Below are 54,719 nucleotides of genomic sequence, written 5' to 3'. Positions count from 1 at the left end.
CCCGGTGCGCCGACCCCCGAATCCGCCCCCGCAGCTCCGCCCGCCGCCGCAGCAAGCTCCCCACCTGCACCGACGGCCGTCTCCACCGCCGAAGACGCCCCCGGCGTGCCTGGCGCACCCGGCGCCCCGGCGCTCCCGTCGGCGCGCTCCCCCACACCGCGCGCCGCCCCCGAACCGTCCGCACACCCCTCGGCACGCGCCTCGCCCGGCGCCGCCCCGCGGCCCCCGCCGCCGTCCGCGTAGTCCGCCGCGGACGCCGGTACGACCACGGTGTCCGCCGCCGCCAGCGCCTCCGGTCCGTGGGCGACGTTCACGGTGAAGTCCGCGTCCGTCCGCACCTCCCCGGGCACCGGCGCGCACGTCACCACCTCGTAGAGCGGCTCCCCCGCCTCCGACCGCGCCTCGCCGAAAATCCGGTGGACGATGCCGACCTCGATCGGCAGCATCCCGTCCCGCACCAGCACCGCCACCCGGTGCCGCGCCCCGCCGCCCACGAACGGCCCCGCCCCGCCCGCATCACTCACCACAACCGCCGCCTCTCCACCGCACACACCCCACAAAGCCCAAGCCCCTCACCCCACCCCGGATCACCCGCCACACATCCCAACCCCGCACGCCCGCGCCCCCATCCCGCCGCGCGCCATGCCCCTCCCCTGAACCCGCACCCGTACGCCCCCCGGCGCACACCACCGAACGCACGCCCCCATCACCGCCCCGGAACAGCCCGCAACCACCCCGCCGCCCTGGCCCGATCCTCACGCATCACGACCATCCGGCCACTCGTCCCACCGGGCCCCCGCCCCCGACAGTTGCCCCATGACCACAGAGCCCACCTCCGGCGCCACCAGCCCCACCAGCTCCGATAGCGCAGCCACGGCAACGGCCGGAACCGCAACCGGCACCGAAGCCGCCCCCGCCACCGCGCCCTCCCGCCCCATGAAGGTCCTCTGGGTCTCCGCCCACCCCGACCCCCGCTCCCTGAACGCCTCCCTCCAGGCGGACGGGCTGCGCGCCCTCGACGCGTACGGCCATGAGGCCCGCGTCTCCGATCTGCGCGCCATGAAGTGGAACCCGGTCGTCGACGCGGCCGACTACGCCCACGACCCGGCCGACCGCCTCCACGTCGGCCGGGCCTCCCAACGCGCCCTCCACGACGGGACGTTGAGCCCCGACATCCGCGCCGAACAGCAGAAGATCGCCTGGGCGGACACCCTGATCGTGCAGTTCCCCCTGTGGTGGTACGGGATGCCGGCGCAGCTCAAGGGCTGGTTCGACCGGGTCTTCGTCAACGGCTTCGCCTTCGGCCTCACCGACCCGGCCACCGGCCGCCCCCACCGCTACGGCGACGGCCCGCTGGCCGGAAAACGCGCCATGGTCGTCGTCACCGCGGGAGCCCGCGCCGCCACCCTCGGGCCGCGCGGCGTCAACGGAGACCTCAACGACCTCCTCTTCCCCCTCCAGCACGGCACCCTCTGGTACACCGGCATGACCGTCGTCCCGCCGCTGCTCATCCCCGGCGCGGACCGCATCACCCCGGACACCTACGCCACCGCCGCCGACCGGCTGCGCGCACGCCTCCGCACCCTCCCCACCACGCCGCCCCTCGCCTTCCGGCACCAGAACTCCGGCGACTACGACGACGAGCTGCTCCTGCGCCCCCACCTGGCGGCCCCACGCCACCACGGACCCGCCGCCCACTACACAACCCCACCGGCACCGATCGCCCCATGAGCCCGATCGCGGGCGCGTACCCGACGCACCCCCGCATCCGACGCATCCCACGCAAAAAAGCCGTAGGCCCGGTGGACGAATCCACCGGGCCTACGGCGTCAGTAGCGGGGACAGGATTTGAACCTGCGACCTCTGGGTTATGAGCCCAGCGAGCTACCGAGCTGCTCCACCCCGCGTCGGTGAACAAAACAGTACGCGAAGTCCGCACCAATGCCTAATCCTTTCCCCAGCCGACCCCCGAACCCCTCGCTCTCCCCTCCACCCCAGAGCCACGAACCCGCACTCGCCGCCCCCGCAAGCCCCGCCCCGAGCCCCGCCGCACCTCCCGGCCCACCGCCCCCACCCCCAGGAGCCCCGTGCCCCCGCACAGCCACCCCGCCGCCGACCCCGTCCCCCACTACGTCCGCTTCCAGGGCGCCACCCGTAACGACCACGGCCACTTCCCCGGCGTCTTCGCCCTGGTCAACAACCTCGCCCGGGAGGGCCTCCTCACCCCGGCCCAGGAACGCTTCCGCCGCGCCGCCAACGACTGGTACGACACCCACTTCACCAACCCCGCCGACGTCGACCCCACCGTCTACGACCGCACCCGCCATCCGGGCGCCGCCGCCTGGTTCAAGTCCACGTCCCCGCACCTGATCACCCGCGTCGACGGCTACCTGGCCGTCCTCCGCGCCCACCGCATCCCCTGCCACCGCCTCCACTCCCGCGCCCCCGGCCACGTCGTCTACGAGGACCCGGACCAGATCGTGGTGGTGCCCCGACGGCCGGCCTGAGCGCCATCGTGGCGCCACCGACCGCCCCAGCCGTCGCCCAAGACCCGGCGCCTGAGTACGCGCCCCCGCCCCGCCTGAGTACCCGCCACGATGCGCGGGGCGACGCACGCACCCCAAGGTGGCCGCCATGACCACACCTGGCCCCGACCTCGCCACCCCCACGACGCCCGACCCCTTCGCGCCGTCCACGCCGGCGGTACGCGTCTTCGCCGGGATCGGCCTCCTGCTGCTCGTCCTCGCCTTCGGGGCGTTCGTCGTCATCGCGCTCCGGCAGGCGTACACCGGGGACGGCGCGAGCGGCCCGCTGGTGAGCCTGGCCCCGTGGTCCCTGGCCCTCTCCGCCGTCACGGGGCTGGCGGCGCTCTGCCTTCCGAACGCCGCGATGAGCCACACCGTCCGCAGCCGGACCGTCGCCCTGCAATACGGGCTGGCGCTCGCCGGGCCCGTACTGGCCGCGATCGACTTCGCGTAGCGGAAGAAACACCGGGCCTCGCGAATACCTCGCGCCTCCCGTAAGGAAAACCGGGCACCCTCCGCCGGCTCCGGCCGAACGACCCGACGTCCGCCACCGCCGGCCACGCAAAAGCCGGAGGCCCGTCGATCTCTCGACGGGCCTCCGGCGTGCGGTGCGCTCGGCAGGATTCGAACCTGCAACCTTCTGATCCGTAGTCAGATGCTCTATCCGTTAAGCTACGAGCGCCCGGCTTTCCGGCATATTTTCCTGCCGGTCGGCGTTGCGCGGACAACATTACATGAACCGCGCCGCAACACCGCTCCCCGCGCTGCTCAGCGCCGCGGAAAGCCCCGTGCGCCGACATCGCCGCCCCGCTCCACGCCGTCCCGCCTCCGGTCCACCACGAGACGTCGGAGATCGATCGCGCACTCGGCACGGCATCCGGGAGTGCGGAAAAGCCGGCCACGGCCGCCGCGACCCGTACAAACACCGAAGACCCCGTCGATCTCTCGACGGGGTCTTCGGCCTGCTGTGCGCTCGGCAGGATTCGAACCTGCAACCTTCTGATCCGTAGTCAGATGCTCTATCCGTTAAGCTACGAGCGCTCGGCTTTCCGGCACATTTTCTTGCCGGTCGGCGTTGCGGGAACAACATTACATGAAGCGCGCCGCGACACGAAATCCATTGCCCATACCGCCGCTGACCTGCGAGAACGCACCCGAGGGCGGCAGGCCGGGCCGGAGCGGCGACGAAGATCGACGCCGGGTTTCCCGCACAGATCCTGCCGCCGATCCCGCCGCCGCGCGCGTCCGTGATCAGCGCCCGCGGCGGGTGCGGATGATCGTTCGCCGCGCTTACGGCCCGGCCCGGGAATCCCGCCGGCGGAAATTCCGGTACGTAAAACGCCTCCGGGCCCCTTCCCGCTGAGGAAAGAGGCCCGGAGGTCGGAAGCGGAGGCGGAGGGATTTGAACCCTCGATGGGGGGTAAGCCCCAAACCGCATTAGCAGTGCGGCGCCATAGACCGGACTAGGCGACGCCTCCACACGCACCGGCGCGTGAGCGCCGCGGCGTGACCAGATGATGGCACAGCCCTGGGGGCTGTCACCAATCGCCCCCTACGGTACCCGGCGGGTGAGCCGTCGGGCAAAGACGTTCCTGCCGCGAAACGTCGGGGCGCAAGGCGCGTTAGTGGGGGTGGGGCCGGGTGCGGCGTGGCCGCGGGGTGCCCCGGTGGGTGCGTGCCCGCGTGCCCGTTCCGCTCTCTCGTCTGGAGCCGTGATGCCGTATCTCCGGAAGTCCCTGCTGACCGCCGTCGCCCCGGTGGTGGCCGCCGCGGCGGCGCTGGCGCTGGCCGCGCCCGCCGCCTCGGGCGCGCCGATCCCGCTGCCGCTGCCCGGGGAGCGCGCCGCGGCGCCGAACCCCACCGGTCCGGCCGGGGTCCTCGACCGTACGGGCCTGCGGCCGCCCACCGGGCACCGCCACCTCCGGGGCGTCGCCGGGCTGCCGGGGCCGGTCACGCGTACGGAGGGCGGGAACACCGAGGGCACCGACCGCGGGGGGCGGCTGCGGCCGGCCGATCATCTGACGGTGACGGTGACGCGGTCCGGGGCGGCAGGGGTCGACGGGCGCTACGAGCTGTTCTGCCACCCCGACGGCGGGAACCACTTCGACGCGGCGGGGGCGTGCGCGCGGCTGGACCGGATGACGCGGTGGGGGCAGGACACGTTCGCGGCGGTTCCGCGGGCGGCGAAGTGCACGATGATGTACGGCGGTCCGATCACCGCGCAGGTCTCCGGCTACTGGGCCGGGCGGCCGGTGAAGACCGAGTTCCGGCGGACCAACGGGTGCGAGATCGCCCGCTGGGACCGGTTCGAGCCGCTGCTCCCGACGACCGGTTCATGACGCGATGCCCGAGCCCTTTCGTGGCGGAGTGGGCGGGCAGGTCAGGACGCGGGGCACATGTCGGGCGTGCGGCGAGTCGCACCCGACCGGGGCGTCACCTGCCCCTCATCCGCCTCGGCGTCCACGGCAACTGCCCGTAGACTCCCTTCCAGCGGCCCGCCCAGCCGGGCCGGCACTGTGCGGTAACAGGGAGGAAGCGTCGTCGTGAGCAGCAGGCCATCCCGAGGCGCTGCTCGCCTCGCAGCCATACTGGACGCCCTTCCTGACGCCTTGTTGCTCGTCAACTGCAACGGCACGGTCGTCAACGCCAACACCATCGCCCTGGAGACGTTCGAGGCGCCCGGTACCGCCCTGGTGGGGCGCGGGCTGCTCGACCTCCTGCCGTCGTTCGACTCCAAGCGCATCCCCGGCTCCATGCGGCGGCACGACGCCGAGGCCGAGGGCGGGCGGACGAAGCCGACGCGGATGGTGGCGCGCCGGACCGACGGCACCGAGCTGCTCGTCGAGGTGACCAGCGCGAATCTGGAGGACGGGCGTACCCCGTACGAGTCGGCCTTCGAGGCGGCGTACGCGGATCACCGCAACGGCTACACCGGCAACGAACTGCTGATGCTGGTGGTGCGGGATCTGACGGGGACGCTGGACACCGAGACGGAGCTGGCGCGGCAGCAGCGGCAGACGGAGATGATCCTGCGGGCCGCGGCCGAGGGCGTCGTGGGCGTGGACGCGGACGGCAAGGTCGTCCTCGTCAATCCGTCGGCGGCGCAGATCCTCGGCTACCGGGCGAGCGAGCTGGGCGGCAAGGAGCTGCATCCGCTGATGCATCACTCCCGGGCGGACGGTTCGCCGTTGCCGTGGGAGGAGACGCCGCTGGCGGACACCCTGCGGTCCGGGCGCAAGCACCGGGTGCGCGGGCAGGCGCTGTGGGCGAAGGACGGCAAGTCGGTCTCGGTCGACCTGACGACGGCACCGGTGCGCGACGGCGATCAGCTGGTCGGCGCGGTGATGACGTTCACCGACCGGCGGCCGTACGACGCGCTGGCGGCGCGCCACACGCAGCTGCTGGCGGTGCTGGAGCAGGCGCTGCGCGGGCCGTTGGAGGAGTTGACCGGGGAGCTGCGGACGCTGGCGTCCGATCCGGCGGGGCAGCTGTGGCCGGAGGCCAACCAGATCCTGCACCACCTCGCGGCCGGGCACGCGCGGATGACGACGCTGGTCGACAACGTTCTCAGCTATCAGCGGCTGGACGCCGGGGCGGAGAAGCTGCGGCGCAAGAAGGTGAAGCTGGACGGCGTGGTGGCGGCCGGCGTGGAGGGCGCGGTCGACCTGATCGGGCCGGGCCGGGCGCAGTTCGCGGTGCACGCGCCGCCGATCGAGGCGACGGTCGACGCGGAGCGGGTGGCGCAGGCGCTGTCGCATCTGATCGCGGATGTGGCCGGTGTCGACTCGACGGGCCGGATGCCGGCCGCGGATGCGGCGGGTCCGGGCGCGGGCGGCCGGGGTCCGCAGGATTCGACGATCGTGGTGGCCGCGGCGCGGCGCGGCGATGTGGTCCGCATCGAGGTGCGCGGCCCGTACGCCGGTGGCGATCCGGTGCACGCGCCGATCGCGCGGGGCATCGTGCGGCAGCACGGCGGGCTGATGCAGACCCACAAGGTGCCGGGCGGCCAGAGCGCGGGCGGCAGTGCGTGGGTGCTGGAGCTGCCGGTGGCGGCGGACGGCACGGTGCCCGCGGGCGGCAGCCGGGCGCATCAGGCGCAGGGCGACGGGACGACGGTGATGCCGGTCCCGGCACAGCGGGCGCGTGGCACGGAGCAGTCCGGTACGGACGGTTCGGGGGTGTCCGGCGGTTCGGACGGTGCCGGGCGCGCGGCCGGCGACGGCGCGGCGGACGGCGGCCTCGGGCGGCCGGGCGACGGCACGGACGCCGGTGACGGTTCCGGGCGGCGGCGGGCGCCGCAGCCGGAGGGTGCGCCGGGCGCGTTGCCGGCGCTGCCCGGTGGTGCGGGGACGGGCGCGGCGCAGCTGACGCCGGTCGGGCATCCGGGGCAGGCGCAGCAGGCGCCGCCGCAGGGCATCGCGCAGCCGGGTTCCGGGCGGCGGGCGCGCCGGGCGCTGGCGGAGGCGCCGGAGCGCGCCGGTCAGCAGGCGCCGGGCGGCGCGCGGTCGCCGTTCGCGCTGCCGCCGGCCGCGGCCGATCAGGCGCCGGGCGCGGCGTCCGCGGGCGCTTCGGGTTCCGCGCTGCCGGCGCTGCCCGCGGTCGCCGGGCAGTCGTCCGCGCAGGCCGAGGGCACCGGGCGGCGCCGGGCGCGGCGTCCGGTGGCGAACGGTCCGGCGCAGCCCGCGGAGGCCCCGGCGGGTCCGCCCGGGCTGGAGCCGGCGGTCAATCCCGGTGTTCCGCAGGGCGAGTGGCAGGACGAGCCGACCGGTCGGCGGCGGGCCCGGCGGGCCGCGGCCGAGGAGCGGGCGGCGGCCGCGATGGCGGACTCCGAGACGTCCGGGATGTTCGTGGCGGGCCCCGAGGGGCTGGTGGCGCAGTCCGGCGACGAGGAGGCCGAGGGCGCGGGTGCGGCGCCGGGCGCGCAGCAGCCGGGCGCCGCGGAGCAGCAGGGGCCGCAGCCGGTGCGTCCGGGCGGCAAGCACGGGCAGCACGGGCGTCCCGAGGAGTCCGGGCCGCAGCAGCCGGTCCGCCCGGATGTGCCGCAGCAGCGCCCGGCCCACGGCGGGCCCGTTCCGCCGCAGGGCACGGGCCCCGTTCCGCCGCAGGGCGCCGGGCAGCCCGTTCCGCCGCAGGGCGCCGGCCGGCCGGTGCCGCCGCAGGCTCCGGGGCAGCCGGTGCCGCCGCAGGGCGCGCCGCAGCCGGTGCCGCCGCAGGGTGCCGGGCAGCCCGTACCTCCGCAGGGTGCGCCGGTGCCGCCCGCCGAGCCGACGCGGGCGGTGCACGGCAGCGCGCCCGGGGCGGTGCCGGCCGACGGGGAGGCGCCTGCGCCGACCGGGCGGCGGCGCGGCCGGCCCAGCCCCGCGGAGGCGGAGGCGGAGCCGCGGCCGGAGGAGGACGGCGGTCCCGGGCCGGGGCAGTCGCACGGCCGGGCGTTCAGCGTCCGCACGCTCGGGCAGGGCGTGCCGTTCGCGCAGCAGCTCGCCGATCCGCAGGCGCAGGGTCCGGCCGGGGGCACGCCGCCCGGCGGTACCCCGGCCGCCGGTTCCGGTCGTCGCCGTAAGCTCGCCGCGCCGCAGGAGGGCGCGCGCGGGGAGGCGGGCGCCGGGCGCCGGCCGGCCGCGCCGTCCGGGCAGGGCGCGCCGCAGCCGCATCTGCTGGACGCGAGCGAGGGCCGGGCGTTCGCGGTCTCCGCGCCGGACGAGGGCAGCGAGGGGCCGGAGCCGCTGGACGGGCCGAACGGCGCCGTGGAGGTGCTCGGTCCGCAGCAGCCGCCGATGGACGACGAGTTGCCGCCGGAGCCGCTGGACAATCCGCGGCGGCTGCTGGTGTGGCCGGCGCCCGACGTCTCCACGCAGCAGGCGCTCAGCGACCGCGGCTACCGCCCGGTGATCGTCAACTCCCGCGAGGAGGTCGACGCGCAGATCGCGGCGTATCCGGCCGCGCTCTTCGTCGATCCGCTGACCGGGCCGATCACCCGTACCGCGCTGCAGTCGCTGCGTCAGGCGGCGGGTGCGGCGGAGGTTCCGGTGCTGGTCACGGCCGGTCTGGGGCAGGCGACGCGGGAGGCGGCGTACGGCGCCGACCCGGCGGTGCTGCTGAAGGCGCTGGCGCCGCGGGACAGTGAGCAGCATCCGCCGCGGGTGTTGCTGATCGAGCAGAACGACGCCGTCGCCGGGGCGCTCACCGCGTCGCTGGAGCGGCGCGGGATGCAGGTGGCGCGGGCCGCGGCGGACAGCGACGCGGTCGCGGTGGCGCATCAGGTGCGGCCGAACCTCGTGGTGATGGACCTGATGCAGGTGCGTCGCCGGCGGGCCGGGATCGTCGACTGGCTGCGGGCGAACGGTCTGCTGAACCACACCCCGCTGGTCGTCTACACCTCCGTCGATCTCGATCCGGCGCAGCTGCCGAGCCTGGCGAAGGGCGAGACGGTGCTGTTCCTCGCGGAGCGCTCGACCAGCGCCGAGGTGCAGGCGCGGATCGTCGATCTGCTGGCGAAGATCGGGACGCATTAGCCCTTGGCAGCGCTGCGCGCGGAGCCCCCGTAGGTGAGATCCCTGCGGGGGCTCCGGTGCGTGGGTGTCCGGCTCAGCCCAGGTGGGTGACGTCCAGCTCGCCGTCGGCGTACCGCTGCCGCAGCAGCTTCTTGTCGAACTTGCCGACGCTGGTCTTCGGGACGGACGCGATCCGCGCCCAGCGCTCGGGCAGCTGCCAGCGGGCGATGCGCTCGGCGAGGAAGGCGCGCAGCTCGTCGTGGCCGGTGGTGGCGCCGTCGGCGAGGACGACGGTGGCGAGCGGGCGCTCGCCCCACTTGTCGTCCGGTACGGCGATCACCGCGGCTTCGGCGACGTCCGGGTGGGCCATGAGGTGGTTCTCCAGCTCCAGGGAGGAGATCCATTCGCCGCCGGACTTGATGACGTCCTTGGCGCGGTCGGTGAGGGTGAGGTAGCCGTCGGGGGTGATGGTGCCGACGTCGCCGGTGCGCAGCCAGCCGTCGGGGCTGAACTTGTCGTCGGGGCGCTGCGGGTCGCCGTCCGCGCCGCCGTAGTAGGCGCCGGCGATCCACGGGCCGCGGACCTCCAGCTCACCGGCGGAGGCGCCGTCCCAGGGCAGCCGCGCGCCGTCCGGGCCGATCAGCCGCGCCTCGACGGAGGCGGGGAAGCGGCCCTGGGTGGTGCGGTAGCGCCACTCCTCGTCGCCGGTGACGCCGGCGGGCGGGTGGGCGACGGTGCCGAGCGGGGAGGTCTCCGTCATGCCCCAGGCGTGGACGACGCGGATGCCGTGCCGCTCCTCGAAGCCGCGCATCAGGGCGGGCGGGCAGGCGGAGCCGCCGATGATGACGGTCCGCAGACAGGCCACGTCGCGGCCGTGGGCGTCGAGTTCGGCGAGCAGGCCCTGCCAGATGGTGGGGACGGCGGCGCCGATGGTGGGCCGCAGCTTCTCGATCATCTCGGCGAGCGGTGCGGGCTGCAGGAAGCGGTCCGGCATCAGCAGCGACGCCCCGGCCATGAAGGCGGCGTGCGGCATGCCCCAGGCGCTGACGTGGAACATCGGGACGACGGGCAGCGCCAGGTCACCGGAGCCGAGCGCGAAGGCCTCGGTGGTGTTGACCTGGAGGCAGTGCAGGTAGAGCGAGCGGTGGCTGTAGAGGACGCCCTTGGGGTCGCCGGTGGTGCCGGAGGTGTAGCAGAGGATGGCGGCCTCGCGCTCGTCCAGCTCGGGCCAGTCGTAGTGCTCCGGGTGGCCGGCGAGGAATTCCTCGTAGTCGTGGACGGTGGGGCGGATGCCGTCCAGGACGCTGCGGTCGCCGGGTCCGGTGACGACGAGGTGCTCCAGGAGCGGCAGTTGGGGCAGCAGGGGTGCGAGCAGCGGCAGCAGGCTGCCGTTGACGAGCAGGACGCGGTCCTCGGCGTGGTTGGCGATCCACACCAACTGCTCGGGGGCGAGCCGGAGGTTGAGGGTGTGCAGCACCGCGCCCATGGACGGGACGGCGAGGTACGCCTCCAGGTGCTCGGCGTTGTTCCAAAGAAGCGTCGCGACACGGTCCTCGCGCTCGACGCCGAGGCCGCGCAGCGCGTGCGCGAGCCGCGCGGCCCGCGCGCCGACCTCGGCGAAGCTCCGGCGGTGCGGCTCACCGCCGGTCCAGGTGATGACCTGCGACGATCCGTGGACGGTCGAACCGTGCTCCAGGATTCGCGAGACCGTGAGCGGTACGTCCTGCATCGTGCTGAACACCGGGTGCCTCCGCGTGGTACGGGCGCTGCTGCGGGCGCTTGTTACGGGCGAGTAGTGACGCTCGCAGCGATTCTCGGTGCGTACCAGGCGGTATGTCACGCGTTTGGGGGTGTTCTTCGGGGCACATGGCCGGATGGGGCCGGGGCGGCCCGGCCCGGCGGTGGCCCGCCGCCCTCCTCCGGGAGCCTCACCGCCCCCCGAGAGGTTGGCCGGCGGCCGGGCGCATCTGGGATTCTTCTCCTCATGAGCGCACCACCGGACGGCCTGCCCGTCTACCGGGTCCTGACCGGGCCGGACGACGCCACGTTCTGCCGACGCGTGAGCGAAGCCCTGGCCCTGGGCTACGAGCTGCACGAAGGCCCCGCCGTCACCTTCAATGGTGAGCGCGTCATCGTCGCCCAGGCGCTGGTCTGGCCGGTGCGGCAGTAGGGCCGCCCGCGCCGCCGTGCGGGGCCGGCACGGAGCCGGGCCGGCCGCCGAGCCCGTTGCCGCCGGTCAGGCCCCTTCGTCCGCCTTCAGCGCGTCGGCCAGGGCGAGCACGCCCGCGGTGAGCTGCGCGCCGGTGGGGGCCCGCTCGGGGTCGACCATCCACTGCACCAGCAGGCCGTTGAGCAGCGTGACGATGACGGCCCCGGCGTCCGCGTCGCCCTTCGGGCCGAGCAGACCGGCCAGTTCGCCCCGCGCCCGGTGCTGGCCCTCCGCCATCGGCGCGCGCACCTCGGGCGAGTGCAGCGCCTGCGCCAGCGCCTCGATGTTGGCCGCCCACAGCGCCCGGTCGGTGCCGAACGAGCCGACCAGCTCGGCCCAGAACTTCTCCAATCGGGCCCGTGCGCCGTCCGCCTCGCCGTCGGCCGGGGCGGCGAGCAGCTCCCGCATCGCCTCGCCCACCGACTCGACCATGGCCAGGTTCAACAACGCGTCCCTGGACCGGAAGTGGTAGTTGATCGCGGCGAGGTTGGCGCCGGAGGCGGCGACGATGTCGCGCACCGTGGTGCGGGCGTAGCCGCGCTCGGCCAGGCACTGCTTGGCCGCCTGCAGGAGGTCGTCTCGTGTCCCCATGCCCCGACTTTACCAAGATCACTGACGTACGTTTCAAACGAATGACTCATACCCATGTTTGAAACGTGTGTATGTTGGCGCTGCGAGCCCCGCCTCACTCACCTCAATCCGCCCCGCCTCACCTCACCGAGGAGCACCCGACATGACGGCGAACCCCTACCTGACCGGCAGCTTCGCGCCCGTGACCGCGGAGACCACCGCGTTCGACCTGCCCGTCACCGGGCGCATCCCCGCCCACCTGACCGGCCGCTACCTGCGCAACGGCCCCAACCCGCTGGGCCTGGACGACCTCTCCGCCCCGCACATCTGGACCCTCGGCGAGGGCATGGTGCACGGCGTGCGGATCCGGGACGGGCGGGCCGAGTGGTACCGCAACCGCTGGGTCCGCTCCGCCTCCGTGGCCGACCGGCTGGGCGAACCGCGACGCGGCACCCCCGTGGACCCGCGCATGGACATGGCGCCCAGCGTCAACGTCATCGGCCTCGGCGGGCGCACCGTCGCCCTGCTCGAAGGCGGCATCCCGCCCTACGAGCTGACCGACGAACTGGACACCGTCGGCCCCAGCGACCTGGGCGCCACCGCGGAGGGCTACTCGGCCAACGCGCACGCCCAGTACGACCACACCACCGGGGAACTGCACTGCCTGGCTTTCCGGTACGGGGTCCCGGCCGTCCAGCACATCGTCATGGACCGGCGCGCCACGGTGGTGCGCGCGGTGACCGTCCCGGTGCCCGGCAACCCGTACATGCACGACTTCGCGCTGACCGCGCGCCATGTGCTGCTGTTCGACTCGCCGCTGGTCTTCAGCGCCGCGCACCTGGCCACCGGCGTGCCGTTCACCTGGGACCACGACCGGCCCGCCCGGCTGGGGGTGATGCCGCGCGAGGGCGGCGCGGTGCGCTGGTACGAGCTGGCGCCGGGCAGCGTCGGGCACACCGTCAACGCCTTCGACGCCGGCCGCGGCATCGTCGTGGACGTCGTGGTGCACCCGCGCGCCATGGACCTGCGCAACGTCGGCGCGTCCCGGCCGGTGCTGGAGCGCTGGACGGTCGACCCGGACGCCGGGACGGTGCGCCAACTGCGGCTGCACGACCGGCCGCAGGACTTCCCGCGCGTCAACGGACGCTTCGCACAGCGGCCCTACCGCTACGCGTACTCGGTGGCGACCGAGCTGTACACCCTGCCGACCGGCCCGGACGACACCCGCCCCGACCAGGGCTTCAGCAGCGCGCTGCTCAAGCACGACCTGGAGCGCGGCACGAGCGAGGCGCACGACTTCGGACGCCACGGGGCGGTCGGCGAGGCGGTGTTCGTTCCCGCCAAGTCGCCCGCCGCCGAGGACGACGGCTATCTGATGGCCTTCGCGCACAACCCCGAGCGGGGCGCCGCCGACCTGGTCATCCTGTCCGCCCAGGACATCGCCGCCCCGCCCGTCGCCCGCGTCCACCTGCCGGTCCGCGTGCCGCTGGGGCTGCACGGCAACTGGATCCCCGACGAGGGGGCGGCGGCCTGACGGCTGGGGCGCAGGCCCCTTCCCGCCACCGCCACCGCCACCGTGACCGGGGAACGGCTTACGGGCCAAGGCGGCTCCGCCTCGATAGCCTGCGGGGCGTGAACACCTCCTGTGTGCATTCCGGCGATGTCTACGTCGCGGTGGCCGGGGCGCGGGCCGGTGCGGACGTGGTCCACGCCATGTACGGCCGGCGGCTCGCCCGGATCGACAAGGGCGACGGGGACTTCGCCACCGCCGCCGATGTGGCGGCCGAGAAGGCCATCCTGGCCGTGATCCGCACCGCCCGGCCCGATGACGCGGTGCTCGGTGAGGAAGGCGGCCATCAGGGCGGCGCCGACGCCACGCGCCAATGGCTGGTGGACCCGCTCTGCGGCACGCTGAACTACGCCACCGGCACCATGACCGTCGCCGTCAACGTGGCCCTGCGCGACGGCGCGGCGGCGGTGGCCGACCCGTTCAGCGGCGAGGTCTTCTTCACCGACGGAGAGAGTTCCTGGATACGGGACGCCGGGGCCGACACGCGGCTGACGCCCACGTCCGCCACCCGGCTGGTGGACGTCAACCTGGACCCGCCGTTCCCCAGCGCCCCCGGCTTCCGGGCCGTGGACCTGCTGGCCCACCCCGGCTTCACCGCGCGCTTCCGCCCGCGCGTCCTGTCCACGTCCCTGCCGCTGACCTGGGTCGCCACCGGCCGGCGCGCCGCGTACGTCACCGACGGCGGCGACCTCTCCGAAAGCGTGCACTTCGCCGCCGGCATCGCCCTGTGCCGCGCCGCCGGCTGCGTGCTCACCGACGTAACCGGCGCCCCGCTCGGCCCCACCGCCCGCGGCCTCGTGGCCGCCGCCGACGCGGAGACCCACGCGCTGCTGATGGGGGCGATCCGCGAGGGGGGCGGGGGCGGCGCCGGGGGCTAGGAGGAGCGGGCGCGCGATGCCTGACGGCACCGCCCTCGGCCCTACCGCTCAATGCACTGAAGCACATTGGCGTCTGCTTCAACCAATGAACAAAGCATCCCAGGAAAACCACAAACGAAAGGGCGGCCTCGTGGCCAAGAGGATCCTGAAGGCAGCCACGGGGGCCGCCCTTTCGGTCTTTTGCGTTGCCTGTACGACGCAGGGCGGAGGTAGCCCCTCCCCCACCAACTCCCCAGCAAAGTACACGCCAGTAAATCAACTCAAGTCGATCAACCTTGAAGGGGATCCGCTTTCCGTAACGGAGATTTCCGGCGCGCATGAATCCCCCAAAGGGGTAGGGGAGGTTCGGGCCGGCATCTACCGCATAATTCCTTACACCGAAGAAAATTCATGCGGGCTCTTGGTGACCGACGCCAAGGCCCCCGAACGACCATTCATCAATCTCGTTTCAAAGTGGCCGCACAGCGATTCGGAAGGAAGTCGACGCTACGCCGCCGGTCCATATAATTTCACTTCAGGCTCAGGTGCTAACGGATCTCACTCACATGCCTCCATCTACTGCAGCAAGAGCGCAATGGTCATCGAGTTCAGGTCCGCGGAAAATGTGATGACCTCTGGGAGACAGGGTCACATTTCACTCAAGAAGCGTCACTCCAACGCTGAGCCGGTGATCGTGATCGCGGGCTCAGACGATGCGCGCAAGACCGTCGCCGCGTTCCCTTCTTGTGGCGTCATGACAGGCGCGGAGCGGGAGCCCGGGGCGCCCTATTGCTAGGGGCCCAGGCGGTTTCGTTTGGAGCAGCCGGCCGTTGTACCGGAGAAGCGCGGGAACTGGCGTAATACAGGGCTGAAACCGCGTTACGTCCGGTAATGCTGAGGACGGCCGAGGATAGGATTGCGTGTATGACTGAGGCGAGTGGCGTGCCTGATCTGGAAATGACGCGGGTGATGGCGACGTCCCCGGACGCGATCTGGACTGCGTGGACCGACCCGGCCGTCATCGCCCAGTGGTGGGGACCGGCCGGCTTCACTAGCACGGTGCGCGAACTCAACGTCGCCGACGGCGGACGATTCGATGTCGTCATGCATGCTCCCGACGGCACTGATTTCGCGAACGTCTACGTCTTCGAAGACGTCGAACCGGCCCGGCGAATCACCTATGTTCATCAGGGATCCGAGGAATGGGGGCTTGCCCCGTCGCGTTCCGTCATGCTGTTCGAGGTGGAGGCCCAAGACGCACCTCGAACTCGCGTGACGGCGCGCTCGTACTACGCATCGGATGAGGACCGTCGCCGTCATCTGGAGGATTTCCAGGCTGCCGACGGTGCACGGCAGCTGCTCGAACGGCTCGAAGAAGCAGCAAGGTCTCGATACGCCAGGTAGCCGACCCGAAGCCGAAGTGAGCGGGATGGGTGACGACGTGAGCTGGTTGGCCGTGACCCCAAGCAGTTTCGTTCGGATCAGTTGGTCGTTGGTCCGGGGCCGTTGACTGACGCGCAGTGGGCGCGGATTGAGCCCTTACTCCCGGACAGGACGTCGAAGCGGGGTGGCCGCCGGCGCGACCACCGTGAGGCGATCGACGCGATCGCCCGCAAGTTCCGGACCGGGACGCAGTGGGTCCACGTGTCCGGGAGCGGGGGGCCTCGGCTGCGGGTCGGGTTCCGGTATCTCTTCGCCGCCCGCGCGCAGGCCGTACCGCGGGTGGTGCTCCGTACGGGGCCGGCGCGGTGGGCCGGGCCGGAGGAGGTGGACGGGCGGATCGCGGCGCGGGTGCGGGCGTATACGGGGGCGGTCGGCGCGGAGCCCCCATGACGGGGGCGGCCGAGGCAGAGCGCCCGTGACGGATGGAGGGGGTTCATTTAACCCAGACTTACAGGTCGACTTGTAGTCTGACTGCAAGATCTGCGAGTCGAGGAGAGGCAAGAACATGACCGCTGCACCGACCGCTGCACCGCGCAAGCTCGAAGTCGCGATCCTGGTGTGTCCCGGGTATCTGCCGGTCGACGTCATCGGGGTCCACACGCTGCTGGGGTTCCAGCCGGAGGTGAATGTGCACCTCGTCTGGAAGGACCTGGATGAGATACAGGGCACCCCGAACTTCCCCACCCGGGCGACCACCACGTTCGAGGAGTGCCCGGCCGATCTCGATGTCCTGCTCGCGGGCGCGGTGCCCCCGGAGATCCTTGAGGACGCCGAGACGCTGGAGTTCCTCGCCGACCGCGGCGGGCGTGCGAAGTGGGTCGCGGGGGTCTGCCTGGGCAGCCTGCTGATGGGCGCCGCCGGGCTGCTCCGCGGGTACCGCGCCACCACCAACTTCCACGCGTACGACCTGCTGCCGTACTACGGGGCGGACCTGGTGCGCACCAACCGCGTCGTGACGGACCGCAACCGCATCACCGCGGGCCCGGCGACCGGCGGCATCGAGATCGCGCTGCGGCTGCTGAAGGACCTGCGCTCCACCGAGGCCGCGCGCCTGTCCGAGCTGGGCTGGGAGTACGCCCCGGAGCCGCTGTTCGGCGTCGGTACGCCGGAGCTGGCCGGGCCCGAGCTGACCGAGGCCTCGATGAGGGAATTCGCCGAGGAGAACACCGCCTTCCAGGCGGTGTCCGAGCGGGCGGCCGAGCGGCTCGGCATCGTGGTGCCGACGGCCTGAGGGGCGCCTGGGACACTGAACACCGGGGGCTTTTGCGCATGGAGCCCCCGGTGAGGAGTCTCAGGTGAGCAAGGCGCCGGAGGGTGCGCTGCCGACCGTCATCGCGGTGATCGCCGCCGGCCGGCGGCTGCAGGAGCGGATGGAGGTGCAGCTCGGCGGTATCGGTCTGTCGGTGCGGCTGTTCAGCGCGCTCGGGCATCTGTCACGCGACGCCGACCTGTCGTACAGCGATCTCGCCCGCCGGGCGGGCGTCACCAGTCAGAGCATGCGCGCCACCGTTCTCCTGCTGGAGGAGCGGGGCGCGGTGGAGCGCACCCTTGAGGGGCAGGGGCATCGCGCCCGGCTGGAGCTGACGGACGAGGGACGGGCGCTGCTCGCCAGGGCGCGCGACCTCGTGGCGGAGCTGGACGCGGAGTTCCTGGCGGACGCGGACGAGGAGACCAGGACGGCGCTGGAGGAGGCGTGCCGACGCGCGTTGGGGCGGTCGCCGCGGTAGCGCCCCTGGCTTCCGGCCCCTGGATCCGGCCCCTCGCGCCCAGCCCCTGGCTTCCGCCCCCAGGGACGAAGTTCCCCGGGACGAAGCTCACCGGGACGAAGCCTCGCGGAAAGCGGACCGATTCTGTCCGCATTCCCTCCTAGCCTCCGGTGTGCACGCCTTCCGCACAGCGCCTCCCGCGCCTCCCGCACCTCCGAGGAGACCCCATGGACTTCGTTTCGATCCGCGTCATCACCGAGGACGTGGCGCGCCTGGTCGCGTTCTACGAGCGCGTCACGGGGGCGCGCGCCGCATGGGCCACCGAGGACTTCGCCGAGCTGCGGATCGGGGGCGTGACACTCGCGATCGCCGGGACCCGTACCGTCCCGCTGTTCGCCCCGGGCTCGGCCCGTCCGGCCGCCAACGACAGCGTGATCACCGAGTTCCTCGTCGACGACGTGGACCGCGTGTACGCGGATCTGGCGGGCTTCCTCACCGATGTCGTCGCCGAGCCCACCACGATGCCCTGGGGCAACCGGTCGCTGCTGTTCCGCGACCCCGACGGCAATCTGGTCAACCTCTTCACGCCCGTCACCGCGGTGGCCAGGGAGAAGTTCGGACGGTGAGGCCGCCGGTCACGCGCCGGGGCGCTGCCGGTCCGCCGGTTCCGGGGCCGCCGCCACCTCAAGCCCCTCCCGGCGGATCCGCTCCCGGCCCCACTCTCCGAGCGCGCCCAGCGCCGCGTTGAGGGCGGTGCCGGATTCCGTCAGGGAGTACTCGACCTTCGGGGGCACCTCGGCGTAGACCTCGCGGTGGAGGAGGCCGTCCTCCTCCATCTGGCGGAGGTGCTGGGTGAGCATCTTCTCGCTCACGCCCGGGAGCGCGCGGCGCAGTTCGCCGAAGCGGCGGACGCCGTGGGTGTGCAGCTCCCAGAGGACCAGGCCCTTCCACTTTCCGCTGACGACGTCGAGTGCGGCATCGATCCCGCAGATGTAAGGACCTCGGCGGCTCGGCCTACGCACCTCGTTCACCTCACCCGTCCCCTTCACTTCGCCCGTCCCCTTCACTTCGCCCGTCTCCCTCGCCTCGTTCGGTTCGTTCACTTCGTTCGGTTCGTTCACTTCGTTCGGTCCGGACGCGGGGGACCGCTATGTCTTTCGATGTCTTTCGTCAAGGCGCCCTTGTTGGGTTCGGGGTGGTTCGGTGGCGTGTCGCGCTCGGTGGTGAAGTGTTCAGCGGCGGGGCAGCGCCTCGGCCACGGCGATCTGGGCGGGGTCGATGGCGGTCCGCCCGTCCTCGATGTCCCACAGCGTGTTCTGCAGCAGCCGGGCCAGGGTCCAGCCGGCCGCGCGCCGGCGGTCCAGCCCGAGCGCCTCGGTCAGCAGGTCGAAGCGGCGCCGCACCGCCCGGGGAGCGTCCCCGGTGGTGTGGAGTCTCTCCCAGCCGGTGTCCAGCGCCGGCCACAGGTCGAAGCCCGGGTCGCCGACGAGGGGTTCGGGGTCGATGGCCAGCCACGGCTCGCGCTCGGCGGCGAGCACGTTGCCGTAGTGCAGGTCCCAGTGCAGCATCCGGTCGCCGGGCTCGCCGACCAGCTCGGTGACTGCCGATGCCCAGCCGCGCAGCCGCCGCCGGTCCTCGGGGTCCGGCAGGGCGCCGACGGCCGCCGGCACGGACGCCAGCATGTCGCGCGCGATGTCACCGAGGCCGCGCAGGCCCTCGGGCGCCGGGACGGAGTGCAGCCGTGCCATGAGTCCGGCCAAGACGCTCATGGCCACGTCGTCGTCCTCGACGGAAGCCAGAGTGCGTGCGCCGTCCAGGCGTTCCAGCAGCATGACGCTGCTCTCCGGGTCGTGGTCGAGCAGCCGCACGATGCCGTCGCCGTTCCACGCCCGCAGCCCGATCAGCGCGGCGGTCGTCTCCTCGCGGGGCATCTGGAGTTTGAGCGCGGCGCGGGTGCCGTCCGTGCGGCGCACCGGTACCACCAGTGAGGCCTCGCCGGACCCGATACCGCCGTCGCGCCGCAGTTCCCATCGGTCGAGCAGTTCCGTCACCAGCTCAGGCAGCCGGGCGATCCAGGCCCGTTCCTTGTCACCACCGTTCCTCGTGTACGACGCGATCAGGGCGTCAGGGACTTCGATGCCTTGCGGTGAACTCATGGGGGTTGTCCTTCGGGGAGTGGGCTTCCCACCGCGACTCGGCCCCGGCGACACCGCCCCCAGGTCATCCGTGCGACAGAGGGACACGGCCATACCGGGCCCGGAGGCCGGCGGCCCTCTTGCAGGACCACGGAAAACATACGGTACTTACCAAGAGGTGCGTACCCCACTAATAAGTCGGTACTTCCGGTCGGCGGCGGCTCCGGAAAGGCTGGTGCCCGGGCCCGGATCCATGGGCCCGAGTTCCGTCTCTCACGGGGAGATCCGTATGTCCGCTCGTTCCTCCGTCACCGTGCTCGGCCTGGGGCCGATGGGCCAGGCCATGGTCCGTACGCTGCTCAAGGCCGGGCATCCGGTCACCGTCTGGAACCGCACCGCGCGCCGCGCCGACGGGGTGGTCGCGGACGGCGCGCGGCTGGCCGCCACCCCGGCCGAAGCCGTCGCCGCGAGCGAACTGATCGTCCTCAGCCTGACCGACTACCGGGCGATGTCCGACATCCTGGGGGACGCGACGGCGGCGCTGTCCGGGCGCACCCTGGCCAACCTCAGCTCCGATACGCCCGATGCCACCCGCGAGGCCGCGGCCTGGGCCCGTTCGCACGGGGCCGCCTTCCTCGCGGGCGGGGTGATGGTGCCCGCGGCGATGGTCGGCACCGAGCGCGCGTACGTGTACTACAGCGGCGACGAGGAGGCCTTCGCGGCGCACCGCGGCGCGCTCGCCCGGATCGGGGAGCCGCGGTTCCTCGGCGCGGATCACGGGCGCGCCCAACTCATGTACCAGGCCCATCTCGATGTCTTCCTCACCGCGCTGTCGGGGCTGCTGCACGCCACGGCGCTCGCCGGGTCCGCCGGTATCACCGCGGAGACCTTCCTGCCGGAGGTGATGCAGCTGTTCCGGGCCGTGCCGGACATGGTCGCCGCGGACGGGATGGCCGCCCTCGGCCGCCGGATCGACGCCGGGGAGCACCCGGGTACGGAGAGCAGCGCCACCATGATGGGCGCGACCGCGGACCACATCCGGGCGGCCAGCGAGTCCGCCGGCATCGACACGGACCTGCCGCGCGCCGTGCAGGCGCACTACCGCCGGGCCCTCGACGCCGGTCGCGGCGCCGACAACTGGACCCGGATCATCGACGGCATCCGCTCCCCGGGCGCGTAGGCACCGGCGGTCCCGGGAGGCCCGGTGCCGCATCCCGGCCCGGTCGGTACGATTCCGGCCGCGGGTCGGGGCCATCGGGGGCCGTGCCGTCCGCGCGTCGTCATACGGGGGTTCATCGCATGTTCGGGATCGTCAGGCCCTGCGCGCACCGGCTGACCGGTGGGCTGAAGGCGGAGTGGATGGCGCATCTGTGCGGGCTGTGTCTGGCGCTCCGCGCCGACCACGGGCAGTTCGCGCGGGTCGTCACCAACTACGACGGGCTGATCGTCTCCGTGCTGACCGACGCGCAGCGCGGCCCGGCGCCGGGCGGGCGGCGTACGGCGGGGCCGTGTCCGCTGCGGGGGATGCGGACCGCGTCGGTGGCCAAGGGCGAGGGGGCGCGGCTCGCGGCGTCGGTCTCGCTGGTCCTCGCGTCGGCGAAGATCCGCGATCATGTCGCGGACCGGAACGGGCTGCTGCGGCGCCGCCCGGTGGCCGCCGCGGCCCGTAAGGTCGCGGCCGGGTGGGACCGTGCGGGGGCGCGTACGGGTGCCGGGCTCGGCTTCGACACCGCCGTCCTCGTGGACGCGGTCGACCGGCAGATAGGCATCGAGCGACTGGCCGGTCCCGGTACGCCGTTGACGGTGATCACCGAGCCGACCGAGACGGCGACGGCGGCGGCGTTCGCGCACACCGCGGTGCTGGCCGGGCGGCCGGAGAACGCCGCGCCGCTCGCCGAGGCCGGGCGGCTCTTCGGGCGGCTCGCGCATCTCCTCGACGCCGTGGAGGACCGCGCCGCCGACGCCGCCGAGGGCGCCTGGAACCCGCTCGCCGCGACCGGCGCCTCCCTGCCGGAGGCCCGCCGGCTCTGCGACGACGCGCTGCACGGCATCCGGCTGGCGCTGGGCGACGTCGCCTTCACGGACGGGAAGCTGGCGCATGTGCTGCTCGTCCACGAGCTGCGGCGGTCGGTGGACCGGGCGTTCGGGACGGAGTCCTGCGGGCACGGCGCCCCTCGCCTCAACCACCCGCAGGGCACCTCCGGCCCGTACGGGAACCCGGACGCGGCCCCCGGCCCTTACGGAAACCCGAACCCTTACGGGAGCCCGGCCCCTTACGGGAGCCCGAACCCGTACGGGAGCCCCGCCCCTTACGGGGATCCGAACCCCTACGGGAACCCCGCCCCGTACGGGACGCCCGGGCCCGGCGGTCCCCCTCCGCAGGGCGCGCCCGCGGGCGGCAACCCGTACGCGACCGGGCCGCAGCACCTCAACGGTGCGCAGCGGCCGCAGCCGGGCGGCGGGGCGACGCCGCCGGACCGGTACGACGGCGGGATGGACGGCGGCTGGGGCGGCGGGCACGGCGGTGGCCACGGGGGCGGCGACGGGGCGAACGGCGGGGCGAAGATGCCGCAGCCGCCGAAGCCGCCGCGCGGGCTGATCGCCGGGTGCTTCGTCGCCGTCGGGCTGTGCTGTTCCTGCCAGGTCTGCTGTGCCAGCAGCTTCGAGGGTCCCTGGTCGCGCAAGAAGCACGAGGGGTGCTGCCACTCCGCCTGCGACGGGTGCAGCGGGTGCGGCTGTGAGGACTGCGACTGCTGCTGCGACGGGTGCTGCTGCGACTGCGGCTGCTGAGCCGTACGGCCGGACCGCCGGACCGCTGGCGTGATCCCGCTCCCGTGCGGGGCAACGGCGTTGGCGGGGCGCCGGCCGGATGGTCCCGGTCAGCCGAACAGTGCCGGCGCCAGTTCCTCGTCCTCGCGGAGCTTGACCAGGGCGCGGGAGACGGCGCTCTTGACCGTGCCGACCGAGACCTCCATGACCTCGGCGGTCTGCGCCTCGCTCAGGTCCTCGTAGTAGCGGAGCACGACCATGGCGCGCTGGCGGGGCGGCAGCCGCATGATGGCGCGCCACATCGCGTCCCGCAGGCCCTGGAGTTCGGCCGGGTCGGGCGCGGGCACCGGGTCCGGCTCGGGCAGCTCGTCGCAGACGAACTCGTCGACCTTGCGCTTGCGCCACTGGGAGGTGCGGGTGTTGAGCAGCGCCCGGCGGACGTAGCCGTCCAGCGCGCGGTGGTCCTCGATGCGGTCCCAGGCGACGAACGTCTTGGTCAGCGCGGTCTGGAGCAGGTCCTCGGCGTCGTTGGGGTCGGTGAGCGACCGCGCCGCCCGCATCAGCACCGGTCCCCGGGCCCGTACGTACGACGAGAACGACGGGTACGACGGGCGCGCGGCGGTGGGCTGCGCGGGGAGTGTGCACGCTGGCGTGGTCATGTCTCCACGCTAGAAGCGGCCCACCCCCCGGCGGATCGCCCGAAGGTGCCGAAGCGCCGTCCGTCTGAAGTTGTACGGGTGGGGTTCCCCCTACCTCCTTCGGACGGAGGGGGAACCCCTACCCGTACCCCTGGGGCACGCCCCGACGGACGCCGTCGCCCCCTGGGGGAGAACCCCGAGGCCGCGTGCGGCCCGCGCTCAGCGTCCGGCGGGGCGGGGCGGGCGGCGCAGGGAGTCCTTGTACTTCAGGTGCGCGGAGGACGCGCCGAACCAGCCGCCGACGACGGTCAGCAGGCCGCCCACGGAGGTGAGGATGATGCCGCCGATGAGGCCGTCCCGCTCCGTGTCGTCGTAGTCGTAGCGGGTGGTGTGGTTCTGGAGGCAGATGTCGGTGTCCCGCATCGCCTCGCCGCCGCACCGGGGGCCGGAGAGCATCATGTACAGCCCCCAGCCGCACATCAGCAGCCCCGGGATCACCCCGAGCAGCAAGCCGGTCCCGACCTTCCGCAGCCGTCGCAGATCCACCCCGACCACCCCCTCACCGCATCCGCCACCGGATGCGCCGCGCACAGATTAACCGCCGCTCGCCGGAGATCGACCGGCTTCTGCACGCCGTACTCCCCGGCGCGGGGGGGGCCGCCGGACGCGAGTCGGACCCCCTTCCGCACACAACGGACAAAAAAATCATCAAAGGGGCTTTTCACGCATAGGGGTGCGAGCTATCATAAGAAGCAGCCTGCGGGGCGAGCGAGGGAGTTCGAACCGGAGCGTATCCGCAAGAGAGGGCAGTGACCTCGTGAGAGATCACCGATCTTCTCGAATACGCAAGGGTCGGGCTGAGAGGCCGGAAGGTCGGGGAGACCGGAAGGCGACCTCCATCACCTGATGCGGACAATGCCGCCGAAGGAAGCCCACCTCGCAGGTTCATGACGCCCGGAGCCGCGAGTCGGCACCGGGCGCCGCCGTGTGTACGGGGGATCACCCTGAGTTGGACGTCCTGAGTCAGACGTCGGAGCCCTTGGCGAACTCCACGAACGAGGCCCAGGACGCCGCGGGGAAGGCCAGCGCGGGGCCGTTGGGGTCCTTGCTGTCACGGACGGGGAGGACGCCCAGCGCCGGGACGAGGTTGCGGGCCACCTCGACGCACAAGCCGCCATCCTTTTCGCTGTAGCTCGACTTCTGCCAGGCCGCCCCGGCCAAGTTGTGCTGCGGGTTGGTGCTCATGATGCGTAGCCCTCCATTGCACGACGGATAGTTGACGCCGACTCTTCAAGGCTGAGCGCCATCGTCTGGGCGCGATCGTAGATCAGGCCACACTGAGCCGCCTTCGCCGTTTCTTCCACCAGGTACCCCGTCCATGAGCCCTCCAGATAGACCACGTTCGGCCCATCCGGCAAGGACAGCATCCCCATCTGGCCACCGAGGGCTCCGTATGCCCCCCGGGAGATGGGCATGACCTGAACGAACACGTTGGGGCGGGCGGCCATGTCGAGGATGTGGCCGAGTTGGGCGGCCATCACGCTGGGCTCCCCCACCGGCCGTGACAGGACGACTTCATCGAAGATGAACCACGCCGGAGGCGGGTCCTCCGCACGCGTCAGAACCTCCTGCCGCGCCAGCCGTTTCACCAGTGCGGCTTCGGCTGCATCCGGCGCGAGCGTGCCCGCACTGAACAAGGCCCGAATGTAGTCCTCGGTCTGAAGCAGCCCAGGAACATAGCTTGTTGAGAACTCGCTGATCGAAACGGCGATCTTCTCGTACTCCACGTACTGATCGAACCCATTTTTGGCAAACGGCGCCTCCTCCGAGAACCGCCAGAACCGTTCGAAGAATCCCGGCGCGGGGTCGCCGAACGCGCGGTCGATTTTCTGGAAATTCTCCAACGTGCCGGGGACATGCGCTCGTTCGATCTGTGCGACCCGGCTGGGGGACATGCCCGCCTGCCGTGCCAGGTTCTTCTGCGCCCAACCGCGCTCTTCCCTCCGGCGGATCAACTCTCCACCGATGTAGTGCGCGGGCGTCATCGGGGTATCGGCCAAGACCTCATCACCTCATTAACAGGCCCGGATAAAGCTTTAACAGCGCCCCGTAAAGAGTTTCACCCTCCGTACGACCCAGGGCCTGCGTTCAGCCGGTGTAGACACTAACCACCCACCGGGGGACCGCAGTTACGGAGGCACACATCATGCAGGGCTTCACCAAAAGCGAGTTGGCGACGGGAACAAAGCTAAAGCAATCCGGGTGGACCGTCAGCCAATCGACGAGAAAGGAAAAGAAAGACGCCGGGAGCATCAAGGATCTCCGCGACAAGTTGAATGAGACAAACAATGCCCGGCGCGCGAACCGCGCGGCGCACGACGGGAGGCCCCTCGGATGAGCGGGAACTCCGTCTGGACCGACGACCCGTTCGGCACCGGCGGGCTGACCGTCCACGCCGACTGCCCCGCCTGCGTCGCCGCGGGCGAACTGCTGCGCCACGCGACCAGGACACACGACCAGTCCGCCGCCGCCGACGCCCGCGTCCACCTCCGGGAACACCCCGACCACCGCCCCGCGCACGGACGGAGGACCGCGCAGTGACGCCCCGCCACACCTACGCCACGGCCACGATGAAGCTGGCATGCGCCGCCGACGAGGCCCGTCTCCGCATCGACGGCATCGGCGAACGCCGGCTGCTGGCGGACGACGGCACGACCCCCGTCTATCCCGGCATCCCGCTCGGCACCGCCGCACCGGCGGTCGTGCAGCGCATCGCCGACGCACTGTGGCGGGACCGGCACCACCACGCCATCAGGACCGTGACCCCGCGCCCGCCCGCGTCCGAAGGGGACTGCACGGGCGTGAAGTCGGCGCAGATGCTCCGCGCATCGCTGCTCAGCTACGGCTACGACGTGGCCGTCTGGGGCACGGGCCGCACCGTGGAAACAGCCCATGTGGTGATCGAGGGATCGTTCCCCGCCGCGGCGGCACAGCAGATGGCCGCCTCCCTCAATGTCTACGACCGCCTCACGCTCCCGGGCGTCCACCACGGGTGGGGCCATGGCTGACACCTGCGCCTGCACCCGCTGCCGCGCCGTGCGCTACCCGACCCTCCGCGCGCTGCTGGCCCCATGAACCGCCGCTCCGGCCCCCGCCTGAGCCGGACCCGATGGCCGGAGCGGCCCCCGCACCACCGCACCGAAAGGCAGACCCATGCGACCTCTCTCCGACGTCCACCCGAGCCCGCCCCCACACCCCGGATTCCCCACCGAGACGACGACCACCCGCGCCGGAACCGTCGGCGACGACGTCCTCCGCGTCCACGAACTCACCGATGACGCCGATCCCCGCCCCAGGTGCGGCGCCGGCGAAGGCGAACCCGTCGACGAATGGCTGCGGGCGGTCAACTGCCCGGACTGCGCGCGCTGATCGCATTCGTTACCGAAACAGAGCTCGGAAGCCCTTTCGAAAGTTTTGTTTTTGTGATATTCTGTCATAATTCCAGGCTAATGTCCGGGCTCATGATGAACAGCGGACAACCCAGCCAGACAGCACTCATGTCGGCCGCAGCGCGCGCGGCACACCTCCTTGTCGACGAGACTCCCTCGCTCTTCGCCGACACCCTGGCGCAGACCTTCCTGGGTGAGCGTGCCGAAGAACTCCTCGGCTACCACCGGTCCTACGGTGGGCACCCGGCCCTGTCCGGCGCGCGGACGACAGCCGTCACGCGCAGCCGCTACACCGAGGACCGACTGGCCGAGCTGGCCGGCCGGGGCGTCGACCAGTACGTGATCCTCGGCGCGGGGCTGGACTCCTTCGCCTACCGGTCGAAACTGGCCGACAGCGTGCGGGTGTTCGAGGTGGACCAGCCGACGACCCAGCGCTGGAAGCGGGCCCTGCTGGCTGAGACGGGGACGACGGTGCCGCCGACCGCCTTCTTCGTCCCGGTCGACTTCGAGAAGGAGTCCACCCGCTCACTCACCGATCACCTCGTGCGGGCCGGCTTCGACCCGGGCCGGCCCGCGCTGGTCAGCTGGCTCGGGGTCACGATGTACCTGACCTCGGAGGCGATCGGGCAGACCCTGGCCGTCATCAGCGGCTTCGCGCCCGGCACCGAGCTCATCGTGGAGCACCTCCTCCCGGACGGACACCGCGACGAGGCGGGGCAGTCGTATGCGGAGCTGGTCATGGCAGCGGCAGCCGAGCAGGGCGAGCCCTGGCAAACGTTCCTCAGCATTGAGCAGATGAACGCCCTCCTGCTGGAGCACCGGCTCCAGCCGATCGAGTACGCCCGGCAACGCGAGACGGTCGATCCTGCGGAGTGGGAACGCACCGACGCGCTCCGCCCGTTCACATTGTCCGTCCTCGCCCGCGCGAGCGTCCCCACCCGCCAGGGGGCGTGACCGGGCTGGTTCACGGCGATCCGAAGGCCGCTCGCGGGACGGGCGCACGCGCGACGGCTGGTATTACTGGGGCATGGAGGAAGAGACGGCACGCTCCGCGATCGACACGTTCATCTCCGCGTTCAACGCCTCGGACGACAGCTATGTGGCTTCCCTGCTCTCCCAGGCCCTGACCTCGGACGTGGTCTTCTGGGGGCCGTTGGGCCGCGCCGAAGGAATCGCGGCGGTCGAGCGGTTCGTACTGGACATCCGGCGCCATCCGGCGGGGACCGGCACGATGGTGCGCTGCTCGGCGGTGGACATGCCGCACGAGTGGGCCCGGTACCAGTGGGTCTTCACCACACCGGACGGCGGCCCCCGCCTGGCGGGAACGGACGTCGTCCACCTGCGACGGAGCCTCATCGACCAGCTCATCGTCTTCGCGGGCGAGATCGAGCCGTCCGCCGCCTGAACCGCCCCTCGGCCGCAACGGCGGCGCGCTCTACCGGACCGTCCGCACGGGCGCCCGTCCCCTGTGCCGTGGGGCACTCCGCCGTCTGTTGAGCAGCGCGGCGAGGGGCAGGGCCGCTGCCAGGCCGCTGAGCAGGATGGCGGCGAGGGCCCCGAGGACGGCGGGCTGGTCGTGGAAGGCGATGCCGATCGCGGCCAGGGCCGGACCGGCGTTGCGTACCGCCGCGACGCCGCCCATCGTGGTCCGTCGCGTATCCGGGCCCGTGGCCAGCAGCGTTCCCACGGCGAAGGCGGCGGCGGAGAGCAGGAACCCGGCGAGCAGCGCCAGCGAGCCGAGGAGCGCGACGACGTCCCGCCAGTTACCGAGCAGCATGCCCGCCAGCACGATCAGGAACGTGATGTTGGAGACCGCCGCGGCCGGCGGGTGCCACGCTCGTGCGACGGCCTCGGCCCAGCGGCGGACCAGCAGGCCGACGGCGAACGGCAGAAGTTGCAGCAGCGCCACGGTCCCGATCAGGGTCCCGACGTCGAGGGAGACACCGGTGCCCACGCCGGCGGCGGTGAGGAGGCCGCCGGCGGTGGGGGCGAAGGTGATGCTGCCGACGGAGGCGAGCAGGACCTGCATCGCCGCGCCGCCGACGACATCACCGCGCTGCACCATGGCGAGTTTCGCCCCGAAGGGGCCACCGGGCGACGACGCGATCAGGATGAGCGCGATGAAGGCGGCCGCCGGGAGGCCGAACAGCGCGCCGATACCCCAGCCGAGCAGCGGGACGACGACCATGTTGGCCACCAGCGCCAGCAGCAGGAGCGGGGCGTCGGTGAGGACCGCGCGCAGCGCCGAGGCCGTGGCCCCCAGGCCGGCGGCGAACATGGTGGCCGCGATGAAGATGACGGTGACGGCGTTGAGCAGCAGGTGCAGGGGCTCCATCGGGCTTCCCCGTCGTCAGTCGTGCGGGTCACCGAGCCACCGCAGCGCGGTCAGGCTCGGCAGGAAGCAGTACTCGCCGCCCCGGGTGACGACGAACCGCGGCAGCGGGGCAAGGCGCCGGCGCAGCGGCCGCCGGGGGACGGTGAAGCCGGCGGAGCCGTCGTGGGCCCCGGTGACCGGGTCCTTGGCGTCGTCGGCGCCGAAGAAGACGCCGTCGTTCAGCCACTGCGTCTGGACGAACTCGAACTGCCGCCCCAGGTGTGAGCCGACGAAGGCGAACATCAGGCCCCGGTCGGCTCCGTCGTCCGCCAGCAGCCCCTCGGGCAGCGGCGGCCCGTAGACGGCGCCGCGCCGGATCATGCGGTGCAGCCGGACCTCTCCCGCCACCGCGGCGTCGCGGGGATTCGCCCGGCGGATGTGGCTGCCGCCGGGCGTGGTGAATCCCGCGGGGTCGTCGTTCCGGTACAGGAAGGTGTTACGGCGCTCCGGGTCGGCGCCGAGATCGGGGTCGTCGGTCTGCGGGGCCAGCGCCAGGGGGGCGCCGCTGCGCCAGCGCCCCATGATCTTCGCGGCGATCAGTTCCTCGTCCCCGGGCCCGGTGGAGTTCTCCTTCAGATACCGGCGGAACGCGGCGACGTCCTGATGAAGTTTGCGGAAGACCGCATAGCTGCCGTTGCGTCCCAGGACGTCCGGCTGCGGGCGCTGGATTCCGCCCAGCTCGTCGCGGTGGCCGAGGACGAACTCGCCCGCTTTCAGCGGCGCCTCCAGACGGTTGGAGCCCGGGATGCCGCTGCCTTCGACGGCCGGATGACTGACCCCGTCCAGGTAGCCGAAGTGCTCGGTCCCGGTGGGCAGCGCGTAGCAGTCCTGCCGCCAGGTCGCCGTCACGCCGGTGAGCCGGTCGTAGGCGGGGCGGGCGCGGTCGACGGCCGCCTCCAGGAGTTCGGGGCCGGGCGCCACCGCGGTGAGCACCACATGGACGTCGGGGCCGCCCAGCGGCCGTTCCCAGTGCTCCGGGCCGCTGTCCCCCACATCGCCCAGGGTTCTTGCCCGCGCCGCCATGCCCTGCCGGAACTCCCAGGAGAACGTGGCCAGCGCGGCGCGCGGCACCCCCAGCGCCGCCAGGCCGCGGCAGGTGAGCGCGACGCTCACCCAGGTGTCGCCCAGGGGGCCGGCCGCGTCCGCCGCGGAACTCACCGCCTCACTCGCGCGCCGCATCAGTTCCCGCCCGTGCTCCGGGTCGTCGATGCGGAAGGCGAGATAGGTCGCCGCGTACGGCGTCGGCCGGGGGCTGAGCACCCCGCGCTGGATGTCGTCCAGTTCCAGCGTCTCGTCCGGGTGCGCGCTCACGGTGACCTCCTCGCGGTCGCCTACGTCGTCTACGGGGAGACGAGGTTGCGCCAGAAGTTCCGCAGGCTCTCGTCTCCGCCGAACAAGGAGCTGAAGATCGTCGAATCAGCCAGCAGCAGGTCGCCGGCGCGCTCCCCGCCGGGCGGCAGCCACAGGAACATGGCGAACTCGGTGTTGCCGGCCTCGGTGAACGGATGCGGCCGCGACATGTCGATCGGCTGCCTGGCCAGCACACGGACGGTGTCCGGCGCGTCGGTCGTCACGTCGTAGTGCGGCAGGTGGAGGTGGAAGTTGAAGTGCGTCACGCCGTCCAGCCAGCCCTTCGGATCCAGGTCGCGGACCGTGGACAGCGGGGCGATCCCCTTGCCCTCGCGCACGGCCGGGCGCAGGCCGTACCGGTTGATGACAGGGACCTCAAGGCCCCGCATCAGGCCCCTGACGTAGGTGGCGAACCGCTGCCGGCGGGGGACCAGGGGATCGCCGTGGTGGCGGTACTCCATCTCCCGGATCTTCAGGTCGTCCGATGCGCCGACGTCGTGGTGCGGGCCCAGGACGAGGCAGGCGTCCTCGCGGCGGAGGAACGCCCGCAGGGCCTCGGTCTCGCCGGGCGCGGCCTCCTGGCCGGTGACGGCGTGGTCCAGCCCGAACACGAACAGCACGTCCGTGTCGTCGAGCACGCGCTCGTCGAGCGGGGTGAAGAACCCGGCCTGGTCGGTGCGTTGATACACCGGGACGGGGTGCCCCGTGACCTCCTCGACGAACTCCTGGAACGGCACCCAGGCCCGGAAGAACAGCTCCAGCGATCCGGCGATGCCCTGCTGGAAGCGATAGGGGTCGGACCACTCCGGGTCCTCGTAGGCCGGCCACGCCACCCGCCTGACCTCGGTCATCGTGGAGAAGCGGTCGTCCAGCTCGGCTGGGTCGCGGCCGGCCTCGGCCGGATAGCTCCACGAGACGTAGATGCTCACCCGCGGCCCGCCGGGGGTGTACTTCCGCGGAATGTGCCGCTGGTTGTACGTGCGTGCGGTGCCGGCCTCGCTCATTTCGATCGTCTCACTGCGTCTGATCGGCTCACTGCGTCTGTTCGTCTCACTGCATCTGGTCGAGCATCTCCGACAGGGCGTTCTTGATCCGCAGTGCCTTCTTGATCTCGTCCGCCGTCACATACGGGTACTCCCCGTACTCGATGAAGCTCGGGCAGTGGTGTTCGCGTACGAAGCGCACGAACGCCTCGGGGTTGGTCCGCCAGTCCTCGGGAAACCCTTCGAGGTTCTCGAAGGTGGTGCTCACACCCGATTTGCTGAACAGGGCGACGGCGTCCTCGGTGTACTTGTCGAAGTCGGTGTCGAAGATCCCCTGATACATGAAGCGGGTGTCGTCGTCGAAGAGGACCCAGCGCAGGTAGTGCAGCTTCAACGGCGCGAGAAGGTACGGATCCCGCTCCAGCGCCTTGGCCAGGGTGTGGCCGTGCTCCCGTATCGCCTCGGCCCTGCCCGGTTTGACGTCCGCGATGATGGTGAACCCGTAGCAGGCCGGAGTCCGCGGAAAGACGGGGCCGTATTTCCCCTGTTCCAGCTGGTCGGTCTCCTTGGGGATGACGACCGCCTGCGGCTTGATCTCCATGTCCGCTCCTTCACCGTCCAGCGACCGGAGCCCACCATCCAGCGTGGCACCGGGTGGCCGTGGGCGCCCACCGAGCGGGAGGAGGGCGCCGCCGCGTCCGCCCTTCTACGCCCCGTCCCGCCCCAGGACCAACCCCGACGTAGGCACCCCCGTACCCGCCGTGACCAGCACATGTGCCACGTCCGGCACCTGATTGACCGCGCTGCCGCGGACCTGCCGTACCGCCTCCGCGATGCCGTTCATGCCGTGCAGGTACGCCTCGCCGAGCTGGCCGCCGTGGGTGTTGAGCGGCAGGGCGGCGTCCGCGACGAAGGCGGGGGCCTCGCCGGGGGCGCAGAAGCCGAATTCCTCCAGCTGCATCAGGACGAACGGGGTGAAGTGGTCGTAGAGGATCGCGACGTCGATGTCGGCGGGGGCGAGGCCGGAGGTGCGCCACAACTGGCGGGCCACGACACCCATTTCGGGGAGGCCGGCGAGGTCGGACGGGTAGAAGTCGTCGCGGTAGTAGCTGGTCATCTGCTCCTGGGCGCGGCCGGCGCCCTGGGCCGCGGCCGTGATCAGCGCGGGCGGGCGCCGCAGGTCACGGGCGCGTTCGGCGGTGGTGACGACGAGCGCCTGCCCGCCGTCGGTCTCCTGGCAGCAGTCGAGCAGGCGCAGCGGTTCGACGATGGGGCGGGAGGCGGCGTGGTCGGCGAGGGTGATCGGGCGGCCGTGGAAGTACGCCGCCGGGTTGGCCGCCGCGTACCGGCGGCCGGTGACGGCTACGTGGCCGAACGCCTCGGGGGTCAGCCCGTAGGTGTGGAGGTAGCGCTGGGCGGCCATGGCGACCCACGAGGCGGGGGTGAGGAGGCCGGGCGGGAGGTTCCAGCCGAGGGCGGTGCCTTCGGCGGACGGTTCGCGGTGCTGGACGCCGGAGCCGAAGCGGCGGCCGGAGCGTTCGTTGAAGGCGCGGTAGCAGACGACGACCTCGGCGACGCCGGTGGCGACGGCGAGCGCCGCCTGCTGGACGGTGGCGCAGGCGGCGCCGCCCCCGTAGTGGACGCGGGAGAAGAAGGAGAGTTCGCCGATGCCGGTGGCCTGGGCGACGGCGATCTCGGGGCTGGTGTCCATGGTGAAGGTGACCAGCCCGTCGACGTCGGACGGGGCGAGCCCGGCGTCGTCGAGTGCGGCACGTACCGCCTCGGCGGCGAGGGTCAGCTCGCTGCGGCCGGAGTCCTTGGAGAACTCGGTGGCCCCGATGCCGACGACGGCGGCCCGGCCGCCCAGGGTGTCCGCGCGGCGCACGCTCATGGGGCGGCGCTCCCTCCGGTGACGGGCACCGTGAGGGTCACGGTGCCGGTGACGTGGTGCCCGAGGCGGTTGGCGCCGGCCACCCGGACCCGGACGACGGCGCCGTCCACCTCGGTCACCGTGCCCGTCAACTCCATCGTGTCGCCCGGGTAGTTGGGGGCGCCGAGACGGATGGCGACCTTGCGCAGGACGGTGCCGGGGCCGAAGTGGTCGGTGAGGTAGCGGCCGACGAGGCCGTTGGTGGTGAGGATGTTCATGAAGATGTCCGGCGAGCCCTTCGCACGGGCGGCCTCGGCGTCGTGGTGCACGTCCTGGTAGTCGCGGGAGGCGATCGCGCCGGAGACGATCAGGGTGCGGGTGATCGGGATACGGAGGGGCGGGAGGGTGTCACCGGGGGCGATGCCGGACGGTTCGCCGTGGGTGTTGCCGGGTGCGTTGCCGGGTGCGTCACCCTGTACGTCGCCGTACGCCTCACCACGTGCGTCGCTCATGCGGTCGCCTCCTCGTCGTCGACGATCAACTGGCCCAACTCTTCGAGGAGTTGACCGCCCGCCCCGAGGTCGGCCGCGAGGTGGCGGCCCCACAGGAAGTGCCGGTGGACGGGGTGGCTGACGTCGGCGCCGAGGCCGCCGTGCAGATGCTGGACGGCGTGCACCACGCGGGTACCGGCCTCGGCGGCCCACCACGCGGCGGTCAGCGCGTGCGGTGCGGCGCCGCGCCCGGTGTCCCGCCGCCAGGCCGCCTCGTACGCGGTGACCCGGATCGCCTCGGTGTCCAGGTGCGCGTCGGCGGCGCGCAGCAGCACGGCCTGGTGGGCGTCGAGCGGCTTGCCGAACTGGTGCCGCTCGGCGGTGTGCGCCACGGCCCGCGCGAGGGCGCCCGCGCAAACGCCCGCCTGGAGCCCGGCGCCCGCGATCCGGGCCGAGGCCAGCACCTCGGCGTACGGGCCGGGGCCGACCGGGCCCGGGGCGGCGCCGAGCCGTTCGGCGGGCGCGTCGGCGAGGTCGAGGCGGCCCGCGGACCAGGGCGCGGTGGTCGCGACCGGAGTGACGGCGACGCCCGGCGCATCGGTCCGCAGCAGCCACAGCTCCCGGTCCGCGTCGGGCACCAGCACCAGATCGGCGCAGGTCAGCCAGGGGACGACGGGCACGGTACCGGTCAGGCGGGCGGCGGGGCCACGCGCCTCGGCGGCCCGTGCGGCGGCCGGACCCGTCGTCGCGCCCCCGGCCGCCTCCGCCCGTACGGCGGGCGGCTCGCCGGTCCCGAACGCGCCGGTGGCGACCGTCTCGCCGTCGGTCAGCTCCGGCAGCAGCCGCTCCCGCTGCTCCGGCGCACCGTGCGCGGCCACCGCGAGGACGCCGTAGACGCAGGTCGCGGCGAGCGGGACCTGTGCGGTGGCCCGTCCGGCCTCCTCCAGCAGCAGGACCAGCCCGAGCAGCCCGGTCTCGGTGACGGAGCCCGGCAGGCCGGCCCGGCACAGCGTCGTCCACAGCGCGGTGTCGGCGGCCGTGCCCAGGGCCGTCAGCCGCTCGGGCGTGGACCGGTCGGCGAAGATCTCCGCGGCCAGCCCGGCCGCCTCCCGCTGCTCCCGCGTCGGCGTGAAGTCCACCTCAGCCCTCCTCCCCGGACACCTGCGCGGCCCCCGGATCCGCGCGGAACACCGGTAGCTCCCACGCCCCCTTCGCGTCCTTGACCTGCAAAAACTCCAGCCGTACCGGCATCCCGACGCGCACCGCGTCAAACCGGACGCCGGTCACGCCGGCGACCAGCCGCACCCCCTCGTCCAGCGCGATCAGCGCGACCGCGTACGGCGGCTCGAAGGCGGGGAACGGCGGGTGGTGCATGACCACGTACGAGTGGACGGTGCCGGTACCCGCCGCCTCGACGGTGTCCCACTCCGGCGACCCGCACCGCGCGCACCCCGGCAACCAGGGCAGCCGCAGCCGCCCGCACCCCCCGCACCGCTGGATCAGCAGCCGGTGCTCGGCCACCCCTGCCCAGAATCCGGCGTTGTCGCGGTTGATCACGGGACGGGGGCGAGCGGGTGCGGGCGCGCCGGGCGCGGCCCCGGGGCTTCCCTTACGGGTCGCGGGCGCGGGCTCGGGACTTCCCTTACGGGTCGCGGGCGCCGTCCCCTGAGCGGCCTCCAGGTCTCCCCCACGGGCCCCGGACCCGGGCTCGGCCGCACCCTTACGGGCCCGGCCCCCAGCCGGATCCGGCTCCGAACCCCCCGCCCCTGGCGCGTACTTCAGGATCCGGAACCGATGCGTCCCCGCCGGCTCGCCGTCCGCCCGGACATCCATCCGCGTCGTGACGAAATACCCGCTCCCCAGCTTCGTCGTCTTCCGCGGCGAGACCGATTCGATGACCGCGTCGAAGGTGATCTCGTCGCCGGGCCGCAGCGGACGCAGATACTCCTGCTCGCAGTCGGTGGCGACCACGGCGGTGCACCCGGCGCCGTCCAGCAGGGCGAACAGCTCGTCGTACGCGGCCGAGCGGCCCTCGTGGCCGGAGAGCCCGCCCATCGTCCATGCCTGGAGCATCGTCGGCGGGGCGACGGCGTCCGGCCCCCGGTATCCGGGGTGAGTGTCGCCCATCGCCTCGCACCAGTGGCGGATCATCGCCGCGTTGACCGGGTCCTTGCCGCGGCCGCCGGTCGCCGCGGGCCGCCCCTCGAACGCCTTGAGCCGCACGTACAGCGCGTCGTCCTCGCCGGTCACCGCGGGGCCCGCCGCGTCCCGTCCGCTCACCGCCGCCCCCTCCGCATCCCCAGCCGCATGGTCGCGACCAGCTCCCGCTGGATCTCGCTCACCCCGCCGCCGAACGTGTTGATCTGCGCCGCCCGGTTCATCCGCTCCAGCACGCCGTCCCCGAACGCGCCCGGCGAACCGGCCCGGATCAGCGCCGCACCGCCCACCGCCTCCTGGCACAGCCGGTACACCTCGACCGCGCTCTCCGTCCCGGCGAACTTCACCCCGGCGGCGTCGCCCGGCGCCAGCGTCCCGGCGCCGACGTCGCCGACCAGCCGCCAGTTCAGCAGCCGGGTCGCGGACAGCCGGGCGTACGCCTCGGCCAGCCAGGAGCGCACCCACGGGCGGTCGGCGGGCCGCCGCCCGGTCGCCGGATCGGGTGTGCGGGCGTGGGCGAGGGCCGCCGCGTAGACGTCCTCCGCCTGCATCCCGATGGCGGCGAGCGCGACCCGTTCGTGGTTGAGCTGATGGGTGATCAGCCGCCAGCCGGCGTGCTCGGCGCCGACGAGGTTGTCCGCCGGGACCCGCACGCCGTCGTAGTACGTCGCGGTGGTCGTCAGCCCGCCGACCGTCTCGATCGGCGTCCAGGAGAAACCGGGCGCGTCCGTCGGTACGAGGAGCAGGGAGATGCCGCGGTGTTTGGGCGCGTCGGGGTCGGTGCGGCAGGCCAGCCAGATCCAGTCCGCCTGATGGGCGTTGCTGGTGAAGATCTTGGATCCGTCGATCACCCAGTCGCCGCCGTCGCGCACCGCGCGGGTGCGCAGCGACGCCAGGTCGGTGCCCGCCTCCGGTTCGGTGTAGCCGATCGCGAAGACGATCTCGCCACTGAGGATGCGCGGCAGGAAGTACGCCTGCTGCCGCTCGGTGCCGTACGCCATCAGGGTCGGGCCGACGGTGTTGAGCGTGACCATCGAGACGGGTGCGCCCGCCCGGTACGCCTCGTCGAAGAAGACGAACTGCTCGTCGGGGCCGCGGCCCTGGCCGCCGTACTCCCGGGGCCAGCCCAGGCCCAGCATGCCGTCGGCCCCGATGCGGCGCAGCACCGCGCGCTGCGCGGCGGTCCCGTCGGGCGGTCCGTCCGGCATCAACTCCCGGAAATAAGCGCGGAGTTCGGTACGTAGCTCCTGCTGGCGTGCGGTGGGCGCGAGGTGCACGTCGACGGCCTCCCCTTCGGGGCGCGGACGGCGCGGGGCAGGGGCGCCCGCACCTCCAGGGTTTCTGACTGTCCGTCAGAAACCCTGGAGGTGTCAAGAGCGGGACGACGGGCCGCCCCGGGCCCGCCTCATGCCCTCTGCGACGGCTCCCCGGCCTCGATCACCAGCTCCGGCCGGTCCCACAACACCGCCGGCGGCCGCGCCCGGACCACGCCGACCGACCGGGCGCCGACGCTGCGGTAGAACCCCTCGGCGGGCGGATGGGAGACCACCCGCACCCGGTCGGCGCCGGCCCGGCGGGCCTCCTCGCGCAGATGGGCGACGAGCCGCCGCCCGATGCCCAGCCCCTGCGCCTCGTCGGCGACGAACAGCAGATCCAGCTCCGGCGGATCGAGCACCAGCGCATAGAACCCGAGCACCTGCCCGCCGCCCCCGTCCGCCGCCCGCCCGGATTCCGCCGGCGCCGCCTCCGCGACGAAGACCCGGTGCGTCTCGATGTAGTCGGGCCCGACCCGGTAGCCGTCGACCATCGAGGCGTACGGGCCCTCGTACGCGCGCGACGTCCGGACCAGGCGGGTCAGGCGCCGGGCGTCGCGAGGCACCGCCCGCCGCACGGTCACCGCGCCGAACCGCCGTCCGCCCCGCTTTCCACCGCTCATCGAGCCCGCACCCCCACGCTCACTTTCGGCCGCACGACGTTTTCGGGCCCGCTCCGGACCCCGCCGCCGGTACTTTTCGCAGAACCGATTCGGCCGTTCCACCGTACCGCCCCGATCAGCACCGGAACCGATCCGTCCGGAGCAAACCCCCACCCGTACCGACTTTCCGTCGAGCCGCCGTACGGCGCATTCTCCCCGAACGCGTACGAAGAATTACGGTGCCGCTGGACACCCGGACGAATTCCCCGGCCGCTATTCCACGAAAAGCACCCTTTACGGCCCCGCGCCGCAGTACCGCGGGAATCTCCGCAAGGGCCGGCGGACCGCCATATCGGCACTCTCGGCCAAAGGATTCCCGGCCCGTTCCGCACCCGGCACGCCGGTAGTTTCCTGGTCGCCACGAACCGCATCAGGGGGGTTTTCATGACCACCGGTATCAGGGGCTGCGACAACCAGTCGAACTCCCAGGTCTCCTTCGTCAACAAGGAGCACCCCGGGGACAGCAGGTCCGTGGGGCCCAGGACGTACGACGGCGGGGTGTACGCCTGGATCTCGCAGCACAAGGACAACCCGCTCAACGTCCAGACGGGACGCGGGAACTGCATCGTGTGGGACGAGGACTGGAAGGTCAAAGGCCAGTGGAACGACGGTAGCGGGGAGTTCGTCCTCGCCGAGGTCCACAGCAGTCCGCAGGACTACGGCATGACCGTCAGCATGACCGGCGACATCAGCCTTTCCGCGAAGTGACCCACCGGGTGCCGGCGGCCGGTCCCCGCACCGCGCCGCCGGCGCCCCGACCGCCGCGCACCACACCGGAAAGGAAGTGCCACCGTGTCCATGTCGGACTGGACGATCAGTAACTCCAGGGAGAACAACACCGGAAACTGGGTGTACTACGTGTGCACCGTTTTCGCGCAATTCGCCAACATTCATTTCAGCCGGCACGTCGATGTTCCCGGCCAGGATCACATGGCGACAAACGACAATCAGTATTACTACTACGGCGTCACCGGCACCTTCAACACCCCGAACATGCCGGCCTCCGTCCGCCAGACCCTCGTCGACGCGTGGAACAACTACTTCACGGTCTGACCGCCCGCCTGTGCCGATGCCGCTGCCCACCGGACATTCCGGGGGCAGCGGCATCTTCACGCCGGTACGGTCCCCCGGCCTCAGACCACCGCGCCGTCCGCCGCGTCCGCGCCGCCCCGCCGCCGCTCGGCGAGCGAGATCCAGCCGAGGGCCAGCAGCGCCGCCACCGAGGTAGCGGCCACCAGCCACATCGCCGCCTGGGTGCCGTGCGCGAACATCCGCCGGAAGAGGTCGGCGGCCTCCGCGGACCCGAGCGAGGTGTGCTCGCTCAGCAGCGCCGTCGCCCGCTCCGGGTCGGCGGCGGCGTCCCGCGTCCAGGCACCGCCCTTCTCCGCGAGCGCCGACGTCAGATACGCGTCCGCCTGCACCCGGTAGAGGACGATGCCGACGGCCAGACCGATCGCGCCGCCGAGGTTGTGGAACGTCCAGGACGAGCCCATCGCCAGGCCCGCCTGCCGCTCCGGCACCGACGACAGCGCCGAGACGGTGGCCGGGCCCAGCACACAGGCCCAGGCCAGGCCCATCGCCACCAGCCCCGCCACGATCACGGCGAGCGGCGCGTCGGCGGTGAGCCGGGTGAACAGCAGCGCCGAGACGGTGAACAGCGCGAAGCCGGTCAGCAGCAGCCGGCGCGGCCCGAAACGGTCGGTGAGCCGCCCCACGAACGGCGACAGCGCCGCCATCACCGCGGTGCACGGCAGCAGCATCGCGCCGGTCGCGTACCCGCCGTATCCGCGGACCTCGGCCAGATACAGCGGCAGCAGGAACAGCACCGTCGCGTAGAAACAGGCCAGCGCGAAGTCCGCGACGATGGCGGCGAGGAACGCGCGGCGGCGGAAGAGCCCGAAGCTGACGATCGGGTCCGCCGCCCGCCGCTCGACCACGCCGAACGCCACGAGCGCGAGGACCGCGAAGGCCAGCAGCCCCAGCGTCCGCCCGCTCGACCAGCCCCACGTCCCGCCGAGCGTGAACGCCAGCACCACGGCGGGGATCCCGAGGCTGAGCAGGACGAGTCCGGGCCAGTCCACGCCGGTGGCCGACTCCTCGTTGCGGGACTCGCGGACGCTGAACGAGCAGAGCGCCAGCGCCAGCACGACCAGCGGGACGTTCAGCCAGAACACCCAGTGCCAGCCCGCGGCGGAGACCACGACGCCGCCGAGCAGCGGGCCGATCGCCAGCCCGACGCCGTTGACGCCGTAGAGCGCGCCGATCGCCCGGCCGCGCTGCTCCGGCGGGAAGGCGTGCTGCACGATCGCGCCGGTGGAGGTGTAGAGGATCGCGCCGGCGGCGCCCTGGAGGAAGCGGAAGGCGATCAGCCAGCCGGTGGTCTCCGCGAACCCGGCGCCCAGGGAGGCGAGTCCGAAGACGACGGTGCCGGTGTAGAGGACGCGGCGGCGCCCGTAGGAGTCGGCGAGGCGGCCCATCGTCACCATGAACATCGACAGCGCGACGAGGAACATGTTGACGATGAGCTGGAGGTCGGTGACGGACGCCCCGAGATCCGCCTGGATCTGCGGGGCGGCCGTGTTGACGATGGTGAGGTCGATACAGCCGAGGAAGCTGATCAGGCTCACACCCACGAACGCCCACCACCGGCGGTCCGGAGCGGACGGCGCGGTGGCGGGGGCGGCGGTGGTCGATGACGTCACGGTGCGGTTTCCTCTGGTCCAAAGGACGGTGCGGGCGGAACGGTCCGCCGGACCTGCTGGGGGATGGTCGCCGCCCGCTTCTTGTACCGGAGCGACAGCCAGCCGCCCTTTCCGGGAAATTCCCCGGTGACGAAACGGGCCTGGGTTTCGGCCATGGCGGCGGTCATGGGCTGCGGATAGATGACGTAGTCGTATCCCTGGTGTGCCCACATCGGCATGATGATCGGGCACTCCTCTATGAGATAGGCGAGGCAGCCGCGGAAGGCTTCTTCGGTGTCGACGTCCGGGTCACGGGCGGTGAAACGCTCGATGAATTTCCCGATCGTGGCGTCCACCGCCTGCCGGTATTCCGGCTCGTTCGCGTACGCCTCCTCGATACGGCGCCTGAATCCCGCGTAATCCGGGTCCTTGAGCGCCTCGTCCCAGCGCAACACATTCGTGGGCACGGCGAGTTGGCCGAGGATCTTCTCGTTGCGCTCCAGCCACTCGTCGCCGGCGCGCAGCGCGCGGGCATACGCCTCCTGCGGGGCGACGCCGTGGAAATTGGAGCGCTGAAGGGTGTCGGCGACGGCGATGGTCACCTCGCCGAACGCGCTGCGGTTGACGAGTTCCACGGTGGCGCGGAGTTTGTCGCCCTCGTGGTAGCGCTGGCCGACGCTCACCAGCAGCACGGCCCGGGTCCCGGCGAGGGTGAGTTTCTTCGCCGCCTCCCCGAAATTCGCCTTCGTCCGGCCGTCGACAACGTAGGTGGTGGTCATGGCCGGCTCAGCTCCACAGGGTGAGCGGTCGGTCGGCGCCGTGATAGCCGAGGAAATGGCCGAGGGTGACGCGGGGCTCGTCGCCGGAGGGGCGCACCGCATGGATCCGGCGTGGGTTGAGCAGCAGCAGATCGCCGGGCTCGGGCCGGATGACCTGCTGCGGAGGGCCGAGCCGGTCGCGCTCCAGACCCCAGACGCGCTCGCCCTTCAGCTCGTTGTAGGCGTCCTCGCCGGGCTCGGTGCCCCACAGTTCGAGTTCGCCGCCGGTCTGCGGGATGTTCAGATAGATATTGGCGGAGAGTTGCGCGACGAGATCGTGGGCGGCGCTTTCGGGGAGATTGCGCTCCAGGGCGTCGGTGTGCGGATTGAGGTCCACGCCCTTGTCCTGGAAACGGCAGATGCCGATGAACGCCTTACGGCCCGCCACCGTCAGCAGCTGCGCCCCGGCGTCCCAGACCTCCTCGACGAGCGCGCGGAAGGTGTCGCTCGGTAAGGCGTACGGCGCGAACAGGTCCCGCATCCGCTGGATGTTGTCCCGCGCCTCACGGTGATATCGGTCCCGGGATTCCTCGTCACTGATCTCGGAGTACGCGAATCCGATCCGCTGGAAGGCGGTGTCCTGACTCAGCCCGCCCTTGTCCGGATGGTGCAGCACCTCCTCGCGTACGGCTTTCACCACCTCGTCGGGGATGAAGTGCGGTACGTGCACGGCGAGGGCGTCCCCCTCGGCGAGCGCCAGAATGTCCTCGTGCACGAGTTCACGTGCGCGGGTGCGTCTTATGACGGTCATCGTGTCCTTCCGGGTTCGCGGGAAAGGCGGCCTGGGAGCCGCCGCCCGGGAATCGCTTCTCGGCCATCGCACACGGTCCGGCAAACCCGGTCAACCGACGTCGCGGTCGTGTAATGCAGCGTTAAAACGCCGATGACAAATGGCTCTTGGGCGCCCCGCGGAACGCTTCGAAAAGCGGACGGAATGCGGCAGATATGGCCGATGGGCCGTCAAAATCTGTGCAGAAAAAGACCCCTGACCGGGAATAGCCAGGTCAGGGGCGGTGGCGCGAATACGGCGGGGCGCAAGGCGGGGTCCGGGGCCAAAATCGCACCCCTTCGCCGGCCGCGAGTGAGCGGTCCCGGGGCGCGCTCCCCCGGGCCGTGCTCCCCCGGGCCGTCCCCGCGAACCCCGCCCGCCGGCCACCGCGCCGCTTCACCCAGGGCAGAACTCCGCTCCCTTCCCCCGGCGCCCGGGATCCCTAGGCTGAAGGGGTGAGCACTCATGCGCGGAACGAAGCCCACGTCATCCCCCTGCGCCCGCAGACCTCGCCGCCCGCCGCCGGCGAGGCGCCCGCCGGCCCGCGGCGCCCGGCGGCGACCCCACCGGCCCCGGCGCCGCGGGAGCCCCTGTGGCGGGATCTGGTCGGCCATGCGCTGCGGCGCGAACGGCTGGCCCAGCAGCGCACGTTGAAGGAGGTCGCGGAGGCGGCCCGGATCTCGATGCCCTACCTGTCGGAGCTGGAACGCGGCCGCAAGGAGGCCTCGTCCGAGGTGCTCGCGGCCGCCGCCCGGGCCCTCGGACTCGACCTCGCCGACCTGCTCTCGCTCACCCGCGACGAGCTGACCCGGCACGTCCGCAGCCGGACGGGCCGGGGCCGCCCCTCGTCCACGGCGCGGCACGAGGTCCTCGACCTCGCCGCCTGACGGAGAAGTCCTCTACCTCGCCGCCTGACGGACCGGCGGCCGGCCCGGCGGGGCGCGCGCCACCGACGGGCCGGCCGGCCCCCCGCACCGGCCGGTCCGTCGGCCTTCGGCCCCGTCCGTGCGGGCTCAGGCGAACGCCGGCCGGTTGCTCAGCACCTCGTCGGCGAGCCCGTAGGCGACGGCCTCCTCGGCGGTGAGCACCTTGTCCCGGTCCATGTCCGCGCGGAGCGTCGCCACGTCGTGGTGCGTGTGCCGGGACAGCACCTCCTCCGCCTGCGCGCGGATACGGGCCATCTCCTTCGCCGCGAGGCTGAGATCGGAGACCGTGCCCTGCTGCCCGCCGCTGGCCGGCTGGCCGAGCAGCACCCGCGCGTGCCGGAGCACGAACCGCCGCCCGGGATCGCCCCCGGCCAGCAGCACCGCGGCCGTCGACGCCGCCTGGCCGACGCAGCACGTGGAGATCGGCGCCCGGACGTACGTCATCGTGTCGTAGATCGCCATCAGCGAGGTGAACGAGCCGCCGGGCGAGTTGATGTACAGCGAGATCTCGCTCTCCGGGCTCGCCGACTCCAGGTGCAGGAGCTGCGCGATGACCACATTGGCGACGCCGTCGTCGATCTCGGTGCCGAGGAAGACGATCCGCTCGTTCAGCAGCCGGCTGAAGACGTCGTAGGACCGCTCGCCCTGCGTGGTCCGCTCGACGACGTAGGGAACCGTGTACGACCCCATGTCACAACCCCATCCGTCGGCGCGACGTGATCGGGCGGATGTCGGCGAGCGACTCCACCACCCGGTCCACCATCCCGTACTCCCTGGCCTGCTCGGCGGTGAACCAGCGGTCCCGGTCGCCGTCCCGGAGGATGGTCTCCTCGCTCTGCCCGGTGTGCTCGGCGGTGATCCGCGCGATGGTGTCCTTGGTGAACTGGAGGTTCTCCGCCTGGATCGCGATGTCCGCGGCGGTGCCGCCGATGCCCGCCGAGGGCTGGTGCATCATGATCCGCGCGTTCGGCAGCGCGAACCGCTTGCCGGGCGCCCCCACGCTGAGCAGGAACTGCCCCATGCTGGCCGCGAACCCCATCGCCAGCGTCGAGACGTCGTTCGGGACGAGGCTCATGGTGTCGTGGATCGCGAGCCCCGCGGAGACCGAGCCGCCCGGGCTGTTGATGTACAGGCAGATGTCGGTGTGCGGGTCGTCCGCCGACAGCAGCAGGAGCTGGGCGCACACCCGGTTGGCCGACACGTCGTCGACCTGGGTGCCGAGAAGGACGATCCGCTGGGCGAGCAGCTGGGTCGCGAGATGGTCGTCGAAGTGGCTGGGCGGGGTGTCGCCGTCCTCCGCGCGGGGCGGAAGGGTGGTGGGTGGAGTCATCTGGTCTCCTCTGGTCGCCTCGTCGAGGCAGGAACGCCGTCCACTCCACTCTTGGCCCCGCACCGCCCGCCGATGCGGTTTCTCTGCCCGCGGCAGATTCGCCACGGGCAGAGAAACCGGCTCCTCCCCTCCTGACCTGCGACGTCGCGGACGCCGACGCCACCTCGCGGCCCCGCGCCGACGCCCGTCCGTCACTGACCCACGTACGCCGCCAGATGCTCGCCGGTCACCGTGGAGCGCGCGGCGGCGAGCGCCGCGGGCGTCCCCTCGAAGACGACCCGGCCGCCGTCGTGACCGGCGCCGGGCCCCAGATCGACGATCCAGTCCGCATGCGCCATGACCGCCTGGTGGTGCTCGATGACGATCACCGACTTGCCGGAGTCGACCAACCGGTCGAGCAGAGCGAGGAGTTGCTCGACATCCGCCAGATGCAGCCCGGTCGTCGGCTCGTCCAGGACGTAGACGCCGCCCTTGTCGGCCATGTGCGTGGCCAGCTTCAGGCGCTGGCGTTCGCCGCCGGAGAGCGTGGTGAGCGGCTGACCGAGGGTGAGATAGCCGAGACCGACGTCGGCCAGCCGCTCAAGGATCTTGTGGGCGGCCGGTGTCCGCGCCTCTCCCGCGGCGAAGAACTCCAGCGCCTCGGCGACCGGCATCGCCAGCACCTCGGCGATGTCCCGCCCGCCGAGCCGGTACTCCAGGACCGCGGCGTCGAAGCGCCGGCCCTCGCAGTCCTCGCAGGTGCTGGCGACCCCGGCCATCATCGCCAGATCGGTGTAGATCACCCCGGCGCCGTTGCACGTCGGGCAGGCGCCCTCGGAGTTGGCGCTGAACAGCGCCGGCTTGACCCCGTTGGCCTTGGCGAACGCCTTACGGATCGGGTCGAGCAGCCCCGTGTACGTCGCCGGATTGCTCCGCCGCGACCCGCGGATCGGGCTCTGGTCGACGGAGACGACGCCCCGCTCCTCCGGGATCGACCCGTGCACCAGCGAACTCTTGCCGGAACCCGCGACGCCGGTGATCACCGTGAGCACCCCGAGCGGAAGGTCGACGTCCACGTCCTGGAGGTTGTTGGCGCCCGCCCCGCGGATCTCCAGCGCGCCGTCCGGCTCCCGCACCGCCGCCTTGATCCGCGTGCGGTCGCCGAGATGGCGCCCGGTGACGGTGTCGCTGCCGCGCAGCCCGTCGACGTCCCCCTCGAAGCAGACCGTGCCGCCGCCCGTACCCGCACCGGGCCCCAGGTCGACGACGTGGTCGGCGATCTCGATGACCTCCGGCTTGTGCTCGACGACCAGCACGGTGTTGCCCTTGTCGCGCAGCCGCAGCAGCAGCTCGTTCATCCGCCGGATGTCGTGCGGGTGCAGCCCCGCGGTCGGCTCGTCGAAGACATAGGTGACATCGGTGAGCGACGACCCGAGGTGGCGGATCATCTTGACGCGCTGCGCCTCACCGCCCGACAGCGTGCCCGCGGGCCGGTCCAGGGAGAGGTACCCGAGCCCGATCTCCACGAAGGAGTCGAGGCTCTGCCCGAGCGCGGTGAGCAGCGGTTTCACGGAGGGCTGCTGGAGGGTGCGGACCCACTCCGCCAGATCCCGGATCTCCATCCGGCAGGCGTCCGCGATCGACAGCTCGCCGATCCTCGCCTCCCGGGCGTGCGCGGCGAGCCGCGTCCCGTCGCACTCGGGGCACGGTGTGAAGGTGACCGCCCGCTCCACGAACGCCCTCACATGCGACTGCATCGCCTCCTTGTCCTTGGCGAGCATCGACTTCCGGATGCGCGGGATCAGCCCCTCGTAGGTCATGTTGATCCCGGCGATCTTCATCCGCACCGGCTCGTGGTGCAGCAGATCGTGGAGTTCCTGCCGGGTGAACTTCTTGATCGGCTTGTCCGGGTCGAAGAAACCGGACTCCGCGTAGAGGCGCGAATTCCAGCCGCCGCCGGTGTAACCGGGGATGGTGAACGCACCCTCGTTGATCGACTTTGTGTCGTCGTAGAGCTGCGCCGGATCGAGGTCGGAGACCGTGCCGCGCCCCTCGCACCCCGGGCACATCCCGCCCACCTTGTTGAAGGTGACCTTCTCCTTCTTGCCGTTGCCCACGGTGATCGCGCCCGCCGCCGACACCGACGGCACATTGAACGCGAACGCCCCGGGCGGCCCGACGTACGGCGTGCCCAGCCGGCTGAAGAGGATCCGCAGCATGGCGTTGGCATCGGTGACGGTGCCGACCGTGGACCGCGGATCGGCGCCCATCCGCTGCTGATCGACGCTGATCACGGTGGTCAGCCCGTCCAGCACATCGACCTCGGGCCGCGCCGGACTCGGCATGAAGCCCTGCAGGAACGCGCTGTACGTCTCGTTGATCAGCCGCTGCGACTCCGCCGCGATCGTGTCGAAGACCAGCGAGCTCTTGCCCGACCCGGACACCCCGGTGAACACCGTGAGCCGCCGCTTGGGGATCTCGATGTCGACGCCCCGGAGATTGTTCACGCGCGCCCCGTGCACCCGGATCATCTCGTGACTGTCCGCAAGGTGCAGCACCTGCGCTGCACCGGCAGGAATGCCCGACCTCGAACCCGTACCCGTACCCGTACCCGTACCGGAATCCGTACTCCTGCTCATATCCCGCTCTCCCACGTCCCCACCCACACCGCTCCTCCGTCCTTCCGCGCATCTCCCTGCACAGCGCTGCACATCACCTCGCCCCTCGCTACGACCGCGCCTGGGTGAAGCGCAGCATGTTCCCCGCCGGGTCCCGGAAGGCGCAGTCCCGGACCCCGTACGGCTGATCGACCGGCTCCTGGAGCACCTCGCCGCCCGCGGCGCGGATCCGCTCGAAGGTGGCGTCGCAGTCGTCGGTCGCGAAGATGACGCCGCGCAGCAGCCCCTTGGCCAGCAGCTCCGCCATGGCCTGCCGGTCGGCGGGCGAGGCGTTCGGATCGGCGAGCGGCGGTTCGAGGACGATGTTCACCCCCGGCTGCGAAGGCGACCCGACCGTCACCCACCGCATCCCCTCGAACCCGACGTCGTTCCGCACCTCCAGCCCCAGAACGTCCCGGTAGAACGCGAGCGCCCGATCGTGATCGTCGACGGCGATGAAGCACTGCGAAAGCGTGATGTCCATGCGCCCGACGCTACGGTCCACCGGCCCGATCCGCTTCTCCATTCGTGACGGGTTCCCTGCCTCGCAGGCCGACCGGCTCATGGACCCGCAGGTCCAGGACTCACGGGCCCCCGCGGGCCGACCGGCTCATGGATCCGCAGGTCCGCACGGCTCACGCCCCGGCTCCCGCCCCGGCTCACGCCCCCGCGGCCTCCCGCCTCCGCACCGGCCGCGTGAATATCTTCGCCATGCACGGCGGCACCGCGGACCCCGCCTCATGGCTCCGGGCTCGGTACGCGCTCGGGCTCTCCCCCACCAGCTCCGTGAAGCGCGAGCTGAACGACCCGAGCGACGTGCACCCGACTGCGAAACAGACCTCCGTCACCGACATGTCCCCCCGCCGCAGCAACGCCTTCGCCCGCTCGATCCGCCGCGTCATGACGTACGCGTACGGCGTCTCCCCGAAGGCCGCCCGGAAACTCCGCGAGAAATGCCCCGCGGACCTCAACGCCCTGCGCGCGAGCGCCGGCACGTCCAGCGGCTCGGCATACTCCCGGTCCACCAGATCCCGCACCCGCCGCAGCCGCACGAGCTCGTCCAACGTCATGCACCCAGAGTGACACGGGGCACTGACAATCGACCGGGCGCACGACAACGGCCCAGGTCAAGGCTCACTCAGGGAACGGCGGCACGACCGGCAGCTGCTCGCTGTGGAGCCAGGTAAAGGTGCGGTCAGGTTCAAGACGGGCGTCACCCCAGTGGATGGCGTGGATGCCGTCCTCCGCATTCGCCGTGAAGAACAGGCACACCAGCTTGGCGGTGGCGCCCAACGCCTCAAAGGTCTCGTGCAGTTCCTCGTACCTCTCGGTCCTCAGGTCGTCGCCAAGAGGGAACAGCCCGTCGTCCGGCTGTGGTCCGTGCCCCAGGAGCAGGCGGCGGCGCGCCGGGGAGGCACCGGTACCCAGCCGGGCACGGGCGAGCGGCCGAGGCTGGTCGGCGTACTTGAAGGGGAAGAGCGCGCACTCATGGACCACGGCGTACTCGTATCCCCGTACATCACGCACGGCCTCGCCCAGCTCCCGGGACGCATCCGCGAGATTTTCACGCACGGCCTCGGCCAGGGTTACCCCGTAGGGGCTGCGCTTCTTCAGCCGTGCCGCGCAGTGCGCCGCATGAGCCGTCACATGGGCCATGGCCAACTTCTCCGGAATCGCAGCGGTGAGCCGAGCCGCATACCGTCCGAACCTCTCCACCGCCCACTCCGACGGCGTCCCCTGGCCGCCACCCACCCCAGACATGCGGAGCCCCCTCCCCTGTCGCCCGCCTCCGACCTGTGTGCCAGGCACACCGCCCACCGGCAAGGGAGCGATCCGGCCACCGCTGGACCGGGTCGCGGCCCCGGGGCCGGCACGTCCAGCTCTCGGCTCTCCCCGGCACACCCCACCGAGTCCTTTGCCCGGCCCCACCGGCCGGGCAGGATGCCCCTGTGATCGACTGGCTGAACCAGACCCCGCTGGATCCCGACGGCTCGCGTCTCGGGCGGGCCGAGGAGCATCCCTCGTTCGCCGATCGCGCCTACGTCACCCGCCGGAACGCGATCGTGGCCGCGGCCAAGGGCCACCGCGTCGGCGCCCCCTCGCCCCCGGTCTCCTACGACAACGCCGAACACGCGGCCTGGCGCACCGTGCACGCCGCCCTCACCGAGGCACAGCAGGGACGCGTGTGCCAGGCGGTGCTACGCGCCCGCGAAACGGCCCCGATCCCCGCCGACCGCATCCCGCACCACGAAGAGGTCTCCGACCGCCTGGAACCGCTGACCGGATTCCGCTTCACGCTCGCCGGCGGCATCGTCCCGAACAAGCGGTTCCTGGGCTCCATGGCGGACGGCTACTTCCACGCCGTCCAGTACGTCCGCCACCCCGCGATGCCGCTCTACACCCCGGAACCCGACATCCTCCACGACGTCTTCGGCCACGGCATCCACCTCTCCGACCCCTGGTTCGCCGACCTCTACCGCACCGTCGGCCGCGCCGCCGCCCGCGTACGGTCGGCCGACGCCCTGGACCTGATCAGCCGCGTCTACTGGTTCACCCTCGAATACGGCCTCGCCCGGGAGAACGGCCGCCCCAAGGCCTACGGCGCCGCCCTCCTCTCCTCCTACGGCGAACTGTCCCACTTCCCCCGAACCGACATCCGCCCCTTCCACCTCCCCGACCTCGTCCGCCTCCCGTACCAGGTGGCCGGCTACCAACAGGTCCTCTTCGCCGTCGACTCCCTGCCCCAACTGGCAGAGGCCCTGCACGATTTCCTCGACGACTTCGACGAGGACACCGCCGAACGCCACGGCCTGCCACGACTCGCCGAACGGGGGTTCATGGGCCGGCCGGGATCGACCGCTTCCAGGGGATGAATTCCGTCAGAAGGAACCAGCAGGGCCACCAAGCCACAGATGAAGTGACCTTGAACGGCACTCAACTCACCCGAAAGCAGAGTCCGTTGGGGCGGAATGAAGGGAACGACTGCAGGGGGAAGTAACCTCCGCCTCAATCCGACCAGTGCCCATATCAACGGAAATCCTGAAAGAGTGCCCCACACGTTTTCCAGAGGCATCAACTTCCCACGCACGCATGGTTTCCTCAGCCTCTCCTGCCTCCGCCTCCCAGCCATTGACGGAGAACTTCTCGACTACCCGTGAAATCGCACCAGAAAGCTCTACGACAGGCACGAAGTCAATGCTCCAGAGGTGCTTAGCGGAACACGGTGTGCGCAGGCCCTTTGCCCAACAGTCCGTACAGGTAGTCGTGGCCACCGGGCTCGCACCGCCCACACGCCCTCGCACGGCCGCGGCATCAAGCAGTCTGCTGGAGTGCCAATAGAGAGCCTTCTGAACAGCCTCATCCGGTTCAGCGGAAGCCGATACCGGAGAGCTCCGCATGGCGCGGTAGTCCGCGATCTCCTGACCTGTTCCCCAGTCGACCGTATTCAGGATTTCGCGAAAGAGTTCAGCGTGAAGCCCCCAATGTTCACCCGCTTGCGAGGTGATTTCAAATATCAGCATCTCGCTGGTGTCAGGCAGCGGGATATAGGCCTGCATCTGCGACTGGGTGACTGGAATTTCACGACCGGACGCCGACCACTCCGCGCTGATGACGAATGAGGAAATTCCTGACCGAAGGAGAGCAGGTCCGCAGTTCAACTCCACGGAGTCCCACTCATCATCCGGATACTTTCGTTCGAGAGTCTCGCGCGTCGCCTGCAGAACCGCAGCTTCGTTCTCGCCATCGTGCTCCACCTGGCTGACAACAATGGTCGACAGGCCCGGATCCCCCTCGAATTCAAGCGGACAGAGGCCGGCATATATCACATTGGCCTCCACCATCAGCTCCAATTGCGCCGAGAGACCGAGCGCGAAACGGTACTGCAGTTCCGGCGGATGGTTCGGCATCAGTCCCGTGACCAACTCATACAATTGTGTGGCGGCTGCTTCATCATCCGTTGCGTCCACAGGGAGTTCACGGACGAATGGCGGCATTATCCAGCCGATATGAAGCTTGCTTGCCTTTTGCTGCTGAGGCGTCGCCGCCGCACTCATGCTGTCACCCGGACCATTGGGCATATCGTCATCCTTCCACTGTGCATACGGCAAGGGTGCGCGGCACAGTACATTCGCCCAGCAACACTCCTCTGGTTCGCGCAACCGTAGCCAAGCTCATCGTGCCTACTGCCTCTGCAATGCGCAGGCCTCTACTCTTCATCCCCACCGGAGAACTGCTTCGCGGCGCCGTGAACAAATGAACCAGCCTTGATAGGCAACTGAATTCCCGCCTCCACGGCGCTAGGCACTTCTCCGCCCGGGAACTTCCCTTTCAGAAGCAGATTTATGCCCTTCTGACTGAGGGGAGACCGCACCCCCTCGTAGACCTTTTCGCCGAGCTTATACCCCCTGCCCAGCCCTTGGGCCCCTGCCGCAATTTTCCCCAAACTACCAAGCTCGGCTATGTTCGCGGCGCGTGTGGCAATTTTCGCGCCGCCAATGGCCGACTTTGCGATGCCACCCACTCCGGGGATTACCCCGAGCGCGTCGAGTCCGATCTTCCAGCCCGATGTTCCGTTTCCGCGGGCATTACCGATCCAGTGACCGGCCATGGCTCCGGCGGCACAGACAGCGGACGCGCCTGCAAGCACACCGCCTGCCACTGTCCCCACCACCGGGACGAATTCACAGGCGAGCGCAGCTGCAGCCAAGCCCGAAGAGATGGTCGACAGGAGATCGGCGTGGTCGACAAGCCAGTCCGTGAATGCCCGGAATCCGGACTTCAGGCCATCGATGGCTTTATTCCACCAGTGAAGATCCGGCGGGTGGTTCTCCGAGGCTTTGAGGATCGCGCGTTCGGCCTCGCCGGCGCGGTCTTTCCATTGAGCATAGATTCGCTCGGCCTCGCGTATGAGATCTTCCAGTTTTTCCTTCGAACTGTCGGCCGCGTCCTTAGCCTCCCCCAGATTCGTAAGGAGACGCTTATAGCCTGGATCATTGGCATCTATCGACGCCAGATTGAGTGAATTATACTGATCGGCCAGGCCGTTGTAGCGGTCTTCATGTGACTTCATCTCCTTTCGCGCTGAAGCCGCCTCCGACTCGATTTTCCCAGCCTTTTCCTGGAATCCTTGTAGGTGCGTGTGCCAGCCTCGCAGAGCCTTCGCGCAGTCGTGCATGGACTCGGTGCCCTGGCGGAGAAACTTAGGTAGCTCTCCGAGTTTCTTCGCGAAGTTCTGAGCGGCTTCGCCTTCCCACGCACCATTATTCTTACCGATCGACTTGAGCATATGGTCCAGCTCGTCCAGCTCGTCTCCCACGGACTTCACGTCCGAAGCGAGCGCCTGGATCTGCCCTAGGTCTCCCTTGGCCGGATTGAATCCGACGCCAGGCCATGCCGAGTCATCCTCGATAAAAATACTGCGCCAGGACATGCGTCTCCCCCTTGGTTGATCTAAATAGCTACCGCCGACCGATCCCTCATCGGGCTATAACTGCGGTTACTTCTTTCCCATCATCTTGGCATTCGCTTCTTCGCCCGCCTTATAGGCGTCCAGCGTCACCTTGAGCTTTTCGTGAATTTCTTTCGAGGCTTTCGATATCCGCTTGATACCGTCGCCCCACTGATCCTGAAACTCATCACAGGCATCGTCGAGACCATCGGTTCCCAGTGTCTTCGGTCCCACTTTTTCAAGGCGACGCTGCGCGTCCTGCATACGATCGCCTGCTTCTGAGAGCTTGGTGAGCATATCCTGAATACGCTCAACATCGACCTTGAATTCTGTTGCCATAACGCAGGTTTCCCCCATTCCTCAACTGCTGCACGACAGCAAACCCGCCCCCGCTAAAACGGGAACTAATTCCGCACCGAAGGGCTTGATACGCCGACCACCGCAACGAGAACAGTTCGACGCATCTCGCCACCTTAACGCAGGCCCTTCGGCCACCCAGAGTTGGGATTTGGCCGAAAGTTCTGACGCCACAGAGTGGGTGGATCGAGAGGAATCTGGGGCCCATTACCATCAAAGAATGAAGATATCGCCAAATGTTTAAATGTGGTGATATCCCCCAGATGTCTACGCGAAATCCGGACTGCTGGCGCCGGCGCCACTCTTCTACTCGCCGTACAACACGGCCTGGGCATAGACGAGGTTCACATCCAGCACCCCGGCAGCTGCACGATACCGACCATTCTGAAAATCGATTCCAACTTTCCCTTTTCCGCTGCCGCTCCTAACACGCCATCGGGCCCGGTGAGGCTTACTCCACAGGGAACCACTCGGATGCAGGTCCCCGTTGAGCAGGAAGATCAATGCCAGTATTCCCCAGAAAGGCGAGGCCACCCAATATGCGAGCCAGCCTCGGATATTCCCCTTGCGGGCGACCGCACTGCACTGCTTGTCTCCGTCCTCCACACGCCACTCCTGGCGAACTCCCAGCGGAGAACGTCCGTGGATGATCCGGCCGATGAAGCGCCCAGATCCGTCACGTACCGCGTACACGGTCTGAGATGGAGCGGAATCAGCTTGAGGGATAACGGTGCACAGAGTCTGGTTCGGCTCTGCCGCCGTGAGAGCAAAAGCCGGCTCTTCGTCGCTCCCCCCGCCATAGCGATGAACACGGGCCAGGGGAGATTCAGCAGCAAATCTCCCCATTCCCGTTTGAAGGGCCCCCCACGGCTCACAGCCCTGCAAGGCCACGAACTGCTGCGCAGACTCATCCTGCGAAAAGCAGAACTTCATATCGGCCATGGCAAATATTCCCCCTGTCTAGACTTGTTCAACTTTGCGAACTTTTCAGCCTTACGTAAACAGATGGCCGACTCATGCCCTCGGTAGTAGGGGTGGGCAACAGTCGACGGCCAACCAGTCTGTCAGAGTACGGCGATCGGTAGTCAGGTCGCCGTGGAACACGGTGCGAAATCGCCCTGGACACGCGGCCGGCCTTCCGACTCTGCTAAGAGTTCTGCACTCATACCGTTCAGGACCGGGAACCAGAAACTCGTCCACACAGGCTGAACACTGAACGATCCAGGAAGCAGAGTGAAAAGAAATACAGAAAGGAGCGGGCCCAGGTTACCCGAAGCCCTTTCCCGTCTTTCGTATTCACTGAACCGTCAGGCGGAGCGATGTGAATCACGGTGAGGGATCACGGCACTTCTCAAGGGAAGGCGGCCTCGTATACGCGCCTGACTGCAGATCCGCCAGAAACCCAAGCCGTGCCCGCCGCCGAGAACTGGAACCCATGACCCAACTGTGCGAACCGACCTCGGCGCTGGAGCGGCCCCCGACGCGCACAACAAAAGGTCCCCTCCTCGCACGAGGAGGGGACCTTCTTCAGAGCGCCCGGCAGGCCTTGCACCTACATTTCCCACCGGTTGGTGGGCGTCTTTCCTTGGACCACAGACGCACGCTCCACCCGCCGTTCCCGGGGGCGAAGTTGCAAGATGATCATATCCGATCCACGGCCCCGCGCGCACCACCCGGCACCCACCGGCGCCCCACCCCGCGCACATCATCCGGTGAACGGGCCGCCGGCGCGAGGTACCGCACAGAGCCGCAGGCCGGACGGGGTGAGGGCCCGATCCGTGGTGACCTGGTGGCCGGCGTCGGGGCCGGGCGGCTCATGGAAGCGGTAGCGGCAGGCGGTCTCCACGGTGACGAGGGTCATCTCGGCCATCGCCGGCGCGGCCCCCTCGCAGCTGCGCGGTCCGTCACCGAAGGGGAGGAAGACCCTGTCGGCGGTGACCTCGACAGACGCTCCGCACATCACCTCACCCACGAAAATCTCGCGGGGGCGCTGCACGCCGTGGAGAACCCCCTGACGTCCCTGGCCGACGACGCCGAGCGCACCCGCAAGATGGTCCGGACAGATCAAGGGGCGGGTGGTCCTCGTCGGCCACTCCTACGGTGGCGCGGTGATCAGCGAGATGGGGGACCTCCCGAACGTCACCGGGCTGGTCTACATCGCCGCCTTCGCCCCGGACGCCGGCGAGAGCCC

General features: G+C 71.1%; 60 protein-coding genes and 4 tRNA genes (1 of these 64 running past the window's edge). 27 read left to right on the top strand and 37 right to left on the bottom strand.

Annotated elements, in window-relative coordinates; genetic code table 11:
- A protein-coding gene (locus ABT345_RS12605) for a GlxA family transcriptional regulator (RefSeq protein ID WP_345078576.1) crosses the window boundary here: on the bottom strand, positions 1-446 show its beginning. 724 nt of this gene lie to the left of the window's left edge; 446 of the gene's 1,170 nt are visible here — the first part of the coding sequence; its start codon is at positions 444-446; the stop codon falls past the left edge of the window.
- Positions 447-936: 490 nt separating this feature from the next.
- Between ABT345_RS12605 and ABT345_RS12600 the strand changes: the two genes are divergently transcribed.
- Positions 937-1,731 carry an NAD(P)H-dependent oxidoreductase gene (locus ABT345_RS12600; RefSeq protein ID WP_345078579.1) on the top strand — a complete coding sequence of 265 codons (795 nt, stop codon included), beginning with the start codon at positions 937-939 and terminating at the stop codon, positions 1,729-1,731.
- A gap of 102 nt (positions 1,732-1,833) precedes the next feature.
- On the opposite strand, the gene ABT345_RS12595 is transcribed toward ABT345_RS12600, so the two are convergent.
- Positions 1,834-1,907 (bottom strand) — tRNA-Met (locus tag ABT345_RS12595).
- A gap of 180 nt (positions 1,908-2,087) precedes the next feature.
- On the opposite strand from ABT345_RS12595, the gene ABT345_RS12590 reads away from it, so the two are divergent.
- Together ABT345_RS12590 and ABT345_RS12585 are read left to right on the top strand one after the other, a co-directional pair.
- Positions 2,088-2,507, top strand: coding sequence for a hypothetical protein (locus tag ABT345_RS12590; protein ID WP_345078373.1), 420 nt, complete (start codon positions 2,088-2,090; stop codon positions 2,505-2,507).
- 127 nt (positions 2,508-2,634) lie between these two features.
- Positions 2,635-2,979, top strand: coding sequence for a hypothetical protein (locus ABT345_RS12585; RefSeq protein WP_345078376.1), 345 nt, complete (start codon positions 2,635-2,637; stop codon positions 2,977-2,979).
- Positions 2,980-3,134: 155 nt separating this feature from the next.
- Here the strand turns inward: ABT345_RS12585 and ABT345_RS12580 are convergent.
- From ABT345_RS12580 to ABT345_RS12570, 3 genes are all read right to left on the bottom strand, one after another.
- Positions 3,135-3,207, bottom strand: a tRNA-Arg gene (locus ABT345_RS12580).
- Positions 3,208-3,493: 286 nt separating this feature from the next.
- Positions 3,494-3,566, bottom strand: a tRNA-Arg gene (locus tag ABT345_RS12575).
- 346 nt (positions 3,567-3,912) lie between these two features.
- Positions 3,913-4,003: transfer RNA gene (locus ABT345_RS12570), tRNA-Ser, on the bottom strand.
- Positions 4,004-4,240: 237 nt separating this feature from the next.
- Here ABT345_RS12570 and ABT345_RS12565 point away from each other — a divergent pair.
- On the top strand, positions 4,241-4,864 hold the full coding sequence (locus tag ABT345_RS12565) for an SSI family serine proteinase inhibitor (RefSeq protein WP_345078379.1): 624 nt from the start codon (positions 4,241-4,243) through the stop codon (positions 4,862-4,864).
- Positions 4,865-5,068: 204 nt separating this feature from the next.
- A complete protein-coding gene (locus tag ABT345_RS12560; protein WP_345078382.1) occupies positions 5,069-9,037 on the top strand; it encodes a PAS domain-containing protein in 3,969 nt (1,322 codons plus the stop codon).
- Between the two features lie 73 nt (positions 9,038-9,110).
- On the opposite strand, the gene ABT345_RS12555 is transcribed toward ABT345_RS12560, so the two are convergent.
- The gene (locus ABT345_RS12555; RefSeq protein ID WP_345078385.1) at positions 9,111-10,757 is read right to left on the bottom strand and encodes a long-chain fatty acid--CoA ligase; all 1,647 of its coding nucleotides are present in this window, start codon (positions 10,755-10,757) and stop codon (positions 9,111-9,113) included.
- Between the two features lie 243 nt (positions 10,758-11,000).
- On the opposite strand from ABT345_RS12555, the gene ABT345_RS12550 reads away from it, so the two are divergent.
- Positions 11,001-11,186 (top strand): DUF1737 domain-containing protein, encoded by a 186-nt coding sequence (locus tag ABT345_RS12550; protein ID WP_345078388.1) that lies wholly within the window; start codon positions 11,001-11,003, stop codon positions 11,184-11,186.
- Between the two features lie 66 nt (positions 11,187-11,252).
- On the opposite strand, the gene ABT345_RS12545 is transcribed toward ABT345_RS12550, so the two are convergent.
- Positions 11,253-11,816 (bottom strand): TetR/AcrR family transcriptional regulator, encoded by a 564-nt coding sequence (locus tag ABT345_RS12545; RefSeq protein ID WP_345078390.1) that lies wholly within the window; start codon positions 11,814-11,816, stop codon positions 11,253-11,255.
- 142 nt (positions 11,817-11,958) lie between these two features.
- Here ABT345_RS12545 and ABT345_RS12540 point away from each other — a divergent pair, with 142 nt between their 5' ends.
- The 8 genes from ABT345_RS12540 (at position 11,959) to ABT345_RS12505 (ending at position 17,997) form a co-directional block, all read left to right on the top strand.
- Positions 11,959-13,329 (top strand): carotenoid oxygenase family protein, encoded by a 1,371-nt coding sequence (locus ABT345_RS12540; RefSeq protein WP_345078393.1) that lies wholly within the window; start codon positions 11,959-11,961, stop codon positions 13,327-13,329.
- Positions 13,330-13,427: 98 nt separating this feature from the next.
- Positions 13,428-14,243 (top strand): inositol monophosphatase family protein, encoded by an 816-nt coding sequence (locus ABT345_RS12535; protein ID WP_345078396.1) that lies wholly within the window; start codon positions 13,428-13,430, stop codon positions 14,241-14,243.
- A gap of 16 nt (positions 14,244-14,259) precedes the next feature.
- Positions 14,260-15,018: a hypothetical protein gene (locus tag ABT345_RS12530; protein ID WP_345078399.1), complete on the top strand. Its 759-nt coding sequence runs from the start codon at positions 14,260-14,262 to the stop codon at positions 15,016-15,018.
- A 128-nt stretch (positions 15,019-15,146) separates the two neighbouring features.
- Positions 15,147-15,626, top strand: a complete 480-nt coding sequence (locus ABT345_RS12525; RefSeq protein WP_345078402.1) for an SRPBCC domain-containing protein — start codon at positions 15,147-15,149, stop codon at positions 15,624-15,626.
- Positions 15,627-15,707: 81 nt separating this feature from the next.
- Positions 15,708-16,055 (top strand): transposase, encoded by a 348-nt coding sequence (locus ABT345_RS12520; RefSeq protein WP_351321950.1) that lies wholly within the window; start codon positions 15,708-15,710, stop codon positions 16,053-16,055.
- A 115-nt stretch (positions 16,056-16,170) separates the two neighbouring features.
- On the top strand, positions 16,171-16,896 hold the full coding sequence (locus tag ABT345_RS12515) for a DJ-1/PfpI family protein (RefSeq protein WP_345078405.1): 726 nt from the start codon (positions 16,171-16,173) through the stop codon (positions 16,894-16,896).
- A gap of 64 nt (positions 16,897-16,960) precedes the next feature.
- Positions 16,961-17,392 (top strand): MarR family winged helix-turn-helix transcriptional regulator, encoded by a 432-nt coding sequence (locus ABT345_RS12510; RefSeq protein WP_345078408.1) that lies wholly within the window; start codon positions 16,961-16,963, stop codon positions 17,390-17,392.
- A 206-nt stretch (positions 17,393-17,598) separates the two neighbouring features.
- Positions 17,599-17,997, top strand: coding sequence for a VOC family protein (locus ABT345_RS12505; RefSeq protein WP_345078411.1), 399 nt, complete (start codon positions 17,599-17,601; stop codon positions 17,995-17,997).
- Positions 17,998-18,006: 9 nt separating this feature from the next.
- Here the strand turns inward: ABT345_RS12505 and ABT345_RS12500 are convergent, their stop codons facing one another.
- Both ABT345_RS12500 and ABT345_RS12495 read right to left on the bottom strand, forming a co-directional pair.
- On the bottom strand, positions 18,007-18,393 hold the full coding sequence (locus ABT345_RS12500; protein ID WP_345078414.1) for a winged helix-turn-helix transcriptional regulator: 387 nt from the start codon (positions 18,391-18,393) through the stop codon (positions 18,007-18,009).
- Positions 18,394-18,603: 210 nt separating this feature from the next.
- A complete protein-coding gene (locus ABT345_RS12495; RefSeq protein ID WP_345078417.1) occupies positions 18,604-19,527 on the bottom strand; it encodes an APH(6)-I family aminoglycoside O-phosphotransferase in 924 nt (307 codons plus the stop codon).
- A gap of 268 nt (positions 19,528-19,795) precedes the next feature.
- Between ABT345_RS12495 and ABT345_RS12490 the strand changes: the two genes are divergently transcribed.
- Together ABT345_RS12490 and ABT345_RS12485 are read left to right on the top strand one after the other, a co-directional pair.
- Positions 19,796-20,686, top strand: coding sequence for an NAD(P)-dependent oxidoreductase (locus ABT345_RS12490; RefSeq protein ID WP_345078420.1), 891 nt, complete (start codon positions 19,796-19,798; stop codon positions 20,684-20,686).
- A 119-nt stretch (positions 20,687-20,805) separates the two neighbouring features.
- Positions 20,806-22,296 (top strand): DUF5685 family protein, encoded by a 1,491-nt coding sequence (locus tag ABT345_RS12485; protein WP_345078423.1) that lies wholly within the window; start codon positions 20,806-20,808, stop codon positions 22,294-22,296.
- Positions 22,297-22,385: 89 nt separating this feature from the next.
- Here the strand turns inward: ABT345_RS12485 and ABT345_RS12480 are convergent, their stop codons facing one another.
- The 4 genes from ABT345_RS12480 to ABT345_RS12465 form a co-directional block, all read right to left on the bottom strand.
- Positions 22,386-22,934: a SigE family RNA polymerase sigma factor gene (locus ABT345_RS12480; RefSeq protein WP_345078426.1), complete on the bottom strand. Its 549-nt coding sequence runs from the start codon at positions 22,932-22,934 to the stop codon at positions 22,386-22,388.
- A gap of 198 nt (positions 22,935-23,132) precedes the next feature.
- Positions 23,133-23,459, bottom strand: coding sequence for a hypothetical protein (locus ABT345_RS12475; protein WP_345078429.1), 327 nt, complete (start codon positions 23,457-23,459; stop codon positions 23,133-23,135).
- A gap of 477 nt (positions 23,460-23,936) precedes the next feature.
- On the bottom strand, positions 23,937-24,158 hold the full coding sequence (locus ABT345_RS12470; protein ID WP_345078432.1) for a DUF397 domain-containing protein: 222 nt from the start codon (positions 24,156-24,158) through the stop codon (positions 23,937-23,939).
- Complete coding sequence (locus ABT345_RS12465; protein WP_345078435.1) at positions 24,155-24,973, bottom strand: helix-turn-helix domain-containing protein; 819 nt, start codon at positions 24,971-24,973, stop codon at positions 24,155-24,157. Before ABT345_RS12465 ends, ABT345_RS12470 begins: the two co-directional genes overlap by 4 nt.
- Positions 24,974-25,119: 146 nt before the next feature.
- On the opposite strand from ABT345_RS12465, the gene ABT345_RS12460 reads away from it, so the two are divergent.
- The 6 genes from ABT345_RS12460 to ABT345_RS12435 all read left to right on the top strand — a co-directional run bounded on the left by ABT345_RS12460 (position 25,120) and on the right by ABT345_RS12435 (position 27,767).
- Complete coding sequence (locus ABT345_RS12460) at positions 25,120-25,311, top strand: hypothetical protein (protein ID WP_351321939.1); 192 nt, start codon at positions 25,120-25,122, stop codon at positions 25,309-25,311.
- On the top strand, positions 25,308-25,514 hold the full coding sequence (locus ABT345_RS12455) for a hypothetical protein (protein ID WP_345078438.1): 207 nt from the start codon (positions 25,308-25,310) through the stop codon (positions 25,512-25,514). The genes ABT345_RS12460 and ABT345_RS12455 overlap by 4 nt, the downstream gene beginning before the upstream one ends.
- The gene (locus tag ABT345_RS12450; RefSeq protein ID WP_345078441.1) at positions 25,511-25,981 is read left to right on the top strand and encodes a hypothetical protein; all 471 of its coding nucleotides are present in this window, start codon (positions 25,511-25,513) and stop codon (positions 25,979-25,981) included. Before ABT345_RS12455 ends, ABT345_RS12450 begins: the two co-directional genes overlap by 4 nt.
- Before the next feature lie 145 nt (positions 25,982-26,126).
- Positions 26,127-26,342, top strand: coding sequence for a hypothetical protein (locus ABT345_RS12445; protein WP_345078444.1), 216 nt, complete (start codon positions 26,127-26,129; stop codon positions 26,340-26,342).
- A 128-nt stretch (positions 26,343-26,470) separates the two neighbouring features.
- Entirely contained in the window at positions 26,471-27,316 is an 846-nt protein-coding gene (locus ABT345_RS12440) for a class I SAM-dependent methyltransferase (RefSeq protein ID WP_345078447.1), read from the top strand.
- 73 nt (positions 27,317-27,389) lie between these two features.
- Complete coding sequence (locus tag ABT345_RS12435; protein WP_345078450.1) at positions 27,390-27,767, top strand: nuclear transport factor 2 family protein; 378 nt, start codon at positions 27,390-27,392, stop codon at positions 27,765-27,767.
- Between the two features lie 30 nt (positions 27,768-27,797).
- On the opposite strand, the gene ABT345_RS12430 is transcribed toward ABT345_RS12435, so the two are convergent.
- The 10 genes from ABT345_RS12430 to ABT345_RS12385 form a co-directional block, all read right to left on the bottom strand.
- Positions 27,798-28,697: a bile acid:sodium symporter family protein gene (locus ABT345_RS12430; protein WP_345078453.1), complete on the bottom strand. Its 900-nt coding sequence runs from the start codon at positions 28,695-28,697 to the stop codon at positions 27,798-27,800.
- A 15-nt stretch (positions 28,698-28,712) separates the two neighbouring features.
- Positions 28,713-30,047: a Dyp-type peroxidase gene (locus ABT345_RS12425; protein WP_345078456.1), complete on the bottom strand. Its 1,335-nt coding sequence runs from the start codon at positions 30,045-30,047 to the stop codon at positions 28,713-28,715.
- A 29-nt stretch (positions 30,048-30,076) separates the two neighbouring features.
- Positions 30,077-31,090, bottom strand: a complete 1,014-nt coding sequence (locus ABT345_RS12420) for a hypothetical protein (RefSeq protein ID WP_345078459.1) — start codon at positions 31,088-31,090, stop codon at positions 30,077-30,079.
- 46 nt (positions 31,091-31,136) lie between these two features.
- The gene (locus ABT345_RS12415) at positions 31,137-31,670 is read right to left on the bottom strand and encodes a hypothetical protein (protein ID WP_345078462.1); all 534 of its coding nucleotides are present in this window, start codon (positions 31,668-31,670) and stop codon (positions 31,137-31,139) included.
- A gap of 105 nt (positions 31,671-31,775) precedes the next feature.
- Complete coding sequence (locus tag ABT345_RS12410; RefSeq protein ID WP_345078465.1) at positions 31,776-32,960, bottom strand: lipid-transfer protein; 1,185 nt, start codon at positions 32,958-32,960, stop codon at positions 31,776-31,778.
- The gene (locus ABT345_RS12405; protein ID WP_345078582.1) at positions 32,957-33,361 is read right to left on the bottom strand and encodes a MaoC family dehydratase; all 405 of its coding nucleotides are present in this window, start codon (positions 33,359-33,361) and stop codon (positions 32,957-32,959) included. Before ABT345_RS12405 ends, ABT345_RS12410 begins: the two co-directional genes overlap by 4 nt.
- An 86-nt stretch (positions 33,362-33,447) precedes the next feature.
- The gene (locus tag ABT345_RS12400; protein ID WP_345078468.1) at positions 33,448-34,569 is read right to left on the bottom strand and encodes an acyl-CoA dehydrogenase family protein; all 1,122 of its coding nucleotides are present in this window, start codon (positions 34,567-34,569) and stop codon (positions 33,448-33,450) included.
- Between the two features lies 1 nt (position 34,570).
- Complete coding sequence (locus ABT345_RS12395; protein WP_345078470.1) at positions 34,571-35,710, bottom strand: bifunctional MaoC family dehydratase N-terminal/OB-fold nucleic acid binding domain-containing protein; 1,140 nt, start codon at positions 35,708-35,710, stop codon at positions 34,571-34,573.
- Positions 35,707-36,864, bottom strand: coding sequence for an acyl-CoA dehydrogenase family protein (locus ABT345_RS12390; protein ID WP_345078472.1), 1,158 nt, complete (start codon positions 36,862-36,864; stop codon positions 35,707-35,709). Before ABT345_RS12390 ends, ABT345_RS12395 begins: the two co-directional genes overlap by 4 nt.
- 128 nt (positions 36,865-36,992) lie before the next feature.
- Entirely contained in the window at positions 36,993-37,523 is a 531-nt protein-coding gene (locus ABT345_RS12385; protein ID WP_345078474.1) for a GNAT family N-acetyltransferase, read from the bottom strand.
- A 423-nt stretch (positions 37,524-37,946) separates the two neighbouring features.
- On the opposite strand from ABT345_RS12385, the gene ABT345_RS12380 reads away from it, so the two are divergent.
- Entirely contained in the window at positions 37,947-38,270 is a 324-nt protein-coding gene (locus ABT345_RS12380; protein ID WP_345078476.1) for a hypothetical protein, read from the top strand.
- An 84-nt stretch (positions 38,271-38,354) separates the two neighbouring features.
- Positions 38,355-38,615, top strand: coding sequence for a hypothetical protein (locus ABT345_RS12375; RefSeq protein ID WP_345078479.1), 261 nt, complete (start codon positions 38,355-38,357; stop codon positions 38,613-38,615).
- Between the two features lie 80 nt (positions 38,616-38,695).
- Here the strand turns inward: ABT345_RS12375 and ABT345_RS12370 are convergent, their stop codons facing one another.
- The 3 genes from ABT345_RS12370 to ABT345_RS12360 are packed head-to-tail and all read right to left on the bottom strand — an operon-like array spanning position 38,696 to position 41,812.
- Positions 38,696-40,264, bottom strand: a complete 1,569-nt coding sequence (locus ABT345_RS12370) for an MFS transporter (RefSeq protein ID WP_345078482.1) — start codon at positions 40,262-40,264, stop codon at positions 38,696-38,698.
- Positions 40,261-41,022, bottom strand: coding sequence for a tRNA-dependent cyclodipeptide synthase (locus ABT345_RS12365; protein WP_345078484.1), 762 nt, complete (start codon positions 41,020-41,022; stop codon positions 40,261-40,263). The genes ABT345_RS12370 and ABT345_RS12365 overlap by 4 nt, the downstream gene beginning before the upstream one ends.
- Before the next feature lie 7 nt (positions 41,023-41,029).
- On the bottom strand, positions 41,030-41,812 hold the full coding sequence (locus tag ABT345_RS12360; protein WP_345078486.1) for a 2OG-Fe(II)-dependent halogenase WelO5 family protein: 783 nt from the start codon (positions 41,810-41,812) through the stop codon (positions 41,030-41,032).
- Between the two features lie 473 nt (positions 41,813-42,285).
- Here ABT345_RS12360 and ABT345_RS12355 point away from each other — a divergent pair, with 473 nt between their 5' ends.
- On the top strand, positions 42,286-42,717 hold the full coding sequence (locus ABT345_RS12355) for a helix-turn-helix domain-containing protein (RefSeq protein ID WP_345078488.1): 432 nt from the start codon (positions 42,286-42,288) through the stop codon (positions 42,715-42,717).
- A 126-nt stretch (positions 42,718-42,843) separates the two neighbouring features.
- On the opposite strand, the gene ABT345_RS12350 is transcribed toward ABT345_RS12355, so the two are convergent.
- The 6 genes from ABT345_RS12350 to ABT345_RS12325 all read right to left on the bottom strand — a co-directional run bounded on the left by ABT345_RS12350 (position 42,844) and on the right by ABT345_RS12325 (position 48,378).
- Positions 42,844-43,446 (bottom strand): ClpP family protease, encoded by a 603-nt coding sequence (locus tag ABT345_RS12350; protein ID WP_345078490.1) that lies wholly within the window; start codon positions 43,444-43,446, stop codon positions 42,844-42,846.
- A 1-nt stretch (position 43,447) separates the two neighbouring features.
- Positions 43,448-44,086: a ClpP family protease gene (locus ABT345_RS12345; protein WP_345078492.1), complete on the bottom strand. Its 639-nt coding sequence runs from the start codon at positions 44,084-44,086 to the stop codon at positions 43,448-43,450.
- 191 nt (positions 44,087-44,277) lie between these two features.
- The gene (locus tag ABT345_RS12340; protein WP_345078495.1) at positions 44,278-46,596 is read right to left on the bottom strand and encodes an ATP-binding cassette domain-containing protein; all 2,319 of its coding nucleotides are present in this window, start codon (positions 46,594-46,596) and stop codon (positions 44,278-44,280) included.
- A 196-nt stretch (positions 46,597-46,792) separates the two neighbouring features.
- A complete protein-coding gene (locus tag ABT345_RS12335) occupies positions 46,793-47,206 on the bottom strand; it encodes a VOC family protein (RefSeq protein WP_030288615.1) in 414 nt (137 codons plus the stop codon).
- A gap of 175 nt (positions 47,207-47,381) precedes the next feature.
- Positions 47,382-47,792, bottom strand: a complete 411-nt coding sequence (locus ABT345_RS12330; RefSeq protein ID WP_345078500.1) for a helix-turn-helix domain-containing protein — start codon at positions 47,790-47,792, stop codon at positions 47,382-47,384.
- Positions 47,793-47,856: 64 nt separating this feature from the next.
- The gene (locus ABT345_RS12325) at positions 47,857-48,378 is read right to left on the bottom strand and encodes a hypothetical protein (protein ID WP_345078503.1); all 522 of its coding nucleotides are present in this window, start codon (positions 48,376-48,378) and stop codon (positions 47,857-47,859) included.
- A gap of 293 nt (positions 48,379-48,671) precedes the next feature.
- Between ABT345_RS12325 and ABT345_RS12320 the strand changes: the two genes are divergently transcribed.
- Positions 48,672-49,595 (top strand): phenylalanine 4-monooxygenase, encoded by a 924-nt coding sequence (locus ABT345_RS12320; protein WP_345078506.1) that lies wholly within the window; start codon positions 48,672-48,674, stop codon positions 49,593-49,595.
- 66 nt (positions 49,596-49,661) lie between these two features.
- Here the strand turns inward: ABT345_RS12320 and ABT345_RS12315 are convergent, their stop codons facing one another.
- The 5 genes from ABT345_RS12315 to ABT345_RS12295 all read right to left on the bottom strand — a co-directional run bounded on the left by ABT345_RS12315 (position 49,662) and on the right by ABT345_RS12295 (position 54,488).
- Positions 49,662-50,801 carry a hypothetical protein gene (locus ABT345_RS12315; protein WP_345078509.1) on the bottom strand — a complete coding sequence of 380 codons (1,140 nt, stop codon included), beginning with the start codon at positions 50,799-50,801 and terminating at the stop codon, positions 49,662-49,664.
- Positions 50,802-50,929: 128 nt separating this feature from the next.
- Positions 50,930-52,153, bottom strand: coding sequence for a putative T7SS-secreted protein (locus tag ABT345_RS12310; RefSeq protein WP_345078512.1), 1,224 nt, complete (start codon positions 52,151-52,153; stop codon positions 50,930-50,932).
- 66 nt (positions 52,154-52,219) lie between these two features.
- A complete protein-coding gene (locus tag ABT345_RS12305; protein ID WP_345078515.1) occupies positions 52,220-52,510 on the bottom strand; it encodes a WXG100 family type VII secretion target in 291 nt (96 codons plus the stop codon).
- Positions 52,511-52,834: 324 nt separating this feature from the next.
- On the bottom strand, positions 52,835-53,470 hold the full coding sequence (locus ABT345_RS12300; protein ID WP_345078518.1) for a hypothetical protein: 636 nt from the start codon (positions 53,468-53,470) through the stop codon (positions 52,835-52,837).
- Positions 53,471-54,233: 763 nt separating this feature from the next.
- Positions 54,234-54,488, bottom strand: a complete 255-nt coding sequence (locus tag ABT345_RS12295) for a cytochrome P450 (protein ID WP_345078521.1) — start codon at positions 54,486-54,488, stop codon at positions 54,234-54,236.
- A gap of 115 nt (positions 54,489-54,603) precedes the next feature.
- Between ABT345_RS12295 and ABT345_RS12290 the strand changes: the two genes are divergently transcribed.
- Positions 54,604-54,719, top strand: a 116-nt coding sequence (locus ABT345_RS12290; RefSeq protein ID WP_351322227.1) for an alpha/beta hydrolase, incomplete at its 3' end; no start/stop codon positions are given.

Source organism: Streptomyces sp. NPDC000404 (genome assembly GCF_040300365.1).
In the GTDB taxonomy this organism is placed as follows: domain Bacteria; phylum Actinomycetota; class Actinomycetes; order Streptomycetales; family Streptomycetaceae; genus Streptomyces; species Streptomyces ramulosus.
The sequence above is the reverse complement of the archived record's forward strand: the minus strand, read 5'-3'. Positions and strand labels throughout refer to the sequence as shown.

Excerpts from the sequence above, each read along its gene's own strand:
- ABT345_RS12600 (WP_345078579.1), top strand. The coding sequence starts at position 937 with ATGAAGGTCCTCTGGGTCTCCGCCCACCCCGACCCCCGCTCCCTGAAC.
- ABT345_RS12585 (WP_345078376.1), top strand. The coding sequence starts at position 2,635 with ATGACCACACCTGGCCCCGACCTCGCCACCCCCACGACGCCCGACCCC.
- ABT345_RS12565 (WP_345078379.1), top strand. The coding sequence starts at position 4,241 with ATGCCGTATCTCCGGAAGTCCCTGCTGACCGCCGTCGCCCCGGTGGTG.
- ABT345_RS12550 (WP_345078388.1), top strand. The coding sequence starts at position 11,001 with ATGAGCGCACCACCGGACGGCCTGCCCGTCTACCGGGTCCTGACCGGG.
- ABT345_RS12545 (WP_345078390.1), bottom strand. The coding sequence starts at position 11,816 with ATGGGGACACGAGACGACCTCCTGCAGGCGGCCAAGCAGTGCCTGGCC.
- ABT345_RS12540 (WP_345078393.1), top strand. The coding sequence starts at position 11,959 with ATGACGGCGAACCCCTACCTGACCGGCAGCTTCGCGCCCGTGACCGCG.
- ABT345_RS12530 (WP_345078399.1), top strand. The coding sequence starts at position 14,260 with ATGCCTGACGGCACCGCCCTCGGCCCTACCGCTCAATGCACTGAAGCA.
- ABT345_RS12525 (WP_345078402.1), top strand. The coding sequence starts at position 15,147 with ATGACTGAGGCGAGTGGCGTGCCTGATCTGGAAATGACGCGGGTGATG.
- ABT345_RS12515 (WP_345078405.1), top strand. The coding sequence starts at position 16,171 with ATGACCGCTGCACCGACCGCTGCACCGCGCAAGCTCGAAGTCGCGATC.
- ABT345_RS12505 (WP_345078411.1), top strand. The coding sequence starts at position 17,599 with ATGGACTTCGTTTCGATCCGCGTCATCACCGAGGACGTGGCGCGCCTG.
- ABT345_RS12495 (WP_345078417.1), bottom strand. The coding sequence starts at position 19,527 with ATGAGTTCACCGCAAGGCATCGAAGTCCCTGACGCCCTGATCGCGTCG.
- ABT345_RS12490 (WP_345078420.1), top strand. The coding sequence starts at position 19,796 with ATGTCCGCTCGTTCCTCCGTCACCGTGCTCGGCCTGGGGCCGATGGGC.
- ABT345_RS12485 (WP_345078423.1), top strand. The coding sequence starts at position 20,806 with ATGTTCGGGATCGTCAGGCCCTGCGCGCACCGGCTGACCGGTGGGCTG.
- ABT345_RS12480 (WP_345078426.1), bottom strand. The coding sequence starts at position 22,934 with ATGACCACGCCAGCGTGCACACTCCCCGCGCAGCCCACCGCCGCGCGC.
- ABT345_RS12470 (WP_345078432.1), bottom strand. The coding sequence starts at position 24,158 with ATGAGCACCAACCCGCAGCACAACTTGGCCGGGGCGGCCTGGCAGAAG.
- ABT345_RS12460 (WP_351321939.1), top strand. The coding sequence starts at position 25,120 with ATGCAGGGCTTCACCAAAAGCGAGTTGGCGACGGGAACAAAGCTAAAG.
- ABT345_RS12455 (WP_345078438.1), top strand. The coding sequence starts at position 25,308 with ATGAGCGGGAACTCCGTCTGGACCGACGACCCGTTCGGCACCGGCGGG.
- ABT345_RS12445 (WP_345078444.1), top strand. The coding sequence starts at position 26,127 with ATGCGACCTCTCTCCGACGTCCACCCGAGCCCGCCCCCACACCCCGGA.
- ABT345_RS12440 (WP_345078447.1), top strand. The coding sequence starts at position 26,471 with ATGTCGGCCGCAGCGCGCGCGGCACACCTCCTTGTCGACGAGACTCCC.
- ABT345_RS12435 (WP_345078450.1), top strand. The coding sequence starts at position 27,390 with ATGGAGGAAGAGACGGCACGCTCCGCGATCGACACGTTCATCTCCGCG.
- ABT345_RS12430 (WP_345078453.1), bottom strand. The coding sequence starts at position 28,697 with ATGGAGCCCCTGCACCTGCTGCTCAACGCCGTCACCGTCATCTTCATC.
- ABT345_RS12420 (WP_345078459.1), bottom strand. The coding sequence starts at position 31,090 with ATGAGCGAGGCCGGCACCGCACGCACGTACAACCAGCGGCACATTCCG.
- ABT345_RS12415 (WP_345078462.1), bottom strand. The coding sequence starts at position 31,670 with ATGGAGATCAAGCCGCAGGCGGTCGTCATCCCCAAGGAGACCGACCAG.
- ABT345_RS12410 (WP_345078465.1), bottom strand. The coding sequence starts at position 32,960 with ATGAGCGTGCGCCGCGCGGACACCCTGGGCGGCCGGGCCGCCGTCGTC.
- ABT345_RS12385 (WP_345078474.1), bottom strand. The coding sequence starts at position 37,523 with ATGAGCGGTGGAAAGCGGGGCGGACGGCGGTTCGGCGCGGTGACCGTG.
- ABT345_RS12380 (WP_345078476.1), top strand. The coding sequence starts at position 37,947 with ATGACCACCGGTATCAGGGGCTGCGACAACCAGTCGAACTCCCAGGTC.
- ABT345_RS12365 (WP_345078484.1), bottom strand. The coding sequence starts at position 41,022 with ATGACCACCACCTACGTTGTCGACGGCCGGACGAAGGCGAATTTCGGG.
- ABT345_RS12360 (WP_345078486.1), bottom strand. The coding sequence starts at position 41,812 with ATGACCGTCATAAGACGCACCCGCGCACGTGAACTCGTGCACGAGGAC.
- ABT345_RS12350 (WP_345078490.1), bottom strand. The coding sequence starts at position 43,446 with ATGGGGTCGTACACGGTTCCCTACGTCGTCGAGCGGACCACGCAGGGC.
- ABT345_RS12345 (WP_345078492.1), bottom strand. The coding sequence starts at position 44,086 with ATGACTCCACCCACCACCCTTCCGCCCCGCGCGGAGGACGGCGACACC.
- ABT345_RS12340 (WP_345078495.1), bottom strand. The coding sequence starts at position 46,596 with ATGATCCGGGTGCACGGGGCGCGCGTGAACAATCTCCGGGGCGTCGAC.
- ABT345_RS12335 (WP_030288615.1), bottom strand. The coding sequence starts at position 47,206 with ATGGACATCACGCTTTCGCAGTGCTTCATCGCCGTCGACGATCACGAT.
- ABT345_RS12330 (WP_345078500.1), bottom strand. The coding sequence starts at position 47,792 with ATGACGTTGGACGAGCTCGTGCGGCTGCGGCGGGTGCGGGATCTGGTG.
- ABT345_RS12325 (WP_345078503.1), bottom strand. The coding sequence starts at position 48,378 with ATGGCCCATGTGACGGCTCATGCGGCGCACTGCGCGGCACGGCTGAAG.
- ABT345_RS12315 (WP_345078509.1), bottom strand. The coding sequence starts at position 50,801 with ATGCCCAATGGTCCGGGTGACAGCATGAGTGCGGCGGCGACGCCTCAG.
- ABT345_RS12310 (WP_345078512.1), bottom strand. The coding sequence starts at position 52,153 with ATGTCCTGGCGCAGTATTTTTATCGAGGATGACTCGGCATGGCCTGGC.
- ABT345_RS12305 (WP_345078515.1), bottom strand. The coding sequence starts at position 52,510 with ATGGCAACAGAATTCAAGGTCGATGTTGAGCGTATTCAGGATATGCTC.
- ABT345_RS12300 (WP_345078518.1), bottom strand. The coding sequence starts at position 53,470 with ATGGCCGATATGAAGTTCTGCTTTTCGCAGGATGAGTCTGCGCAGCAG.
- ABT345_RS12295 (WP_345078521.1), bottom strand. The coding sequence starts at position 54,488 with ATGTGCGGAGCGTCTGTCGAGGTCACCGCCGACAGGGTCTTCCTCCCC.